The sequence below is a fragment of the Chondromyces apiculatus DSM 436 genome, assembly GCF_000601485.1.
Lineage (GTDB): Bacteria > Myxococcota_A > Polyangia > Polyangiales > Polyangiaceae > Chondromyces > Chondromyces apiculatus.
Genome location: NZ_ASRX01000014.1, coordinates 173,015 through 230,000 on the forward strand (window position 1 = coordinate 173,015; position 56,986 = coordinate 230,000).

General features: G+C 71.8%; 39 protein-coding genes (1 of these 39 only partly in view). 16 read left to right on the forward strand and 23 right to left on the reverse strand.

What is annotated here, in order from left to right:
- Window positions 1-627: the 3' portion of a DUF2490 domain-containing protein gene (locus CAP_RS10470; RefSeq protein ID WP_044239252.1), read on the forward strand. It extends 63 nt beyond the left edge of the window; the window shows 627 of its 690 coding nt (coding positions 64-690); its start codon lies beyond the left edge, outside the window; its stop codon occupies window positions 625-627.
- 73 nt (window positions 628-700) lie between these two features.
- Here CAP_RS10470 and CAP_RS10475 read toward each other — a convergent pair whose 3' ends face one another.
- From CAP_RS10475 to CAP_RS44225, 11 genes are all read right to left on the reverse strand, one after another.
- Window positions 701-1,393 carry an HAD family hydrolase gene (locus CAP_RS10475; RefSeq protein ID WP_044239255.1) on the reverse strand — a complete coding sequence of 231 codons (693 nt, stop codon included), beginning with the start codon at window positions 1,391-1,393 and terminating at the stop codon, window positions 701-703.
- The gene (gene mrtC, locus CAP_RS44215; RefSeq protein ID WP_370865973.1) at window positions 1,390-2,124 is read right to left on the reverse strand and encodes a myxosortase MrtC; all 735 of its coding nucleotides are present in this window, start codon (window positions 2,122-2,124) and stop codon (window positions 1,390-1,392) included. Before mrtC ends, CAP_RS10475 begins: the two co-directional genes overlap by 4 nt.
- Entirely contained in the window at window positions 2,085-4,175 is a 2,091-nt protein-coding gene (locus CAP_RS10485) for a TolB-like translocation protein (protein ID WP_044239256.1), read from the reverse strand. Before CAP_RS10485 ends, mrtC begins: the two co-directional genes overlap by 40 nt.
- A 186-nt stretch (window positions 4,176-4,361) precedes the next feature.
- On the reverse strand, window positions 4,362-5,201 hold the full coding sequence (locus CAP_RS10490; RefSeq protein WP_231511288.1) for a PP2C family protein-serine/threonine phosphatase: 840 nt from the start codon (window positions 5,199-5,201) through the stop codon (window positions 4,362-4,364).
- Between the two features lie 79 nt (window positions 5,202-5,280).
- On the reverse strand, window positions 5,281-6,468 hold the full coding sequence (locus CAP_RS10495; RefSeq protein ID WP_052374722.1) for a serine/threonine-protein kinase: 1,188 nt from the start codon (window positions 6,466-6,468) through the stop codon (window positions 5,281-5,283).
- A gap of 191 nt (window positions 6,469-6,659) precedes the next feature.
- The gene (locus CAP_RS10500) at window positions 6,660-8,228 is read right to left on the reverse strand and encodes a substrate-binding domain-containing protein (RefSeq protein ID WP_044239257.1); all 1,569 of its coding nucleotides are present in this window, start codon (window positions 8,226-8,228) and stop codon (window positions 6,660-6,662) included.
- A 4-nt stretch (window positions 8,229-8,232) separates the two neighbouring features.
- Window positions 8,233-9,528, reverse strand: coding sequence for a S1C family serine protease (locus CAP_RS44220; RefSeq protein ID WP_052374725.1), 1,296 nt, complete (start codon window positions 9,526-9,528; stop codon window positions 8,233-8,235).
- A gap of 131 nt (window positions 9,529-9,659) precedes the next feature.
- Window positions 9,660-11,303 carry a sensor histidine kinase gene (locus tag CAP_RS10510; RefSeq protein WP_044239258.1) on the reverse strand — a complete coding sequence of 548 codons (1,644 nt, stop codon included), beginning with the start codon at window positions 11,301-11,303 and terminating at the stop codon, window positions 9,660-9,662.
- 137 nt (window positions 11,304-11,440) lie between these two features.
- A complete protein-coding gene (locus CAP_RS10515) occupies window positions 11,441-12,133 on the reverse strand; it encodes a hypothetical protein (RefSeq protein WP_156040674.1) in 693 nt (230 codons plus the stop codon).
- A gap of 197 nt (window positions 12,134-12,330) precedes the next feature.
- The gene (locus tag CAP_RS10520) at window positions 12,331-12,510 is read right to left on the reverse strand and encodes a hypothetical protein (RefSeq protein WP_044239261.1); all 180 of its coding nucleotides are present in this window, start codon (window positions 12,508-12,510) and stop codon (window positions 12,331-12,333) included.
- 158 nt (window positions 12,511-12,668) lie between these two features.
- Window positions 12,669-13,418: a 16S rRNA (guanine(527)-N(7))-methyltransferase RsmG gene (locus tag CAP_RS44225; protein ID WP_197041111.1), complete on the reverse strand. Its 750-nt coding sequence runs from the start codon at window positions 13,416-13,418 to the stop codon at window positions 12,669-12,671.
- A gap of 533 nt (window positions 13,419-13,951) precedes the next feature.
- Between CAP_RS44225 and CAP_RS44230 the strand changes: the two genes are divergently transcribed.
- Window positions 13,952-15,145 carry a DUF898 family protein gene (locus CAP_RS44230; RefSeq protein ID WP_081864744.1) on the forward strand — a complete coding sequence of 398 codons (1,194 nt, stop codon included), beginning with the start codon at window positions 13,952-13,954 and terminating at the stop codon, window positions 15,143-15,145.
- 126 nt (window positions 15,146-15,271) lie between these two features.
- Here CAP_RS44230 and CAP_RS50195 read toward each other — a convergent pair whose 3' ends face one another.
- Window positions 15,272-21,391: a hypothetical protein gene (locus tag CAP_RS50195; protein WP_044239265.1), complete on the reverse strand. Its 6,120-nt coding sequence runs from the start codon at window positions 21,389-21,391 to the stop codon at window positions 15,272-15,274.
- Complete coding sequence (locus CAP_RS10545; RefSeq protein WP_044239266.1) at window positions 21,388-23,238, reverse strand: ATP-binding protein; 1,851 nt, start codon at window positions 23,236-23,238, stop codon at window positions 21,388-21,390. The genes CAP_RS50195 and CAP_RS10545 overlap by 4 nt, the downstream gene beginning before the upstream one ends.
- Window positions 23,239-23,353: 115 nt before the next feature.
- Here CAP_RS10545 and CAP_RS10550 point away from each other — a divergent pair, with 115 nt between their 5' ends.
- From CAP_RS10550 to CAP_RS10575, 6 genes are all read left to right on the forward strand, one after another.
- The gene (locus CAP_RS10550; protein ID WP_052374735.1) at window positions 23,354-24,370 is read left to right on the forward strand and encodes a class I SAM-dependent methyltransferase; all 1,017 of its coding nucleotides are present in this window, start codon (window positions 23,354-23,356) and stop codon (window positions 24,368-24,370) included.
- Between the two features lie 242 nt (window positions 24,371-24,612).
- On the forward strand, window positions 24,613-25,767 hold the full coding sequence (locus CAP_RS10555) for an efflux RND transporter periplasmic adaptor subunit (protein ID WP_052374737.1): 1,155 nt from the start codon (window positions 24,613-24,615) through the stop codon (window positions 25,765-25,767).
- The gene (locus tag CAP_RS10560) at window positions 25,764-28,862 is read left to right on the forward strand and encodes an efflux RND transporter permease subunit (protein ID WP_063748669.1); all 3,099 of its coding nucleotides are present in this window, start codon (window positions 25,764-25,766) and stop codon (window positions 28,860-28,862) included. Before CAP_RS10555 ends, CAP_RS10560 begins: the two co-directional genes overlap by 4 nt.
- 132 nt (window positions 28,863-28,994) lie before the next feature.
- Window positions 28,995-34,430, forward strand: a complete 5,436-nt coding sequence (locus tag CAP_RS10565; protein WP_231511291.1) for a HEAT repeat domain-containing protein — start codon at window positions 28,995-28,997, stop codon at window positions 34,428-34,430.
- A gap of 83 nt (window positions 34,431-34,513) precedes the next feature.
- On the forward strand, window positions 34,514-35,257 hold the full coding sequence (locus CAP_RS10570; protein ID WP_044239268.1) for an NRDE family protein: 744 nt from the start codon (window positions 34,514-34,516) through the stop codon (window positions 35,255-35,257).
- A gap of 69 nt (window positions 35,258-35,326) precedes the next feature.
- Window positions 35,327-36,289: a hypothetical protein gene (locus CAP_RS10575; protein WP_044239269.1), complete on the forward strand. Its 963-nt coding sequence runs from the start codon at window positions 35,327-35,329 to the stop codon at window positions 36,287-36,289.
- 669 nt (window positions 36,290-36,958) lie between these two features.
- Here CAP_RS10575 and CAP_RS10580 read toward each other — a convergent pair.
- Window positions 36,959-37,723, reverse strand: coding sequence for an SDR family NAD(P)-dependent oxidoreductase (locus tag CAP_RS10580; RefSeq protein WP_044239271.1), 765 nt, complete (start codon window positions 37,721-37,723; stop codon window positions 36,959-36,961).
- Window positions 37,724-37,897: 174 nt separating this feature from the next.
- On the opposite strand from CAP_RS10580, the gene CAP_RS10585 reads away from it, so the two are divergent.
- From CAP_RS10585 to CAP_RS10595, 3 genes are read left to right on the forward strand one after another with little or no spacing between them, the layout of a single operon-like run.
- Window positions 37,898-39,895 (forward strand): ribonuclease R family protein, encoded by a 1,998-nt coding sequence (locus tag CAP_RS10585; RefSeq protein WP_044239274.1) that lies wholly within the window; start codon window positions 37,898-37,900, stop codon window positions 39,893-39,895.
- Window positions 39,885-40,217: a hypothetical protein gene (locus tag CAP_RS10590; RefSeq protein WP_044239277.1), complete on the forward strand. Its 333-nt coding sequence runs from the start codon at window positions 39,885-39,887 to the stop codon at window positions 40,215-40,217. Before CAP_RS10585 ends, CAP_RS10590 begins: the two co-directional genes overlap by 11 nt.
- A 57-nt stretch (window positions 40,218-40,274) precedes the next feature.
- A complete protein-coding gene (locus CAP_RS10595; protein WP_052374742.1) occupies window positions 40,275-41,003 on the forward strand; it encodes an AAA family ATPase in 729 nt (242 codons plus the stop codon).
- A 155-nt stretch (window positions 41,004-41,158) separates the two neighbouring features.
- On the opposite strand, the gene CAP_RS53505 is transcribed toward CAP_RS10595, so the two are convergent.
- Entirely contained in the window at window positions 41,159-41,749 is a 591-nt protein-coding gene (locus CAP_RS53505; RefSeq protein ID WP_081864756.1) for a TetR/AcrR family transcriptional regulator, read from the reverse strand.
- Between the two features lie 113 nt (window positions 41,750-41,862).
- Here CAP_RS53505 and CAP_RS10605 point away from each other — a divergent pair, with 113 nt between their 5' ends.
- Complete coding sequence (locus tag CAP_RS10605) at window positions 41,863-42,735, forward strand: oxidoreductase (protein ID WP_044239280.1); 873 nt, start codon at window positions 41,863-41,865, stop codon at window positions 42,733-42,735.
- A gap of 68 nt (window positions 42,736-42,803) precedes the next feature.
- Complete coding sequence (locus tag CAP_RS10610) at window positions 42,804-44,999, forward strand: cyclic nucleotide-binding domain-containing protein (protein ID WP_044239283.1); 2,196 nt, start codon at window positions 42,804-42,806, stop codon at window positions 44,997-44,999.
- A gap of 69 nt (window positions 45,000-45,068) precedes the next feature.
- Here the strand turns inward: CAP_RS10610 and CAP_RS44235 are convergent, their stop codons facing one another.
- From CAP_RS44235 to CAP_RS10625, 3 genes are all read right to left on the reverse strand, one after another.
- Window positions 45,069-46,706 (reverse strand): serine/threonine-protein kinase, encoded by a 1,638-nt coding sequence (locus CAP_RS44235; RefSeq protein ID WP_197041112.1) that lies wholly within the window; start codon window positions 46,704-46,706, stop codon window positions 45,069-45,071.
- Between the two features lie 157 nt (window positions 46,707-46,863).
- The gene (locus tag CAP_RS10620; RefSeq protein WP_044239286.1) at window positions 46,864-47,739 is read right to left on the reverse strand and encodes a serine/threonine-protein kinase; all 876 of its coding nucleotides are present in this window, start codon (window positions 47,737-47,739) and stop codon (window positions 46,864-46,866) included.
- A gap of 146 nt (window positions 47,740-47,885) precedes the next feature.
- Complete coding sequence (locus CAP_RS10625) at window positions 47,886-48,884, reverse strand: alpha/beta fold hydrolase (protein ID WP_052374748.1); 999 nt, start codon at window positions 48,882-48,884, stop codon at window positions 47,886-47,888.
- Between CAP_RS10625 and CAP_RS10630 the strand changes: the two genes are divergently transcribed.
- Window positions 48,883-49,848: a ferritin-like domain-containing protein gene (locus tag CAP_RS10630; RefSeq protein ID WP_044239288.1), complete on the forward strand. Its 966-nt coding sequence runs from the start codon at window positions 48,883-48,885 to the stop codon at window positions 49,846-49,848. The genes CAP_RS10625 and CAP_RS10630 overlap by 2 nt on opposite strands.
- Window positions 49,849-49,852: 4 nt before the next feature.
- Here CAP_RS10630 and CAP_RS44240 read toward each other — a convergent pair whose 3' ends face one another.
- The 3 genes from CAP_RS44240 to CAP_RS10645 all read right to left on the reverse strand — a co-directional run bounded on the left by CAP_RS44240 (window position 49,853) and on the right by CAP_RS10645 (window position 53,356).
- Entirely contained in the window at window positions 49,853-51,526 is a 1,674-nt protein-coding gene (locus tag CAP_RS44240; protein ID WP_052374750.1) for a serine/threonine protein kinase, read from the reverse strand.
- 75 nt (window positions 51,527-51,601) lie between these two features.
- Window positions 51,602-52,993, reverse strand: coding sequence for an ABC1 kinase family protein (locus tag CAP_RS10640; protein ID WP_044239292.1), 1,392 nt, complete (start codon window positions 52,991-52,993; stop codon window positions 51,602-51,604).
- Window positions 52,994-53,023: 30 nt separating this feature from the next.
- Window positions 53,024-53,356, reverse strand: a complete 333-nt coding sequence (locus CAP_RS10645; RefSeq protein WP_156040676.1) for a DUF3634 family protein — start codon at window positions 53,354-53,356, stop codon at window positions 53,024-53,026.
- Between the two features lie 122 nt (window positions 53,357-53,478).
- On the opposite strand from CAP_RS10645, the gene nadA reads away from it, so the two are divergent.
- Window positions 53,479-54,474: a quinolinate synthase NadA gene (nadA, locus tag CAP_RS10650; RefSeq protein ID WP_044239298.1), complete on the forward strand. Its 996-nt coding sequence runs from the start codon at window positions 53,479-53,481 to the stop codon at window positions 54,472-54,474.
- 1 nt (window position 54,475) lies between these two features.
- On the opposite strand, the gene CAP_RS10655 is transcribed toward nadA, so the two are convergent.
- Together CAP_RS10655 and CAP_RS10660 are read right to left on the reverse strand one after the other, a co-directional pair.
- Window positions 54,476-55,120: a deoxynucleoside kinase gene (locus tag CAP_RS10655; protein ID WP_231511293.1), complete on the reverse strand. Its 645-nt coding sequence runs from the start codon at window positions 55,118-55,120 to the stop codon at window positions 54,476-54,478.
- Window positions 55,117-56,013, reverse strand: a complete 897-nt coding sequence (locus tag CAP_RS10660; protein ID WP_052374752.1) for a hypothetical protein — start codon at window positions 56,011-56,013, stop codon at window positions 55,117-55,119. The genes CAP_RS10655 and CAP_RS10660 overlap by 4 nt, the downstream gene beginning before the upstream one ends.
- A 91-nt stretch (window positions 56,014-56,104) precedes the next feature.
- Here CAP_RS10660 and CAP_RS10665 point away from each other — a divergent pair, with 91 nt between their 5' ends.
- Window positions 56,105-56,638 carry a DUF4920 domain-containing protein gene (locus CAP_RS10665; RefSeq protein WP_197041113.1) on the forward strand — a complete coding sequence of 178 codons (534 nt, stop codon included), beginning with the start codon at window positions 56,105-56,107 and terminating at the stop codon, window positions 56,636-56,638.
- Window positions 56,639-56,986: the final 348 nt, after the last annotated feature.

A 56,986-nucleotide genomic window follows, 5' to 3' on the forward strand; every position in this document is an offset into this window, starting at 1 on the left:
TCGCGTGCGCGCGCCGACCACGAGGTGTGGCTGTGGCTGGAGACGCGCTCGCCCCTGCTGCGCGCTGCCTCCCCGACGTTCCCGCGGATCGATCTCCGCACCGTCACCGATGTCCGCGTGAACGGGCGCTCGGAGGGGCTCGCGCAGAGCTTCTTCAGGACGGGTCCGCTGTTCTACCTGTCCGACTTCCTGTTCGTCGGGGTGCACGGGACGATCTACGCCGACCGCCTGGCCTCGGGGGCCTTCGACCAGGAGGCGCGGTTCGAGGTGGAGCCCAACCTGTTCGGGCGGATCGGGGACTTCACCTGGAACGACAGGAACCGGTTCGAGGTGCGGTTCCGCGAGAGCGGGGTGAGGACCCGCTACCGCAACCAGCTCCGCGTCAACTACGCGCCGAAGGGAGCGACATGGATCCCGTTCGTGTGGAACGAGGCGCTCGTCGACCTGTCAGGGCTCGGGCTGAACCAGAACCGCCTGCAGATCGGGCTCGGCCGGATGATGTCGCCATCGGTGCGCTTCGACCTCGGGCTGATGCTGCGCAGCCGCGGGGAGGAGACGGGCTGGGTGCACGACCGGGTGATCAACGCTTACCTCCTGCTCGACATCCCGCCGCTCGCGCGCCCCTGAGGTGCGTCGCCTCCGGAGGCGGGCACCGTCACCGGCCATGGGGGTGAGAGGCACCTCGATCCCGGGCGGAGGATCACCAGCGGAGGATGCGCCAGCCGCGGCGCTCGGCCTCGCGGCGCAAGCGGGGGTCGGGGTTGACGGCGACCGGCTCGCCCACGCGGGAGAGGAGAGGGAGGTCGCTGATGCTGTCGCTGTAGAAGGTGGCGTCTTCGAGGCGGAAGCCCTGCGCCTCGGCGAGGGCGCGCGCGCGCGTGACCTTGCCCTCGCCGTAGCAGAGAGGGCGCACGGGGCGGCCCGTGAAGTGGCCCTGCGCGTCCACTTCGAGGACGGTGGAGACCACGAGCGGGATGTCGAGCAGGCGCGCCAGGGGCAAGGTGGTGTACGAGGTCGCGGCGGTGACGATGGCGCACACGTCGCCGGCCTCCTGGTGGCGGCGCACGGCGGCGCGGCCCTCGGGGCTGATGTGCTGCTCCACGTAGCGCGGGAACCAGTCGTCGCAGCGCGCGATCAGGCGGGCCTCGGGGGTGCCGCGCAAGGTGAGGAGCGCGCGCTCGCCCATGCGCTCGGCGTCGAGCAGGCCGAGGGTGTACTGGCCGACCCAGTAGAGCGTCCTCACGAGGTCCATGAGCGAGGCCTCGCCCCTGTCGCGCTGGTAGCGCACGTACAGGCTCGCGGTCTCCCTGCGGATGAGGGTGCGGTCCATGTCGAACAGGGCAGCGCGCCGCCGCGTGGCGCCCGCGGCCGGCGGAGGTGACGTCGCGGTCATGGTGCTAGACCATAGCCCCGCGCGAGGGTCACGGAGAGCAGATTGCACGCGGCGTGGAAGAGGGCCGGAGCGCCCACACCACCCGTGCGCGCGCGCAACCAACCAAACACGAGCGCCGGGAAGAACACCGCGAGCCGCGCCGGGTGGCGGATGGTGAGGACGTGACCGATCGCGAAGATCACGGCCGCGATGAGCAGGCCGGGCCCGACGGCAGCGCCGAGCACGCGCAGGCGGGGCGGGAAAGCGCGGTCGAGGGCGCTCTGGAGGTAGCCGCGGAAGAAGGCCTCTTCAGGGATGGCGACGACCAGGAGCTGCGCGACGATCTCGTCGAACGGCTCGGCGGCGAGGCGGAAGTGGAAGGGGCGGGTGGGGCTCCACCAGAGGCGGTAGCCGAGCCAGAAGGCCGGGAAGATGATGGCGCCGAGGAGGAGGGTCCACGCGAGCGCGCGGGCGCCGTCCGCGGCGAGGCGGCGCGCGGAGAGGGGCGCAGGTTCGAGGAGGCCGCCGAGGGAGAGGCCGTGGGCGCGGATGACCGCCTCGTCGCGGCGGAGGACGAGCCACCAGGTGGCCGCGAGGAAGACGAGGCCGACGGCGGTGCCCGCGTAGTCGCGCGGGGCTCCGTAGGACACCGCGGTGACGAGCGCGGTGGTGACCGCCGCCGCGACGAGAGGTCGGATCGCGGCGGACGGGTTCACTGGGGAGTGCCGAGCGCGCAGAAGCCGCCGACGCAGCTCGCGTTCGGGTCGCAGCAGTCGCTGTTCGCGGTGCAGGCCTCGCCGATCTGGGAGCAGGAGCCAGGCGTCGCGCTGCAGACGTACTCGCCCGCGTCGTTGGGCTGGCAGAAGCCAGTGCAGCACTCGAAGCCCTGCGAGCACCCGGTGCCTTCCTGCGAGCAGGGGGCAAGCGCCCAGTAGCCGCTCATGTTGGTGGTGGTGAGGTCCTGGCCCGGCAGCCAGAAGGCCGGGTGGCTCGGGTCCTGTCCGGGCTGGGGGTTGGCGTCGATGGCGGCGACCCAGAGCTGCTTCCGGTTCTCGTAGGTGGGGTTGCCGTTCGGGGAGGCCATCTTATTGCCGTAGTCGCGCGGGCTCACGAACACGACCCAGGTGTAACCGCCCACCGAGATGGGGTTCACCGTGGGCTGGTAGTTGATCTGGCGGTTCGTGTCCGGAACGATGCCCACGCCGTTGGCCGCGTCGAGCGCGAGCTCGCCGAGGACGCCGTCGATGTCGGTGAGGTAGAGGTCGTCGCGGCCCCACTCGCCGTTGCCGTACTTGGCGCGGCTGTAGTTGCCCTTCTGGTAGACCACCTGCTTCGAGTCCGGGGTGAAGCTCGGGAAGGCGATGGCCTCGTTGCCGCCCGCCCTGATCTGGCGCTGGTTGGTGAAGGTGAGCGTGCTCTGATCGAAGTCGAAGATGTCGAGGTCGGCGCGCCAGAACTCGACCGGGTAGGCGCCGGTGATGTTGCTGGAGAACGCGAGGAGCTTGCCGTCGTGCGAGAAGGCGGGGTCCGCAGCGCTGCCGATCAGGGCGTCGAGCGCGCTCGGGAGCTGCGTCCCGCTGGCCGCGTCGACGAGCCGCAGGGTCATGTTCACGTCGTTGCGGACCACCTGCTTCCCGTCGGGCGTGAGCGCCAGGAAGATGGCGTTCGAGTCGTAGGGCGACATCTGCACCACGCCAGGGTTGGGTGAGGTGAGGTCGATGGTGCCGAAGGGGCTCTGGGTCATGGACTTGCGCTCGAAGAGCGCCGCGAGGGTGCTGCCGTCCTTGCTCACGGTGTGGCAAGCGACGCAGCGCTTGCCGGCGGTGCCGCCGCTCCAGGGGGGGACGGTGCCGTCGTAGTTCGCGGGCGCCGGGGTGCCGAGCTGGTCGACGGGGCCCGGGTCGAAGACGAGCTGCGGCTCCGAGACGCCCGGCGTGATCTTCATGAGCTGCCCGGTGTTGACGGCCCAGTAGTAGATGGTGCCGCGCAGGCTGCCCTGCGCGATCTTCCAGGTGGAGGTCATGGGCGCGTGGGCCTGACCGCCGGAGAGGCGGGAGACCGCGATCTGCACGTCCTCGCCAGCGTTGGTCTCGGTGAGCTGCGACCAGAAGTCGTTGCTCATCACGAAGGCGCTCGGCGGCTCGGCCTTGGTGTAGATGGTCGCCTCGAAGTGGCCTTCCTGGATGTGGATCCGGTAACCGTCGCCCACCGCGCCGCCGTTCCACATCACCTCCGGCGGGAGCAGGCCGCGCGCGAACACCGTCTTGTCGTAGGGGTAGAGCAGCGTGCCCGAGGGGTTTCCATCGGGGGTGTCGAAGGCCTCCAGGTCCTCGGTGGAGAGGTTGCCGGGGTTCTGCAGGAGGCGGAGGTTGACGGTGACCTCGCCAGTGGCGGTCAGGTCGTTCACCTTCGCCGTGAGCACGCCGACGCCGCCGAGGGTGCCGCTCGCCGCGAAGGAGCCCTGTCCGTCGACGAGGCCGAGCACCGGGCGATCGATGGACCAGGTGGCCGTGACCTCCGCGACGGTGCCGTCCTGGAAGGTGCCCATCGCGTTGAAGTCGCGCGGGTCGGCGGCGCCGTTCAGCACCTCCACGATGGCCGTCGGGGGGTCGATGGCGATCGAGAGGAGCTGGCCGTGGTCCTCGAAGAGCGAGCCATCTCCACCTTCTCCCCCTGCGCCTGCGATGCCGCCCTGGCCGTTGCCAGCACCCTCACCGCCAGGGTTGTCGCCGGAGCCGCAGGCATACACGCCGACGGCAAGGATGCAGGTCCAGGAAAGAGCAAGAGCGCTCGCGATGCGCATGTCGATACCTCCGCAGCCGTCCAAGCTACCACGGACCCTCCCGGCGAAGGCCCAGGAACCCCGGGGTGCAGCGGAGGCCAGTCACGCGCTGACGGCGTGGGCCTCGGCCAGCGCGGCGACCGCGGCAACCGCGGCGAACGCGCGACCCTGGCGAGCCCGGCGCGCGCGATCTCGGCGGCCGTCAGGTCAGGGCTTGTATTCCTGCACCGTCTTGATCGTGGCTTCCGCGGTGTCGCCAGCGGTCGCCGTGCGCAAGCCAGGGCCGTCGGTCTCGGCGAGGAGGACGGTGATGTTGTCGTCACCGCCGGCATCCTTGGCGAGCTCCACGAGGTCGGCGCAGGCGCGCTCGACGCGCGTCGGCGCCCCGGCGTACTGGAGGATCTGCTTGTCGTCGAGCAGCCCCGAGAGGCCGTCGGTGCAGAGCAGGAGCCGGTCGCCGCGGCGGAGGTCGAGGCGCCCGAGGGCCACGATGACGTCGGTGTCCTGACCCATGGCCTGCAGGACGATGTTGCGGCGCGGTGAGCGCTCCGCCTCCTCCTGGGTCATCAGGCCGGCGTCGACGAGGAGCTGCACGTAGCTCTGGTCGCGCGTCACCTGGAAGATGTGGCCCCGGCGGATGAGGTAGGCGCGCGAGTCACCGATCTCGGCGATGGTCGCGGTGGACCCGCGCAGGTACACCGCCGTGAGCGTGGCCCCCATGCCCTCGCGCCCGGGGCGCGCGGCGGCGCGGCGAACCTGGCGGCTCGCCTGTTCGATGGTGCGCCGCAGCCGGTCGGCGTCGTTCTCCCGGGGGCGCCCGCGGCCGCGCATGCCTTCGAGGAGCTTCTCGAGCGACAGCGCGCTCGCCACCTCGCCCGCGTTCGCGCCGCCCATCCCGTCGGAGACCGCGAGCAGGACGCCGCGCTCTCCGAGGCGCCAGGTGACCGGGTCGGCGTGCTGCCACTGCTCTCCGGTCCCGAGGTGGGCGAAGAAGAATGCATCCTCGTTGGAGGAGCGCACGAGCCCCCGGTCCGTCAGACCGGCCACCGTCACTTTCACTTCCGCGCGGGGGCGCGTCATCGCGGCTGACATGCCGCTGCCCCGTCGCGCGCGCAAGCTCGGCCTGTCATCCATCGATCCATGCCTCCGTGAGAGCGCTTCCTGCGCTGTCGGCTGTGATGCCGCGGACCAGACCCCAGCGGGCCAGCGAGGCCCCGAGGGCGCGCGCCGTGGGCCACCGGTTGGCGGGCGAAATCTCCAGCCCCCTTGCCAGGATGGCCCAGAGCTCGGGTTCCGTCGCCAGGACGGCAGGACGGCCGAGGCGCTCGTGCTCCGCGCCGTCGCGGCCGATGTCTGCCGGCGCACCGCCCAGCGCCTGGTGCAGCACCAGGCAAGCCCCCCAGATGTCCACCCGTGGGTCCGCGTCAGAGCCGCCGCGCGCCTGCTCCGGGGCCATGGTGCGCGGGGTGCCGTAGAGCGGCGGGTAGAAGGCGAGCTTGCTCGCCCAGGGGCTCGGCGACAGGCCGGCGATGCCGAAGTCGATGAGCTTGGGCATCACCCGGCCCCGCTCCTCCGCGAGCAGGATGTTTCCCGGTTTCACATCGCGGTGGACGATCCCGTGGCGGTGCGCTTCGTCGAGCGCGCCGAGCACTGGCAGGAGGAGCCTCACCGCGGCGACCGGCGACAGCGGACCGTCTTCGCGGAGCAAGGTGCTCAGGGCGCGACCCTGGATGTGCTCCATGACCAGGAACGGGATCTCGCCCTCGGCGACGCCGAAGTCGAGCACCCGCGCCGCGGCCGGATGCACCACCCGCGCCGCCACCCGGGCCTCGCGCAGCAAGCGCTCCCGGGCATTGGGGATGCGCGCCGCGGGGTGGATGACCTTGATCGCGACCTCCATGTCCAGGCCGAGGCTCCGGGCCCGCCAGACCACGCCCATCCCACCCTCTCCGAGCCGCTCGAGCATCTGGTAGCGCCCGGCCAGGAGCCGCCCCGGCGCCAGCTCGGGCACGGGCTCGACGTGCGCTCCAGGGACCACGGCCGTCGTGGAGGGCGCCGGGATGGTGACCGCCATCGGGTCGGCCACCGCGGCTGCCGTCAGGCGGACCTCGGAGCGTACCGTCCGGCGCTCCTGCAGGAAGGCGTAGCGCGTGGAAGGGGGCGTGCTGCGACGGGTGCTCGGTGGTCCTGAGCCCAGGGTGATCTCGGTGGCGGTGGCCCGCAGACCGCCCTGCAACGCTGCCTGCTGGCGCGCTGTGCGGGTGGTCGACGGGGGGCTCGGCGGAGGCCTGAGCGGGTCGGAGGGGGCGATCATCGCCTCTCTCCACGGCAAAGGTCGGACCAGCGAGCACTGGCTGCAAATCGCCAGCATCAGGGCCTGATGACGCGCTGCGCAGGGGGTGCAGGGTGCGACAGATGCGCCTCAGGAGCGGCGTTCAATCCTCACATGCGCCATCCGCGCGCACGTGGACAGAACCTGACCGTCCGCTTGCGCGCAGCCGGGAGTCACGGAGAGCCCAGGATCTCGATCACAGCGGCGCCCTTGCCGGTCGGCCGGGAGGCGGCGACCACCCGGCTCGCCGGGAGCCCGAAGCGGCCGAGGACCGCCTCCACCACCTGCTTCGTGCGCGCCGCGTCCACCGCGGGGCCACGCAGGACCGCGATCCGCAGGACGGCGCGATCGAAGGTCGCGGCCATGATGCCCGCCGTGGCGATGAGCGCGTCCTCGTCGAGCTTCTCCTGGCGGTGCACGATGAGTGGGCGGGCCTTCTCCCACCCCTCGGGGGCCCGGAATGCCGCCTCGGTGGGTGGTTCGCGTGGTTCGCGTGGTTCGCGTGGTTCGCGGGAGCCCGCCTCGGCGAGCGCCAGCGCCGAGATCACGCGCGTGTTCACCGGGGAGGGCTCGGGCGCCGGCGTGGCGAGCGCGCCCACCCCGCGCCACAGGGCCCAGGACCGCTGGAAGAGCGCTTCGAGGGTGAGCGGTCCGCGGCCCGACAGCCCTGCCATGCGCGCGTTGTCCGTGAGCGATGCCGGCCCGAGCTCGCCGAGCTGCTCCACGAACGCCAGCGGATCCGAGGAGTTCGCCGCGGTCGCCACCCGGCGCGCTCCGGCGGGCGGATCCGCCGCGAGCTTGCGCGTGCCCGCGAGCCAGCCGCGCGCCAGTGCGGCCACCGCATCCGGGTGTCCCTCGATGAAGCCGCGCGGCGCGATGGCGACGTGGGGGATGAGCGAAGGCGTGTCGGCGCTGGTCAGGAGCGGCCGCATCCCGCTCGGGAGCGCGCCACGCGCCACGGCCGCGAGCGGCGCGCCATCGGCCTCCTCGGCCGCCGCGGGAGGAACGAGCCGCACCTCGCCCGGGCGCACGCCGGCCGTATCCAGCGTGAAGAGGGCGAGGAACGTCGCGGGATCGCCGGCGACGCCCGCGAGCTTCACCTCGCCCTTCTCGGGGAGCGCGTCCTTCCGCGACGCCAGCGTCTCCCGGCCCCGCGAGAAGCCCACCACGAAGAACACCTCCGGGCTGAGCGCGCGCAGGCGCTCGTACGAGGCGACGAACGCCGGCAGCGGCGCGAGCGCCACGTCGGCTCCGGCCTCGTCAGCCCCGCCGCGGGCGAGCGCCTTCTCGACGCTCACCATGTCGCTCACCGCCGCGAGCCGCACGTCGAGCCCGGCCTTCGAGAAGCCGCTCCCGTCGCCAGGCACGAGCCCGTCATTTTCGAGCAGCGCCGGCGCCAGGAGATGCCAGCCGAGGGCGGTGACCCGCAGGCCCCGATCGAGCAGCCGCTGACGGGTCCCTGCATCGGCCCCGGCGTCCCCCGGGGGGACCGGGCCCGCGTCTGCCGCGCCGCCCGCGTCTCCCACGTTTGCGCTGGCGCTGCCGGCATCGGCAGGCCCTCCGGCAGCGCCGTCCGCTGCGGCCGAGGTCGACACCCCATCGGGCGTCGCCCCTGCGCCGGATGCCGCCCCTGCGCGCACCGTGGCGGGCGCGGTGTGCTGGGTGCGCGGGCGCACCGCGAGCAGCACGCCGAAGCCGAGGAACAGAGAGAGGAGGAGCCCGAGGACGATCTTGGAACGCAAAGACTCACCACTGGGTGGGGGAAGCCCCCTCATCGCCGAAGCGCCGCCGCTGCGGGTAGGTCGGCAGGATATGTCGCTTCAGCTCGTTGACCGGGATGGCCAGGTTCAGGTTCTGGGCGGGCGAGAAGGGCCCGCTCAGGGTGGCGGTGCTGATCCCGATCACCTCCCCGCGCATGTTGAACACGGGCCCCCCCGAGTTGCCGGGCGAGATCGGCACCGACATCTGGATCCAGGGGCGCCCCTCGTAGACACGCCGCGACGAGATCAGCCCGTCGGTCAGGGTGTGCTCCAGCCCCAGGGGGTTGCCGATGGACACCGCGTGCTCGCCGACCACCACCTTCTCGGAGTCGCCGAGGGGGAGCGGCTCCGGGGCCTCCGGCGCCCCCGCGTCGTTCGAGGGCTTCGCGAGGTCCACCCGGAGCAGGGCCAGGTCGGACTCTGCGATGTCGGAGAGCAGGTCCACCTGCTCGTACGTCGCGCCGCTCTTCAGCTTGAGGCGCAGCCGACGCGCCTCCTTGATCACGTGGTGGTTCGTGACGAGCGTCCCCTCGCGATCGATGAAGAAGCCGGTGCCGCTGCCGGTGCGCTGCCCCTCCGCGCCGAGGACGAAGATGGTCACCACCGCAGGCGAGAGCTTCTGGAACAGCTCCGCCGGCGTCCGCTCCACGGGAACTGCCCCCGCATCTGCCGGGACCGCCGCGTCTGCCGCGTCTGCCGCGTTTGCCGCGTCCACGGCTGCCGCGTCCGTCACCCCCGCGTCCGTCACCCCTGCATCGGACACGGCGGCCGTGCCCGCGCTGCTCGTGCTCGTTCCGGCAGCGGCATCGACCGGCGCCGTGGCCTTGTCCCCCGTGCCTGCCGCCCCCGCCGTGGTCTGTGCTTCTGGCGCGATCTCGGGCCAGGTCACCTGCGCGCTGGCCAGCACGTAGGCCACGCGCGCCAGGTTGGTCCACCCGGCGCGCACCAGCCGGTCCCCCTCCGCGATCAGGAGCGGCCTCGTGGCCTTGTTCCCCGCCGCCGTGAACACGAACGCGAAGCCCAGCAGCCCCACCGCGAACACGTCGGTCACGATGCCCCGCGCGCGCCGGGGATCGTCCTTGGGGAGCAACCTGTCGGCGATGGCGAGCGGGACGATGATGGTCCCGACGAGGGCCGCGCCCAGGCGCGCATAGATGCTCCCGGTCATCGACCCGACGGCGGCCATGAGGGAGATGCCGGTGCCGACGAGCCCCAGCGGAATCGCGGCGAGCTTGGCCAGACCGCAGGCGAGGCGGAGCCTGGGAGACGGTTCCTGGGACATGGACTTCGGGGGATGGGAGCCCGGCAAGGTGCGCTCGTCAAGGTGCGTGGCGCCCCGGGCCGAGCGTGCCCGACGTGAGCGGCGCCCTGGGGTGACCGCTCACGCGCTCACGCGCTCATGCGCTCATACGCTCACGCGGACGCGGCGTCGGTGATCACGGGGAGCCGCAGGGTGAACGTGGTGCCGCGCTCGGGAGCGCTGTCCACCGTGACATTTCCTCCGTGCGCTGCGGCGACACCGTCGACGACCGCGAGGCCGAGCCCCCAGCCGTGCACCGTGCCGCCTTCGTGCGCGCGGTTGAAGGGCTTGAACAACCTCGCCTGTTCCGCGGGTGGAATGGCGACCCCCGCGTTGTGCACCGCCACCTCCGCGGTCGCGGCGCTGAGCCGGATCTCGACGCTCACCCGCTCCACCGTCGAGCCGTACTTGAGCGCGTTCATGGTCAGGTTCCAGATCGCCCGCCGCAGCTCATCCTCGCCCCACAGACCTGCGACCGGCCCATGCTCCACCAGGGTGAGGCGGTCGTGGTGCTGCTGGGCGAGATCGTCCACGACCTCCCGCGCGATGAGCGTCAGGTCGCAGGGTTGCCGCACGATCGGGAGCAATTGCCCGGCCTGGAGCCGCTGCGTATCGAGCAGATCCCGGATCATCCGCTCACTGCGGTCCAGGTTGCGCACCACCATCGCCACCCTGCGGCGCAGATCCTCGGGGCTGAGGGCGTGGTCCGCCTGCATGTCCATCAACTGAGCCGCCAGCCGCGCGGCCGAGATGGGCCCCCGCAGATCGTGAGCGATCAGCGACACGAAGACGTCGCGCAGCCGCTGCTCCTCGCGCAGCGCGTCGATCTGCCGTGCCAGCGTCTCGTTGAGCTGCGCGTTCTCGATGTACAGCGCGAGGGCCTCGGCGAGCACCTCGATGCGCCTCGTCTCGCGCGCGGTGAACGAGCGCTGCTCACGGATCCCGATGAGCACCACGCCGAGGAGGGCATGGTGGGGTGGCATGCGGACCCCGAGCAAGGAGTGGATGCCGCTATGGCGGAGCTCCTGGGGCACGTCGAGCTGCGTCGTGGCGATGTCCTCGAGCGTCGTCGCTTCTTCGTGGCGCGCGAAGTGGCCCACGAACGAGGACAGCTTCAATGCCCGGACATGGCGCGCCAGCCCTTGGTTGGCCAGGCCAGCGGCTGCCATGGTGACGAGCTCCTCTCTCGTGGGTTCGTACAGGAGCACCGCCGCGGCATGGGCGCCCATGGCAGCCATGACCACGCCCACGGCGGCGTGCAGGCACTCCGAGAACGTCCTTGGCTCGCCTGCAGCCCTCGCTTCCACTTGATCGAAGACGCTCCGGACGAGCCGCAGGTGGCGCTTCTCCTCCTGCGCGTCCTCGAGCTGGTGCCGGTTGAACATCTCCGTGACGAAGGCGGAGGCGCTCTGGAGCGCGGCGAGGATCCTCTCCAGTGCCGTGAAGTCGGGCCGCATCTCCTCTGGCGCCTCGAACCACGTCTGCAGGACGCAGCGGCCGAGGAGCGAGAACTCGCTGGTGATCTCGCCGAGCTCGAACCCCTGTCGGAGGCGTGAAGAGAAGTGGGCCTCGATCAACTCGAGCCCGGGGCTCTCCTCCTCTCCGACGGCTCCGAGCGCGGAGAGGTAGCGAGGCATGATGTTCCGCAGCTCTAGCCTGGTGAGGCCGCGCGCCGATGCCCCCCGTCCCGCTGCGTCCGTCCAGCGCTCTAGGATACGACCGTGGTACGTGGCAATGAAAGCGTCGATCGAGGGCATGATGACCTCTCCAGAACCTCCAGTTTATGGAGCGCTGTCGATCTCTGAAGAGGGATCCGGTCACTCGGGTGAAAAGCGGGCTCTCCCTGACTCTGCACGCTGCACAGCCCGCTGCACGCCGCCCGCCGCCCAGACGTTTAGAGCGGCAGCCAGAAGTTCGGTCCGAAGAGGTGCCGGCCCGCCTCGATGGTCGCGAATGCACGTTTGATGTCGCGCCGCGACTGATGTTCCGCAAGCTGCACCGCGTACGGCACCCACAGCGGTCGGCACACCAGCAGCGCCGTGAGGTGCTCTTCCGCGTCCTCCAGCGCCCCGAGTTCCGCGTCGACCCGCGCGAGGATGGTGTGAACAGCGATGGGCGACCCGATCTCCGCGATCCGGTCGGCCGTCTCCCGCACCTTGAGCACCGTCTCCTCGGAGGGCTGCCGCTTGAACTCCTGGAACGCGGTCTCCAGCTCCTGCTCGTGCGCGACCTGCTCGGGCAGGTTCTCCGCCACGAGCGCGCGCCAGTGCTCCACAAAAGGAAGCCTCTGCAGGACGGGCGACCGGTCTACGTGGACGAGGACCAGATCCCCTTCCTTCCAGTCACCCGCCTCGCGCGACAGCTCCAGTGCGGAGACCACCCGCGCCTCCTCCGACTGCCCTGGCTCCTTCGTCAGCAGCCACCGCTCCCAGTAGAGCGCGCCGCGGAAGCCAGTCCGCGCGACGGCTTCGTAACCCGCGGTCCGTGCCGCCTGAGCCTTGCGAATGAGCGCCCCCTTGTGCTGCTGCACCTCGGGGACCTCAAGCTTTCCGGGCCAGGGATCGAGCCGTTGGAAATCCACACTCATGGCCACCTTGGGCGCTCGATGTCTCGGACCGAGCCGGCTTGCACGCTACCACGGTGCGAGCGCGTCCAGGCGCCCGAGGACGGCGGTCTCCTGGAAGACTCCCGCCAGGACGTGTCAGCCGTCCAGCGGCGCCCGCCCGTCTCGGTACTGCCGCCTCGAACCCTGTCAGTTCCCCCACCTCCCGCACGGAGGAGGGCTCAGCGGCTCCGGCCCCGGAACATGCTGAACGCGCCGCCGACCACCATCAGCAGGAGCACCACCACGATCACGCCCGACCACACGCCTGCCTTGAAGATGCCCTTGACTGCGCTGCAGCCAGTGAGCGCGCTGCTGGCCAGGATGATGCTCGCAGGCACGCCGATGTGCTTCATGTTCATACTGCCTCCCTGAACCCTTTTTGAACGGCGTCTCGTGGCCGCTCCTGGCCACTGCGCGCCGGTGTCACCTCCAGGGGTCCTTGCGAAGGGCGTACCCGATCCGGCCTGAGCAATTCAGGAGCGCTCGGCCGGCCCGGATCGCGTCAGGTCAGCTCGCGTCAGGTCACTTCAGGGACGGTCGGCGGAGACGCCGTGGACCCGGGCGCTTGCCGCAGGTACCGCACGGCGCGGCGCTCGGCGCTGGTGAGCGGCCACCGGTAGCGCAGGTCTGCCTCGACCTCCCACCCCGGCAGGACGGGCGGCTCCTCCTTCGCGAGCAGCACCCACACCTCGGGGGCTGCGGCCCCGGCGGTGAGCGCCGCCCCCATCTCCAGCCAACGCGCCGGTGCGAGCGTCGCGCGCGACACCGCCACGTCGAACGCCGGCCTGCGGCGCGCCAGCTCCTCGCCGCGACCCCGCTCCACGAACGGCGCCCGCGCCCGCCCTCCGGCGCCAAGCGCCTCCGACTGGAGGAGCGCGCCGATGGTATTGCGCAGGAACGACACCCGCTTCTGGAGCGGCTCCACCAGGGTGAGCGCGAGGTCCGGACGCAGCAGCGCGAGCGCGAGCCCCGGAGCCCCGGCGCCCGTCCCCACGTCCACCACCCGCGCACCCCGCGGCACGTGCGCGGCGATCACCAGCGCATCGGCCACCATCAGATCCACCAGCTCGTCGTCGGTGCGCGCAGCCGTCAGATCGATGCGCGCGTTCCACGAGGCGATGAGGTCGATCCAGCGTACCAGGGACGACGCGGCGGCCTCGTTTCCGGCGGTCGCAGCTTCCCCTTCGGGAGCAGGCAGACCGGTACCGATGGACAGCGCACGTGCGACGCGCTCTTCGAGCGCAGACGAAACAGAAGGCAACGACACGTGTCCCAGTGGAGCACAAGGCGACCGTCACTCACAGCTCTCCATGAGCAGGACCTTCCGCGCGTCCTGCACAGCTCGGCGGCACCCACGCGCACCCGCGCCGCTCCAGCCACGGAGCCCGGACCTGCGTGCGGTCGCTCGCACGGGTCGCTGCGCGCGCGGTCCGCGCGGCGCGGCGCGGGTACGGGTGGAGGGGGTGTGCGGAGCGGGGAACCACGCGTGCTCACCTTGTCGGACCCGGCTGGTGGGCGAGGGCTTCCCCGCCTTCGAGCCAGGAAGCCTCGCCGGCAATGTCGGCGTCCTCTCAGGAGGCGGAGCTTCTCCTCCCCTCCCTGCGTCACTTCTTGCGCAGAGCGAGTGACGTTCTGGGCGGTCGTCCTGTAGCCTCACCTGGCGCTGCGCCGAGGGGGCTGTCTTTCGAACCGACGCCGCGCCTGGTGGTTGGGCGCCCGCGATCTGTGCGCCTGGTGTCTTCGGTGCCTGTACTTGGCCCCCGTTCGCGCGGGCGGCCTCTCGATGCGGATGGAGGAGTGATGAACGCAGGTGGTTTCGGTGGTGGTCAACCTCCGGGCGGATATCCGCCGGGTGGGGCAGGGGGATACGGACCTCCGCCGGGCGGCGGTTACCCGCAGCAGGGTGGTCAGGGTCAGGCGCCTCAGGGCGGGTATGGCCAGGCGCCCCAGGGTGGGTATGGCCAGGCGCCCCAGGGCGGGTATGGCCAGGCACCTCAGGGTGGACAGGGTCAGGCGCCCCAGGGCTATGGCCCGGCGCCCCAGGGGGCATGGGGACAGCAGCAGGGCGGCTACGGTCCGGCCCCTGCGCAAGGTGCAGGCTACGGCCCCCCTCCCGGTGCGTTCGTCCAGCAGGGCTACGGCCCGCCTGCCGCCGGCGTCGGGGTCGGCGCGGGCAGCGACGTGCGCATGAGCTTCGAGGGCGAGGGCGGAGAGTTCTTCGGCAAGGTCATCGTGGGCTACCTGCTCACGATGATCACCTTCGGCATCTACGCGCCGTGGTTCATCTGCAGCCTCACCAACTACATCTACGAGAAGTCGAACATCCAGACGGCGCGCGGCCCGCTGCGCGTTTCGTTCCGCGGCGAGGGTGGCTCGCTCTTCGGCGTCCTCATCGTCAGCTACCTGCTCACGGCGATCACCTTCGGCATCTACGCCCCCTGGGCCATCTGCAAGGTCGCCCGCTACTTCACCGAGAACACCTACGCGCAGACCGCCGACGGCCGCACCTACCAGCTCCGCTTCAGCGGCGAGGGGGGTGACCTCTTCGGCACCTGGATCGTGAACGCGATTCTCATGGGCGTCACGCTCTACATCTACACGCCGTGGGCGATGTGCAAGCTCCGCAAGTGGTTCTACTCGCGGACGCAGATCGTGGAGAACGGCCAGCCCGTGGGCCAGCTCGACTTCGTGGGCGAAGGCGGCAACCTCTTCGGCACCTTCCTCGCCGGCGTCCTGCTCACCATGGTGACCTTCGGCATCTACGGGTCGTGGTTCACGGTGAGCATGAAGAAGTTCTGGAACCAGAACACCCGCGTCGCGCTCTACAACCGCACCTACGCGCTCGACTTCACCGGCCAGGGCGCCGACCTGTTCGTGATCAACCTGGTCACCACGCTGCTCACCATGGTCACCTTCGGCATCTATGCCTTCTGGGGCCAGGTGAAGAAGATGAAGTGGGACTACCAGAACACCCTGGTCCGCGCCCTCAACTGACCGGAGGTGGGCGCTCACCCTCCCGGGATGAGTGGGGGGCCGGGAGGCGGTAGCCCGCGCCGACCGAGGTCGCACGCGCGGGCAGGCGGCTCAGATCGTCTTCGTGCAGTTCACGAGGATGGTCGCTCATGCACCCCCACCACGGATCGACCGTAGCAGCTCGTCGAGCGCGCGCCTCTCCTCGGTATCCGTGACCGACTGGAGAGCCCGGTTGATCTCCCCCACCGCCGCCGCGACGAGTTGCGCCAGCACCAGCGGGTCGCGCGGCGAGCGACCCTGCGTCCAGCGCAGCGACGCGTGGCCCAGGTTGAGGAAGACGCGCTTGTTCTTCGGCTCGTAGCGCACCGGCCTGCCAGAGCTCACCTCCTCCACGTCGAGCACCGGGTCCCCGGACAGGCGCAGCGAGGCGAGGACCTGGTGCACCGCCCGCGCGACCTCGCTCTCCTCGCGGGGCGTGGCGGACGCACCTGCCCCGGTGAGCACCTCCCGCACGCTGCGCCACAGCTCGGCGAGCCACGCGCGCGGCTGCGGAGGTTTGGCCTTGCCCTCCCGAGGCGAGGAGAGCCCTGGCGCCGGGGGCCTGGACGGCGGTCGTGTGGCTCCGGTCCCCTGCAGCGCTGGCGACGCCTCCTGCGCGACCGCCCCGACCTGACCGGCGTCGACCGCAGGCTGCACCGCTCCGGGGGCGTCGCTGGCTCCGGGGGCGACCTCGAAGCCCCCGAGTTCGCGCACCACCGCGCCACCGCGGGCGCGCAGCACCCGCACCAGCGGAGAGCCATCCAGGAGCACGAAGCCTGGCGCACCCTCCGGGAACTGACCCTCAGCGCTCCCTTCCCGGCGCGTGACCCACACCGCGCCCCGCGTGGAAAGCTCCTCGATCACCTGCGTGGCGCGCACCGTGCGGCCATCAGCCGTCGGCGCCTCGGGCTCGCCCATCGCGCGCGTGCCGAGCAGCCGGAGGTCCCATCGGTAGAGCGCGAGCGTGGGGTCGTCGGGGCGCCTCATCAGGAGCTCCAGCACCATGCTGACCACCGCCCGCAAGGCCACGGCGGCGATCTGCATCTCGAGCTTGTCCGTACACACCAGGAGCGCACCGCCCACGGGCAGGGCGCCGCTCAGCCCGGGCGGGGGCCCGAGCGCTCGCAGCGTACGCGGACCTCCCCGACCGGCGTGCGTGGACCGCGCGGTGGGGAGGGTGAGCTGCACCTCCGGGGCGAGAGGCCAGGTGCCCGGGAGCCACAGCTTGCCGAGGAAGGCGGGCAGGTCCGGGTGGCGCCGCTCCTCCACCCAGCGCACTGCCAGCGCGTCCTCTGGCGCCGAGACCTGCGCTTGCAGCCACGTCGTGACCAGGGCCTCGATCCGCGCCCGCAGCCCGTCGCGCGCTGCCGCCGTGTGCACGTCGTCGAAGGCCCGGTTGGGCGGCAGCGCGTCGTCGTTCACCGCGCCCACGAGCGGCCACCCGCGCCCCGCCTTCATCCGGCAGAGCGGCCGGCGCTGCACGTACACCGCGATGCCCTCCTCCTCCGGGGTGGCAGCGTCGGAGGGCACGAGGAGGCCGATCTCTCCCTCCGTCCCTGGACCCTCCTGGAAGGGGATCGTCGCGAAGCAGCGGGCCCGCGCGGCCGCGCCGAGCGCCACGCGCGCCACGGGGGGTGCGGTCGCGCGCCGTTCTCCTTCCAGGTCGCGCATTACCACGCTGGTCATGTCGCGCACTGGCAGCACCTTGGAGAGCTGCTCGCGCTCTTCGGCCGACAGGCAGAGCACGGGCCTGTCGTAAGCCCGCCGTGGGTAGGGCGGAGGTGCGTGGGTGCAGAACCACCCCTCCAGCACCGCGCGGATCTCGTCGAGCGCGTGGAACGCCCCCTGCGTGTCTTCAAAGAGCGGCGCCGTGCGGCCGTGGACCACCACCTGCTTTCCCTCCGAGGCCGTCTTGCAGACGGCGCGGCGGAGCTGCACCCGCACGAATGGAGGAAAGGCGTCGAGCGCCTCGGCGTGCGCGAGCAGGTGCCTGCCCATGGCCCGCGCGATGCGCTGGAGCAGGACGGCGACGTCCTCGTGGGTCACCAGCGCGTGCTCGACGCGGAGCACGAGCCTGAGCGGCATCGCGACCTTGGCGAAGATGCGCTTCGGCACCCCGTCGAGCCCGAGGACCTGCACCTCGGACTCCGGCCCCTCGATCACCTCCACCTCCCCGAGCGCCTCCTTGAGCTTCAGCTCTGCGAGCGAACGCCGGAGCAGCGGGTGCGCCGGCGTGCCCGGGAGGCGGGGCATCTCGACGGACACCTCCGGCGCCTTGCGGCGAGCCTGCAAGGTGGCGATCTCCTCGGTCATGTCGCGCAGCCCCAGCCCGAGCGCCTTGAGGAGCTGCTTCATGCCCTCCCCCACCGGGTCCGCGGGCACGTGGAGGATGGGCGCGTCGAGGTCGGAGCTGCGCTGCCCCTCGTGCCAAGGCGTGTGCAGGTGGGCGCCCACGTAGACCTGCGCGCCCACGTTCCGGACCGTGACCAGCGCCGCGTGGCCACCCCGCACCGTGGGCCAGCGCAGCGCGCTCGACCGGAGCGCCTCGGCGATCTCCTTCGCCCCCAGCTCCGCCCCGAGGAGCCAGGCGAGGAGCTGGAGCGCCCGCGCGTCGCGGAACAGCGCAAAGCGGGGCTCTCCGCCCGAGGTCGGCGTCTTCGCCTCGTCGAGGAGGCGGTGCGCGAGCGCCAGCGCCGCCGCGTGGACCCGCTTCGTCGCCACCGCCACCCCGGCCTGGCTGAGGTCGCGGTAGCCTTCGATGTGGGCGCCGCGGACGAGGTTGATCCGCGCCACCACCGGCGCCCCGAGCGGGAGCGCCCGCCTGCACACCGCGCGCTTCTGGAACAGCACGTCGACCCAGGCGTGCTCGCTGGGGATGGTGGCGCGCGGCAGCCCCACCACCACCGAGATGCGGTCCAGCTCCGAGACCGACCCGGGCGCCGTGGCGCCTCCCGCACCCTCCACGGCCGGCAGGAACGCGGTGATCGGCGGCGGCGTGTGTCGCGCCGAGTCGCCGAGGTCCCCGAGCTGCGTCGCGTCGTGCTCCGGGCCGGCGAGGAATGCGCGCTTCGTGCGCTGCAGCTCGGCCTGCGCGCGCATCGCGGGCAGCGCATCCGTGGCCAGGTGGGCGCGCCCCTCGAACCACTGCTCCACCGCTGCCCGCTCCCGCGTGTCGCGCACGATCAGCGGCCGCCACAGGAACGTCTCGAAGCCCGGCGCGCTCCGGAGGAGGGGCACCGGCTGCGAGGCGTCGCGCCCGGATGCCGCGACGTCCAGGCTCACTGCCAGCGGCTCTCCCTCCGGGTCGAGCTGGGTGAGCAAAGGCAGCGCCCGGATGCGCGCGAGCAGCACCCTCTCCTCGTCGTGCCCACCCTCTGCGGCCGTGATCCGCGCGAGCGCATGCGCGCTGAGGATGAGGTGCGCCGTGACGTGCGTGGATATCGCGCCTGGCCCGCGGGGCGGCGGCGCCACGCCGAGGCGCTCGGCCGCGCCGGGGGCTCCCTCCACCAGCGCCACGAGCGCCCAGCACATCGCCAGCGCCGCGCCGCGGGTCACGCGCGGCGAGCGGCCCGAGAGCGCGCGCTTCCAGGCGCGGTCCGGCATGATCTCGTCGCTGTCGATGGCGATCGCGAGCGGCGCCAGGAGCGGCTTCGTCTCCACGACGTCGAGCGGCTGCAGCGCGTGGTACCACGCCTCCACGTTCCGGTCGGCGGTCGCGAGCCGCGTCACCACGGACCCCCGGCTCCACGAGAGCACCGGCACCTCGTCGGCCACCGCGCCCGGCTGGATCCGCAGCAGCGCCTTCTCCAGCTCCTGCGCGCGCTTCTGCTCCCGCTTCCGCTCCTGGCGCATGGTCACCAGCGCCTGCTCGTAGGGGACCAGCTCGATCTCCGGGAGTGCGCCCTCCAGCCAGCCCCGCTCCTCGCGCTGCAGCGCGAGCACCGGTCGCCCGTCGGCCGCGCGCCAGGCGTAATCCGGCGGCGCGTAGCACAGCCCTCCGCGCAGGGATCCGAGCCGCGCCAGCGCCTCCAGGCTCTCGCTCCGCCGCGCCTCGGTCGTCGGCCACACCGGCGCCTGCTGCAGGCCGTAGAGGGCGTCGAGATCCAGATCCGATGCCGGGTCCACCGCGCCCGCGAGCCTCGCCGCTCCCTCGATGGAGGCCTGGGCGCCGAGCGGCGAGGCTCCCCTCCGCGCGGCGAGCAGCGTGCCGACCGCGGCACGGATCACCGGGGCGAAGCGCGCGCGCTCCGCTTCCAGCGCCCCCGGCGCCCCCTGTACCCCCACCCGCTCCCCGCTCCCCGCCGCCACCCCCTGCGCGTGCGGAAGACCACCCGTGCCCGGCGCGCCCGGCGCGCCCGGCGCGCCCGGCGCGACCGGCGCGCCCGGTGCGCCAGGTACGCCCGGCGAGATCGCCACGCCTTCCTCGCCGGGCGCCTGCTGCTCCGCAGCATCGAGCCAGAACGCCCGCCGCGCCTCCCGGTCGACCGTGATCAGCGCGATCCGCAGCGCGTACCCGACGGCCGCCCGGAGGTGTCGGTCGTGCTCCACCCCTTCGTAGTCGAGCGTGGGACGCAGTCGCCCCTTCCACGTGACCGCCGCCTCGAACGGCAGCGGCACCACCTCCCTGTCGAGCGCCACGATGTCGAGGAGGCGCCCGTCATAGAGCACGCGGATCGTCGCCTGTGCACGGCCCGTCTCCCCTTCCGCGCCCCCCATCGCGCGCAGCACCACCTCCCCCGACAGCCCCGCGCAGGCCCCCTGCTGCGCCTCGAACGTGGTGCGCGTGAGCTGTCCGGGCGCCTGGGGCACTTCCACCGGCCCCGCCGCGTGTGCGTACAGCGCGCGGCGTCGCTCTCGCCCCCGCTGCGCCTCTTCCACGAATGCCGCCGCGTCCTTCGTGACGAGCCCCGCCCGGATCCGCTCGGCCACCCTCCCGCGCAGCCACAGGATCTCGTCGGCCCACGGCGACGCCTCCTCGGGCACCGGCCCCTCGCCCTGCCACAGGTGCACTTGCCCTGGCAGCGCCGACGGCGCCGTCTCCCGCCCCAGTCCATCGCGCAGGAGCGGCAGGTCGAGCAGCGCGCGCGCCTCCTCGGGCAGCCCCGCGCCCGACGTCACGGCCCCTGCCGCCACGCACACGCACGCCCCGAGCGCGTCCTCCAGCGCCGCGCCGTCGGACGACAGCACCTCCACGCCTTCGGGCACCTCCCCCACCTTGCACACCAGCGCTACGAGCGCCCGCAGCGCGTCCAGGAACGCCGCGTGCGCCGCGTCCGCCACGAGCGCCCTCAGCGGCGCGTCCTCGCGCAGCGCTGAGCGTGAGGCGTTCGTCGGCAGCTCCTCGGCGTCGACCAGCACCCGCACCGGCAGCCCCACCCCTGCGTATGGCGCCGACGGGAACCTCGGCGCGAAGCTCCACGCGCTCCGCAGCAGCCGCACCCCGTGCTCCAGCAAGTCGAGCACCGCCCCGCGCCCTTCCTCGCCCTCCCCCGCGCCGTTCGCGCCCTCGCCCGCGCCGTTCGCGCCCTCCTGCGGCACGGCCACCACCTCCAGCGCCGCGCGCGTCGTGCCCCGCAGCCGGAACGGCACCCGCAGGAGCCGCGCCCGCCGCTCCGGCCGCGCGAGCGGCGCCCCGCCGAGCAGCACCGGGATCCCGAGGTCCCCCGTCGCCTCCGCGAGCAGCTCCACCTCCGGCGGATACCCCCCCGCCACCGCGCGCCGGATCACCCCCCAGCTCATCCGCCGCCGCAGCTCGATGCGCAGCCCCTGCGCGGGCATCCCCGCAGGCGCCGGAAGCTCCGTGACCTCCGGCCGCGCAGCCGCCTCCTCCCCCTCCGCCGCCACCACCGCCGGCGTGAACCGGGCCCGCCTGCACCGCCCCCCGTCGAGCGGCGTGAGCACGTCGACCCGCGCCGGTGACAGCCCGAGCGCCGCGTTCACCCCCAGCGCCAGGAGCCGCGTCCTCTTCCCCGCCCGGTCCTGCGGCGTGTCCAGCACGTGGTCGAGGAGCCGCGCCAGCGCCGCGCCGTCGAGCGCCATCCCGTCGAAGCTCACCGCCAGATCATCGGCGTCGCCCTGCAGGTGCACCGCCGTCGCCCCGCCCGCCACGGCCGCCCGCGTCAGCTCCAGCAGGTACAGGTGCAGGTCGACCAGCAGGTGCTCGCGCAGCTTCGCCACCGCGCGCCGCGCATCCACCCGGATCACCCCCCGCGACACCACCCGGCTCACGACGACCTCCGCGGCGCGCCTTGCCCTGCTTTGTCAGCCCGCCCCACGTCGAGGAGCTGATCGACGTCGTGCTCGTCGAGCGGGCCCCGCGCCTCCAGGATCAGCGCCCGCGCCAGGAGCGCCGCCGCGCTGACCGCGTCCACCTCCGCCGCGTCCCGCGCGAGCGCCACGGTCGTTGCCTTCACGTTCAGGTACAGCGTGTCCGTGGGCTTGAACCGCGTCGCCCGGCTCCCCACCTCGCTCACCGCCACGACCCGCCCCCCGTCCGCCCCTTGTCCGCTCCCTCGCAGTCCGCTCCCTCCCCGTCCGTCCCCTCCTCGTCGGTCCCCCTGCGCCTCCTCGGCTTCCGGCAGGAGCAGCCCTGCCCGCTCTGCGAGCGTCCCCTCCACCCTGCAGAGCACCACCCCCGCCACCTCGTGCCGCGCCCGCGCCAGCGCCTCCAGCAGCGCCCCCACGAGCCGCGCGCTCCCGTCGCCCGCGGCCTTCTGCTCGGGCACGACGCGCAGGTACTCCTCCTGCACCACCGCGAGCCGCAGCCGCGGATAGCACCGCGCGAGGTACTGCCGCACCGCCGGGTGCACGAGCAGCACGATGGGCGTGCCCGCGCCCGTGCCCGTGCCTGTGCTCGTCCCTTGCCGCGCGAGCGCCGCCGTCAGCGCATCCACCCGGTCCGTCACCAGCAACGGCGCGCGCCACGGCAGGAGCCCCGCGAGCCCTGCCACCGCGGACCGGCCGTCCACCGGGTGCGCCAGCGGGAACGGGATCTGCGCCGGGTCGAGCCGGGTCGGCCCCGCCAACGCCGCCTCCACGAGCGCGAGGTACGCCCCCACCTCGCGCCTGGGCGTCACGCCCGCCGTCACCTGCGCGGCTGCCTGCGCCGCCGCCTCTGCTGCCGGACCGAGCCGCTCCGCGATGGCCCGCTTGAGCGGCCCCCGCACGGCGGCACCCACCTGCCGCAGCGCCTCCCGGAACGCCTCGTCCCGCCGCACGTTGTCCCGGCTCAGCGTGTGCTGGAACCTCGGACTCATCGCCTTGAAGCGCACCCAGTCGAGCCCCGGGAACATCTCCTCGGACGTCTCGAACAGCGTCAGCCCGCGGTTGTAGAACCCGGCGAAGCGCCCCTCCTGCGCGCCGCCCGCCAGGTGTTGCGACCCCACCAACGGACCCACCGCCACCGTCATGTCCCCCTCGGTCACCGTCACCGACGCCGCCGCGTCCACCGCGAAGGGCACGTCGATCCGCTCCGCGTAACCCGCTCCGCCGAGCGTCGTCCCGTCCACCACCACGGCCAGCGTGATGGGACGATCTGCGTGCCGGCACCAGCGCGACAGCGCGCCGCGCACCCGCGTCACGTGCCGGTGGAACGCCTCGTCATCCATCTGCTGGTGCAGCGTCACCCGCGTCCCGCGCCCCTCCCGCGCGCCCGCGTCTTCCAGCGTGTAGCTCGTGTCGGGCCGCAGCACGAGCCGGAAGGCCTGCCCGTCGCGCCACGTCTCCACCTCCACCGCGTCCGGCCCGATCGCGAACACCGACACGAAGCCGATCCCGTACTTGCCGATCTTCCCCTCCACCCCTTCCTTCGACGAGCTGAAGAGCGTCAGCAGCGGACCCTCGATGGTCTCCCGCCCCATCCCTTGCCCGTCGTCGAGCGCCGCGGTGAACGTCAGCCCCCCACGGGCGCGCTCCACCCGCACCTCGACCCGGCTCGCCCCGGCGTCGAGGCTGTTCTGCACCAGCTCCCGCAGGAAGGCGTAAGGGTCCGCGAACTGGCGGACCATCTCTCCAACGAGCCCGGTGTCGGGCGGCGGCGTGGGCCGCTCTTCGCGGCCTGATCGGTAAGGCGTCATGGGGCGAAAAGCGTCCCGGCAGAGGCCGAGCCGTGCACCCCACGCTATCACGGCCCCCGGGTCCACAGCCCCCGGGCCCCTCCACGGGCGCCGCGAAGCCATCGTATAAAGCGTCATGTCCGACCGCGCCGATCCCGCGTCCTCCGCGCCTCCCGCGCCTCCCGCGCCGCCCGCGCCTCCTGCGCCTGCGGGCCCCGTGGCCCCGCCTCCCGCCGGCACCCCGGACGAATACTCCTGGCTCGTCGGCTTCGAGGGCGACTGGCGCGACACCTGGTGGAACCGCGACTTCCTCGACCTCGTCGCCCGCCGCCTCGACCTCGCCCGCGTCCGCACCGCCGTCGACGTCGGCAGCGGCGCGGGCCACTGGGGCCGCACCCTCCTGCCCTTGCTCCACCCCGACGCCACCCTCGTCGGCATCGACCGCGAAGCCGCCTTCGTCGCCCAGGCCACGGCCCAGGCCCAGGCCCGCGGCCTCGCGGACAGGCTCTCGTACCGGCAAGCGCTCGCCGAGACCCTCCCGCTCCCCGACGCGAGCGCCGACCTCGTCACCTGCCAGACCGTGCTGATCCACGTCGCCGACCCCCGCCACGTCCTCGGCGAGATGCGCCGCATCCTCCGTCCGGGAGGCCTCCTGCTCGCCGCGGAGCCCAACAACTTCGCCGAGAAGGCGGCCTCGCTCGTCACCGCGCCGGGCCTGTCGCGCGAGGGCCGCCTCGCCCTGCTCACCCTCGAAGCCACCTGCCAGGACGGCAAGAAGGCCCTCGGCCGCGGCGACAGCTCCGTCGGAGAGCGCCTCCCCACCCTCTTTCGCGACGTCGGCCTGCAGGACATCCGCGCCTGCCAGTCGGACAAGTGCGCCTTGCTGCTCCCGCCCTACGACGCCCCCGAGCAGCGCGAGGAGCTGCGGCAGATGCTCTCCTGGATCGACGGCGGCATCTGGCTCGGCGCAGGCGGCACGCGCGACGCGACCCACGAACTCTACCTGGCCGGCGGCGGCGACCCCGCGGCCTTCGAGGCGCTCTGGGCGCTCGCGCGGAGAGAAGCCTCTGCCTGGAGAGAAGCCGCGCTCTCGCGCACCCTGAGCGGCGCGCGCGGCGTGACCTTCTACCTCATCTCGGGCAGGGCTCCCTGAAGCGCACCCTCCCCCGCGGCTTTCGTCATGCTGCCGCGTGTCACCGGGAATAAGCGCGCCTCGCCGCGAAACAGCGCGCTCGCACGCACTTCGCGCGCCCTCCGACCCTCTCTCCATCCGTCGGACACAGGTCGGAGCAGCAACAGTCCTCATGGCTTTCCCGTGACCTCGCCATGAAGCGCGCGGACATCAGGCCGCTCCCTATTGTCCTCGGGCGTGATTCGTCTGATCCATCGGGGGCCATGGCGATGACCCTCCCGACCACGCATCCAGAGCGACCCTCGGCGGCGCGTCCTCGCAAGCTCGTCTTCGCTGCCCTCGCCCTCGTGGGCGTCGTCGGCGCCATCGTGCTTGTGCGCCAGCGCTCTGCCCCCGCGCCGTTGCCGCCTGCCGGCGGCAGCCCCGCGCCGGGCGCCGCGCCCTCGGCGGGCGCGAGCGCGAAGCCTGCTGCCGGGGCGGCGCAGGGACCCTTGCTCGTCGACGTCCACGCCGTGAAGACCGAGTCCCTCGCCGTCACCGTGCCGGCCACGGGCGCCCTCATCGCCTACGAGTCCGTCGACCTCGTGAGCGAGCTGTCCCGCCGCCTCGTCAAGGTGAGCGCCAAGGAGGGCCAGCCCGTCAAGAAGGGCGAGGTGCTCTTCCAGCTCGACGCCGCGGACCTCAACGCCCAGATCAAAGCCCTCGAGGTCCAGAAGCGCCTCGCGCAGCTCACCCTCGACCGCAGCAACAAGCTTCAGGCCGAGCAGCTCCTCAGCCAGCAGGACTGGGACCAGGCCCGCGCCCGCGTCGACCAGGCCGACGCCGAGCGCGCCGTCCTCGCCGTCACCCTCTCCCGCACCACCATCCGCGCCCCCTTCGCGGGCACCCTCGGCCTCCGCCGCGTCAGCGAGGGCGCCTGGGTCACGCCCCAGACCGTGCTCGCCACCCTCCAGGACACCAGCCGCCTCAAGATCGACTTCACCCTCCCCGAGCGCTTCAGCGGCGACGTCAAGCTCGGCCAGAAGTTCACCTTCACCGTCGAGGGCCACGGCGAGCGCATCACCGCCAGCGTCGTCGCCGTCGAGCCTCAGATCGTCGCCTCCTCCCGCAGCGTCCTCGTGCGCGGCCTCGTCGAGAACCAGGCAGGCCTGCTCCCGGGCACCTTCGCCACCGTCGAGGTTCCGCTCTCGGCCGACGACGCCTTGCTCGTGCCCGCCATCGCCGTGGTCCCCAGCGTTAAGGGGCGCAGCGTCTACGTGGTGCAGGACGGCAAGGCCAAGCTCGTCGAGGTCAAGACCGGCGCCCGCACCCCCGAGCGCGTGCAGGTCCTCCACGGCCTCGCCGCGGGCGACCAGGTGATCGTCTCGAACCTGCTCCGGCTCCGCGACGGCGCCGCCGTGAAGGTGAACGCCCCGTGACCCTCGCCGAAGTCAGCATCCGCAGGCCGGTCCTCGCGGTCGTCCTCTCCATCCTCATCGTCCTCTTCGGCCTGGTCAGCCTGGCCTTCCTCGGCATCCGCGAGTACCCCGCGGTCGACCCCCCCATCGTCACCGTCACCACCAGCTACCCGGGCGCCAGCCCCGACGTCATCGACACCCAGATCACCGAGCCGCTCGAACAGAACATCAACGGCGTCGCGGGCATCCGCACCATGTCCAGCACCTCCCGCGACGGCCAGAGCCAGATCCGCGTGGAGTTCGACCTCTCCGTCGACGTCGAGGCCGCGGCCAACGACGTGCGCGACAAGGTCTCCATCGCACGGCGCCTCCTGCCCGTCGACGTGGACCCGCCCATCGTCGAGAAGGCCGACGCCGACGCCTCGCCCATCGTCTTCATGACCCTGAGCAGCGAGACCAAGGGCATCCTCGACGTCGCCTACATCGCCGACTCCCTGGTCAAGGAGCGCGTCCAGACCATCCCTGGCGTCGCCAGCGTGCGCATCTTCGGCGACCGCCGCTACGCCATGCGCCTCGTCCTCGACGCCAACCGCATGGCGGCGCACCAGGTCACCCCGAGCGACGTCCAGGGCGCGCTCGCGCGCGAGAACGTGGACCTCCCCTCCGGCCGTCTCGAAGGCCAGAGCATGGAGGTCGGCCTCAAGACCCAGGCCCGCCTCACCACGCCCGCCGAGTTCAACCGCATGCTGATCAAGCAGCAGGATGGCCGGCAGATCGTCCTCGAAGACATCGGCCGCGCCGAACTCTCCGCCGAGAACCTCCGCGGCGGCATGAAGACCGAGGGCCTGCCGCTGGTGGGCGTGGCGATCATCCCCCAGCCCAACACCAACGCCATCGCCATCGCCGACGAGTTCTACCGGCGCCTCGAGCAGATCAAGAAGGAGCTGCCCCCCGAGTACACGACGGACATCGGCTACGACTTCACGACCTTCGTGCGCCGCTCCATCGAGGAGGTGGAGGAGACGCTGCTCATCGCCTTCGGCCTCGTCGCGCTGATCATCTACCTCTTCTTGCGCGACTGGCGCGCCACGGTGATCCCGGTCGTCGCCATCCCGGTGAGCATCATCTCGGCCTTCTTCATCATGTACGTGCTCGGGTTCTCCATCAACATCCTGACCCTGGTGGGCCTGGTGCTCGCCATCGGCCTCGTCTGCGACGACGCCATCGTGGTCCTGGAGAACATCTACGGAAAGATCGAGCAGGGCATCCCCCCGCTCCGCGCCGCCATCGAAGGATCGAAGGAGATCTACTTCGCCGTCATCTCCACGACCATCACCCTCGCCGCCGTCTTCCTCCCCATCGTCTTTCTGCAGGGCCTCACCGGGCGCCTCTTCCGCGAGTTCGGCCTCGTCGTCGCCGGCTCCGTGCTCGTCAGCGCCTTCGTCGCCCTCTCCCTCTCCCCGATGATGTGCCGCTTCCTCCTCAAGCGGCACGAGAAGCCGAGCTTCTTCTACCGGATCACCGAGCCCTTCTTCCAGGGCATGACCCGCGGCTACGCCGCCGCGCTCGGCGCCTTCATGCGGGTGCGCTGGGTCGCGCTCGCCGCCATGGTCGGCATCCTCGCCTTCACCGTGATCTGGGTGGGCAAGCTCCCCTCCGAGCTTGCCCCCCTCGAAGACCGCTCCAACATCCGGGTCAACGTCCGCGCCCCCGAGGGCGCGACCTTCGAGTACACCGAGGCCGCGCTCGACACGATCGGCGTCTACGTCAGCGACAACCTCCCCGAGGTACGGCGCAGCTTCAGCATCGTCGGCAACCAGGGCGGCCCCCCCAACACCGGCACCCAGAACCTTTACCTCTTCGAGCCCTTCGAGCGCACCCGCACCCAGGCCGAGATCTTTCAGCAGATCACCAAGGACCTCGGTTCCTTCGGCGCCCTGCGCGTCTTCCCTGCGCAGCCCCCCACCATCGGCAGCCGCGCCGCGGGGCAGCCCCTCCAGTACGTGATCCGCGCCCCCAGCCTCGCCGCCCTGGTCGAGGTCCTCCCCGGCGTCCTCGACGAGGCCCAGCGCCGCCCCGAGCTGCGCTTCGTCGACGCCGACCTCAAGGTCAACCGCCCCGAGGCCAGCATCCGCGTCGACCGTGCCCGCGCCGCCGAGCTGGGCGTCCCTGTCCTCGACGTCGCCCGCGCCCTCCAGCTCGCCTTCGGCGACCAGCGCTTCGGCTACTTCATCATGAACGGCAAGCAGTACCAGGTCATCGGCCAGCTCGACCGCGATGACAGGAACGAGCCCGAGGACCTCCGCCGCCTCTTCGTGCGCGGCGCCAGTGGCCAGATGATCTCCCTCGACAGCCTGGTCACCTGGGAGGAGCAGGCCGCGCCTGCCGCCATCTACCGCTTCGACCGCTTCGTCTCCGCCACCATCTCTGGCAGCCCTGCCACCGGCTACACCCTCGGCGACGGCATCCGCGCCATGGACGAGGTGACCGAGAAGGCCCTCCCCCAGAACTTCAGCACTTCTCTCGCTGGCGAGGCCCGCGAGTTCGCCGACAGCTCGTCGAGCCTCATCTTCGCCTTCGGCGTCGCGCTCCTCCTCATCTACCTCGTCCTCGCCGCCCAGTTCGAGAGCTTCATTGACCCGTTCATCATCCTCCTCAGCGTCCCCATGTCGCTCAGCGGCGCCGTCGCGGCCCTCGCCCTCACCGGCTCCTCGCTCAACATCTTCAGCCAGATCGGCGTGATCATGCTGATCGGCCTGGTCACCAAGAACGGCATCCTCATCGTGGAGTTCGCCAACCAGCGCAAGGAGCAGGGCCTCACCGTCCGCGCCGCCGCGGTCGAGGCGGCGGTCTCCCGCTTCCGCCCCATCCTCATGACCAGCCTCGCCACCATCCTCGGCGTCGCCCCCATCGCCCTCTCCCTCGGCGCCGCCTCGGGCAGCCGCCAGTCCCTGGGCATCGCCGTGATGGGAGGCCTCCTCGTCGGCACCCTGCTCACCCTGTTCCTCCTGCCCGCCCTCTACTCCTTCATCTCGCGCGAGCACCGCCCCGGCGAGGCCGAGGACGCGCACGCCCCCACGCCAGCCGCCCCCTCCGAGAGCCCCGCGCACCCGTGACCCTCGCCCCTCCGGCGCCTGCTTCCCCGGGCGCGTTCCAGGTCTTCGCTGCGCCGATCACGGGGCAACGGGGGTAGCGACCAACGGGAGCGTAGGGGCCGCAAGGCCCCTGAGTTAGGGTACGCAGTACCTGTGAATCCCCTGGAGGACCCCTGGAGTGCGGCCAGGCGCCGCATGGTCGAGACCATCGAGGATGCCATCCCTGCCCTCGAGGCTCGGGTGCGCCCGCGGGCCTGCCGCCTCGTCGCTGACCGCGTCCTCGCCGAGGTCGGCATTGGCATCGTCGCGCGCCCCGCCCTCCTCTCGGCCCTCGTCCGCTGCGTCGACGCTTCGGTCGCGGCCGTTGCCCGCGTCCGCGCGGCCGAGGCCTCGGTCGGCGTCGCGTACCAGGCGGCGCCCACCCCGGAGGCCAAGCGCGAGGTCCTCGCGGCGCAGCTCGAACGATGGGCCGCCGAACGCGTCTTCACCGGCCGCTTCGCCTTCGTCAAAGACATCCAGAACCGCGTTCGCCTCGCGGGCGACCTCCGCGCCCTGAAGCGCAGCCTCGACATGGAGGCCGTCAGCGAGCGCTTCGCCGCGATCATTGCCGACCACCTCGACGACGTCGAGGTCGCCTACCACGCCCTGGCCACCCTCGCCCGCAAGCTCGACGACCCCCGCGAGGCTGTCCGCGCCGCCACGGATGGCGGCGTCTTCCGCATCACCCTCGAACATGCCGACCCCGCGCAGGCCCCGCCCATCCGCCGCGCTGCCCTCCTTGCTGCCGTCGCCCTCGCCGAGCGCATCCCCGTGCGTGAGCGCCTCGGCCACCTCGGCCCCCACAACGCCCGCTCCGTCATCACCTGGGCCCGCGGCGTCTCTGCCGGACGCTGGGTGCAGATCGCCTCCATGGAGCTCGCCGTCCTCGTCTTCCCTGACGAAGCGATCCCCCTCCTCGCCGAGCGCCTCCGCATCCGCGACGAGGAGGACGGCCTCATCATCCGCAGAAACGCCCTCCGTATCCTCGGCACCCTCCCGCCGCCCACCCCGCGCCGCCCTACGGCCCCGGCGCTCCGCATCGTCCCCACCTACCGCTTCGCCTCCTCGCGCCCCGTCCCCCGCGACTCGGCGCGCCCCGCCCCGCTCGACACCGCGCGCGTCCCCAACGTCAGCTCCTCGCCGCCTTCCTCGCTCATCGACACCCCCTTGCCGCCCAGCGTGCTCACCGCGACCCCGCCACCGGCCGACATCGCCGCGCTCGCGGCGGCCGAGGGCAAGGCCAGCAGCGACGCCAGCAGCGAGGGCGAGCACCTCACCGACCGCCCCACCGCCGCCACCGCCGTCACCACCAGCGCCGCCCCGCTCCACGCCGCCTCGGGCGCGCCGCCGACGCTTGGCCAGCGCGGCGCCTCCATCCCCGTCAGCGCGCCGGTCGCCACCCCGCCGCTCCGCTCCACCAAGCGCAAGAAGAAGAACCGCAAGAAGAAGGGCCGCGGCGACGACGCGCTCGCCGACCTCGAGACCACGTCTGCGGGCGCCGTCCCCGCCGCGCCTGCCGACGAGACCTCGGAGATCGTCGCCCTCGACGCCCTCACGCGGAGCGCCCCCCCCATCGCGCGTGTCGCGCCTGCCCCGAGCCCCGCGCCTGCCCCGAGCCCCGCGCCTGACGCCGGGACCTCAGCGAGCGCCCCTCCCGCGGCGAGCCCTGCATCCGAGGCGAGCGCCTCTGCATCGAGCCTCGCCCCTGCGCCGAGCACCGACGCCGCGGTGTCCTCGGTCTTCCCGTCGAGCAACGAGCCCCCGTCGACCTCCGACTTCCTGGCGGTGCGCGCGCGCCCCTCGACCGCCCCTCCCGGCGCCTCCACCTCGACCACGCTGCCCGATGCGACCCCCTCGGCCACGCCGCCCGACGAGAGCCTCTCGACCCTGCCGCCCGTGCAGCCCGTGTCGCCCTTGCAGGCCGTCCCCTCTGCGCCGCCCGCATCGCCCGCATCGCCCGCGCCGCCCGCGCCGCCTGCGCCTTCTGGCCCGCCCATCGAGGAAGATCCCACCGCCTCGACCCGCGAGCACAGCGGCGTCATGGCCCTCCCCCAGGGCGTCGCGGCGGCGCCGAACCTCGACATCGTCGCCGTCGCCTGGATCGCCCACGACGACCCCAGCGAGCACGTCCGCCAGGAGCTCGCGCGCCAGCTCGCCAACTTCGGCCGCGACGACGCCTTCGACCGCCTCATCACCCTCGCCCTCGACGACAAGTCGCCCCGCGTCCGCGGCCTCGCCCTCCGCGTCCTCGCCCGCGCCGCCATGAAGTCGCCCGCGGCCATGCCCCACGCCGAGCGCGGCATCCGCCGCACCCTCGGCCAGATCGGCCCTCCTGTCGCGGCGCGCACCTCCTTCGAGGCCATCCGCCTCCTCTGCACCGGCCCCTTCGCCCAGCTCCCGCCCACCACCTTCGTCAAGGACCTCACCGACTTCGCCAACCGCCGCGAGACCAAGCCCGACCTCTCCGACGAAGCCGCGGGCCTGCTCCGCCTCCTCGAGGTCGAGCAGCGACCCGTCGCCGACCGCATCCGCCACATCCTCATCGCCGCGCTCGACCCCCTCTACGAAGGCCAGAGCTGCCCTGTCGAGCTCCCGCCCGATGCCGAGCAGCGCGACATCGAGCGCGCCCTCGCCGTCGCCTCCCGCGGGGACATGACCTGCACCCTGCGCCGCACCGGCCCTGGCCGCTACATCCTCACCCGCGGCGAGCCCCGCGGCTTCCGCATCTGGCGCGCCATCCACGAGATGCGCACCCCCATGCCCGACAAGCGCAAGGGCTGGCTCCACACCGCGGGCCGCCTCTTCGTCGGCGAGATCAGCGCCCCCTCGGTGGGCATGGCCGAGGTCACCCCGACCCGCGTCCCCGGCGAGCGCCACCTCCACCCCGAGGTCGGCGGCTGGGGCGCGTTCCTCCCGCGCATCGACGACCTCCTCGCCGTCTCCCGCTGGACGCGCGGCGAGCTGCGCCTCATCACCGCGGGCGGCACCGTCACCCTCCGGGGCCCCGAGACCTTCCGCCAGCGTCAGCGCGCGTGGTGGCGCCTCACCTGGGCTTACGAGCGCTGGGCCCAGACCCGCTCGCGCTCCATCATGGCCACCGAGCCCGTCGAGCAGCGCCGCTACGCCGTGCTCATCTCCGAGATGGGCTTCTCGGTCACCTACGACGACATCGGCGGCGAGGTCCGCGGCGTCCCGTACCGCATCGACCCCATGCTCCCGGTGAAGTACCTCGGCCCCGAGGTGCTCGTGGAGACCGTCGCCGGGAGCACCCTCGCCGCCCCCGTCGTCCCCTTCTGGATCGAGAGCTTCGTCTCGTACCTGGTCAGCCCGAACGGCAACACCCCGGTCCACCTCGCCTGGGTCGTGTGGGTCATCCTCGCCGGCCTCATCCTCCGCAACGCCTGGACCATGGGCGTCATCGAGCGCGCCCGCTACGGCATCCCCATCTCCGTCGGCGGCTGGGGCACCCGCGGCAAGAGCGGCTCCGAGCGCCTCAAGGCCGCGCTCTTCCACGCCCTCCGCTACGACGTCGTCGTCAAGACCACCGGCTGCGAGGCGATGTTCATCCACGCCATGCGCGACCTGCCCGCCGGCGAGATCTTCATCTACCGCCCGTACGACAAGGCGACCATCTGGGAGCAGCGCAACATCGTCGTCGCCGCGCGCAACCTCCACTGCCAGGTCTTCCTCTGGGAGTGCATGGCCCTCCAGCCCCTCTTCGTCGACACCCTCTGCGCCGAGTGGATGCAGGACGAGATCACCACCCTCACCAACGCCTACCCCGACCACGAGGACATCCAGGGCCCCGGGGGCGAGGACGTGGCGCGCGTCATCTCCCGCTTCATGCCCACCGAGGGCGTGACCCTCACCACCGAGGAGCAGATGCTCCCGCTCCTCAAGGACACCGCGAAGAGCAAGAACACCCGCTTCATCGCCATCCCCCCGGTGGAGAGCGACCTCATCCCGGTCGACCTCCTCGACCGCCTCCCGTACCAGGAGCACCCCCGCAACGTCTCGCTCATCCTCACCCTCGCCGAGCACTTCGGCGTCGACTACGAGTGGGCGCTCGTCGAGATCGCCGACCACGTGATCCTCGACCTCGGCGTGCTCAAGACCTACCCCACGGTGAGCTACCGCGGCCGCAAGCTCACCTTCTCGAACGGCATGAGCGCCAACGAGCGCGCCGGCTTCATGTCGAACTGGCTCCGCCTCGCCTACGACAAGCACGACCCCGACGACCCTCCTGGCCGCGCCACCGCGATGGTCGTCAACAACCGCGCCGACCGCGTGGCCCGCTCCCGCGTCTTCGCCCAGATCGTCGTGGAGGACATCGGCATCGACCACGTGGTCCTCATCAACACCAACCTCGGCGGGATGATGCAGTTCATCACCGAGGGCCTGGACCTCAAGCTCAAGGACCTGCTCATCACCGGCGACGGGGGCAAGGAGCGCGCGCTCCAGCGCTTCGACATCAACATGAAGAAGGTCGGCATCCCCGCCCGCCCCGGCGCGCTCGAGGACGACCTCACCCGGATGCTCACCGCCCTGCCCATGGAGGAGAGCAAGGCCAAGGAGATCGTGGCCAGCGTCATGCCGAAGCGCGAGAGCCCCGAGGCCGTGGAGCAGGCCCTCAAGGCGATCCTCGACCCCATGACCATCCCCGAGGGCCAGGACGACATCCGCCCCGACATCCTGCTGCATGCCCACCGCCGTGTCCGCCGCATGAACGCGCGCGACAAGGTGCGCGCCGAGGTCATCGTCGCCCTCGACCGCGGCGACGAGAACACCGCCAACACCGTCTTCCGCGCAGCCTACCGCGAGCTGTTCCTGGAGCGCATCGAGGTGCTCTGGAACGCCGACTCCAAGGGTGACAAGGTCGTGGACTTCATCACCCGCGCCATCCCCCCCGGCATGGACGTGCGTCTGATGGGCGCGCAGAACATCAAGGGCACCGGCCTCGACTTCGTCTACCGCTGGCTCTCCATCGACAAGGTGCGCTCGGCCCTGGAGAAGATGCAGAAGAACCGCCCTGCCCGCCGCGAGCTCTTGAACTTCATGCTCTCCTACACCGACTTCGGCCTCATCGACGTGCGCGAGGCCCTCACCTACCTGCGCGGGGTGCTCGCCGGCAACGACGAGACCTGGGCCGAGCACAAGAGCCTCGTCGAGAGCGCCGTGAAGCGCCTCGAAGGCCTCGACCGCGACAAGAGCGCCGGCCTCGACGCCGTGGCCAAGGCCGGGATGATGAAGACGGTGCTGGGCCGCCTGGAGCAGGGCATCGATCACCTCGACTCCGTGCGCCGCACCAGCCGCGCCAAGGTGGTGATGGACGACCTCTTCGCCCAGCGCGTGGGCCACAGCCAGGCCGCCGTCTTGCTCCGCGAGATCGTGGGCCGCGGCAAGGGCGGCTGGCTCTACAAGGACGTCACCGCCGCACAGGAGAAGTGGACCGAGCGCTACCGCGCCTGGAAGAAAGCGCGCGCCGCCGCAAAAGCCGCCGCCGCCGCCCGCGAGAAGGACGGCGAACCCGAAGGCGCCCCCGGGAGCTGACGTACTGCGTACCCTGGAGCAGGGGCCTTGCGGCCCCCACACTCCCGATGGTCGCTACCCCCGGAACGGGGCAGGCTTTCCGGATGTGCACCCTGATCGCTGCCGTGGGGCAGTGGCCTTCGTTCCCGCTGGTCGTCGCGGCGAACCGTGACGAGTTTCTCGCCCGTCCCGCGCGCCCGCCGTTCCTGTGGCCCGGGGAGCCGCGCCTCGTCGCGCCGCGGGATGAGGTGGCGGGTGGCTCCTGGCTCGGCCTCAACGCGCATGGGCTCTTCGTCGGGATCACCAACCGCGCGGGGGCGCCGCCCGATCCGTCACGCCGGTCGCGGGGCGCGCTGGTGATGGACGCGCTGCGGGCCCCGTCGGCGGTGGCGGTGAGGCGGATGCTCGCGGACCTCGGCGCCGCCGCGCACAATCCCTTCCACCTGTTCTACGCCGACCGGGAGACGGCGTACCTGACCTGGAGCGATGGCGAGGCCGTGCAGCACGAGGCGCTCGCGCCCGGGGTGTACGTGGTGAGCGAGCGGAGCTTCGGCGCCGGGGAGCTGGGCCGCGAGGCCGCCATCCGGGCGCGGTGGGCAAGCGAGGTGGCGGGCAAACCCCTCCACCTCGACCAGCTCCGCGCCCTGCTCATCGAGCACGGCGAGCACGACGCGCGCGCGGGGACCTGCGTGCACCTCGATGACCTCGGCTACGGCAGCCGCTCGTCGCTGCTGCTCGCGCTCGGGGAGACCTGGGACACGACCGCGATGCGCTGGGGCGAGGGGCGGCCGTGTCAGGTGCCGTTCGTGGACCGCGGGGAGCTGATCGCGGCGCTCGGGGAGGGGTAGGCGCCGGATTCCTGCTGTCCGGGCTCCGCGCGCTGCGCTTTGCGCGGGGTTTCGAGGTTCCGGGGCGCCGTGGAATGCAACCTGACCGGTCCGTCGTTCTTCACGGCAGCGGGAGACGGCACGGCATCACGCCGCGCTGCTGCCGCGACCCCCGCCCTGGCGCGCCAGGGCTCACCGGAGGAACCGAACATCATGGGTCAGGTCATTCGCAAGGACGCATCCGCCGACGACATCATCCACGACACCCGCACCGCGCACGAGAACGCCAGGGCCCGAGGGGGGCTCTGGCAATCCCTCGCCGACCAGGCCCTCGCCTCGGTCCTCACGCTCCACGAGACCGCCACCGCGGAGGCCACGGCCGCCAGCGCCGCGGCTGCGCCCCTCATCGCTGCCCGCAACGAGGCGCGGAGGAACGCCAACGACCTCGTGGGGCGCGTCGCGGACCACATCTGGAACGCGGTCGGTCGTCCCCGCAACGACGCGAACCTCGCGCTCCTCTTCCCGAACGGCATCGCCTACTACGTGGAAGGGGACCTCGACACGCAGCCGAAGCGGATGCTGCTCCTCGCCAAGCTCCTCACCTCCAACCTGCACCCGCGCCTGCCGTCCCTGCAGTCCACGGCCGCGGCCAGCGAGGTGACCGCCGCCGCCGAAGCGCTCGCGCAAGCCATCGAGGCCGCGACCGGCGCGGCCCTCCACGACGAGCTGTGCAGCCAGGTGCGGGTGGCGGTGTCGCGCAGCGCCAGCATGGAGCTTGCGAACCTGAAGCGCCTCTACAAGGCCCATGGCTTCCTGGAGGCGGACATCCACGCGGTGATCCCCAGCCGTGTCGTCAGGCGCCGCACCCCGAAGCCGCCCTCGGTACCCAAGCCCACGGCCGGATCCCAGATCAGCGCGCCTCCCGCGCCAGCCGTGACGGCGCCGACGGTGGCGACGCCCACGGTGGTTAGCTCCGCGGTGACGGCGCCGACGGTGGCAGCCCCCGCGGTGACGGCGCCGACGGTGACCGCCGCGACAGGTGCCGCGGGCTGACCCTCGCCCCCACGGTGAACGCTGGTGCGGCCCCTCGGGGCCGTAGCCGGTGACGACGCCCGGATCCTCTCAGGTCCGGGCGTTTTTCATGTCAAGCCAGCCATTTCCTGCCTCGCGCCAGCCCCGCGCCAGCCCCGCGCCAGCCCCGCGCCAGCCCCGCGCCAGCCCCGCGCCAGCCCCGCGCCAGCCCCGGAGTGCACACGACGCCTCGGGGAGCACAGGAAGTGCGACCCACGAACATCACGGCAGCTCCGGGAGCGCAGGAAGCCCGACCCACGAACATCACGGCGGCTCCGGGAGTGCAGGAAGTGTGACCCACGAACACCACGGCGACTCCGGGAGCGCAGGAAGTGCGACCCACGAACGTCACAGCGGCCCGGGGAGCACGCCGAGGTACACCCCACGAACACCACGGCGGCTCCGGGAGTGCAGGAAGTGTGACCCACGAACGTCACAGCGGCTCCGGGAGCGCAGGAGGTGCGACCCACGAACGTCACAGCGGCTCGGGGAGCACACCGAGGTCGATCCCACGAACATCGGGGCCCCGGAGCGGGCGCCCCAGGGCCACCCGGCGCCGGCGGGAGGCGCACCCTGGACCTGTCGAGAGCCACCGCGTCCGCTGCGACGACGTCAGGGTCATGCCATCGCCCTGGCCCTCCTGCGCACCGCTCAGGCCAGCCAGCCCCCGTCCACGTTGATGTTCTCGCCGTTGACGAACGCGGCGTGCGGGTGCGCGAGGAACGCGACGGCGTGCGCGATCTCGTGGACGCGACCGAAGCGGCCGACGCTCGTGCGCGAGATCATCAGCGGGGCGTGGGGGCCGTCCTCGGGGCTCATCTCGGTGTTGACGGGCCCGGGCTGCACGCCGTTGACCGTGATCCCGAGGGCGCCGAGTTCGCGCGAGAGGGCGCGCGTGAACCCGTTCACCGCGAACTTGCTGCCCACGTAGATGGCGACGCCGGGCAGCGGCACGCCCTCTCCGAACGCAGAGCCGATGTTGATGATGCGCCCCCAGCCTACCTTGCTCATGCGCTTGGCGGCCTCGTGGGAGAGCTCCATCACCGCGCGCACGTTCAGATCGAAGTGGCGCTCGTAGGCGCCTTCCTTGGCCTCCAGGAACGGGCCGAACTCGACCGTTCCGGCGTTGTTCACGAGGATGTCGAGGCGGCCGTCGAACTTGCCGCCGAAGGCCTGGTCACTCGCGGCGATGAGCGCCTTCCGGCCCTCCGCCGTCGACACGTCGGCCTGTACGGCCTCGGCCGCGCCGCCATCCTTGCGGATCGCGTCGACGACGGCGGCGGCGCGCTGCGGGCTCGCGGCGTAGTTGACGATGACGGACGCACCGTCGGCAGCGAGCCGCGCGGCGATGGCGGCGCCGATGCCGCGCGAGGAACCCGTGACGAGGGCGAGCTTGTTCGTGAGGGGCTGATTCATGGAGCCATCGTCGCCCCGTGGAGTATCTCGCGCCAGATCGCCGGACCCGAGCGGATCTCGAGATACTCCTGTAGCTGACTTCTCCTGGACGCAGACGGGCCAGTCCGATTTCTTCACCTGGCACCCCACGGATCCAGGGGCGGACCTGGGGAGCCGTGTACTAGGCTGCCGGCGATGGCTTCCCGGGTGCATGGCCGCGTCCAGATCAACCCCCGCGGCTTCGGCTTCCTCAAGCCCGAGCCCTCGGACGACCCTGCTCAGCCCGAGCGGCCCACGGCGTTCATCACGCCGCCGGACCTCAACCCCTTCCTCGATGGAGACGTGGTCTCCGCCACGCTGGTCGAGGGTGAGCCGGGGCGGTTCACGGCGACGCACCTCGGGCTGGTGTCGCGGTCGCGCACGGAGCTGATCGGGACCGTGACCTTCCACGGGGGGCGGCCGCACCTGCGCACGGACCGCGACGTCGCCAACACGGACTGGCCCTTCCGGCATGGTGAGGGCACGGAGCTGACGGAGGGAGCGTACGTGGTCGCCACCATCGTGGGTCACGAGCTGTCCCTGGCGCGCACGGTCGCGGTCGATGTGGACCAGGGGCTGGAGCGGTGCATCGTGCGCCACGGGCTGCGGGCGACGTTCCCGGAGGAGGTGGTGGCGGAGGCCGCGGCGAAGTCCCGGGAGGTCCTCGCGGATCTGGAGGCGGGCGCGGGTGCCGACGCGGGCGCGGGCTCGGGCGCACGTGCGGGAGAAAGCAGGTGGCCGGCGCGGCTCGGGCCCCGGCGGGATCTGCGGAAGCTGCCCACGGTGACCATCGATGCGGCGTCGACGCGCGACATCGACGATGCGCTCGCGGTGATCCCGGCGGGCGCGGACGGGGCGCTCAGGGTGCTGGTGTCCATCGCGGACGTGGATGCGTTCGTGCCGGAGGGATCGGCGCTCGATCGGGAGGCGTACGCGCGGGCGACGAGCGTGTACCTCGCGGGCAGGGTGGTCCCGATGCTGCCGGAGAGCATCAGCAGCCAGGCTGCGAGCTTGATCCAGGGGGCGGACAGGCTGGCGCTGACCGCGGAGCTGCGCATCGATCCGGAGGGGGTGGTGACGTCGGTGGACCTCTACGAGAGCGTGATCCGGTCGACGGCGCGGCTCACGTACGACGCGGTGGCGGAGCTGCTCGCGACGGGGCACGCGGCGGAGGTGCCTGCGGAGGTGGTGCCGACCCTGCGGTGGCTGCGCACGGCGGCGGCGCGGCTGTCGGCGGTGCGCGCGTCGCGGGGAGGCGTGGAGCTGCACCGGGAGGAGGCGTACATCGCGCTCGACGAGGCGACGCGGGCGCCGACGTCGATCTCGGCGCGCGCGGACACGGAGGCGCACCGGCTGATCGAGCGGCTCATGGTGGCCGCGAACGAGGCGGTGGCCGGGTGGCTGGTGGCGCGGGGGCTGCCCGGGGTGTACCGGGTGCACGACGAGCCGGAGCCGGAGCGGGTGGCGGCGCTCGCGGAGTACGCGCACAACTTCGGCATCGAGGCGGGGTTCGGGCCGCGGCTGTCCTTGCGGGGGCTCGCGGCGTTCGAGGCGCAGGTGCGGGGCGCGGCGGCGGCGCCGGCGATCCGGACGGTGCTCGGCAAGGCGCTCGGGCCGGCGCGTTACACCTCGGCGCCGGGGCTGCACTTCGGCCTCGGGGCGCCGCTCTACCTGCACTTCACCTCGCCGATCCGGCGCTACGCCGACCTCGCGGTGCACCGGGTGGTGAAGCGCTACGTGCAGGGAGAGCGGGCGATGCGGGCCGGCGACGAGGCGTTCGCGGCGCTCGGGGAGCACCTCAACGTGCAGGCGCGCCGCGCGACCAAGGCGGAGGCGGAGCGGCACCGGATGCTGGTGGCGCGGTACTTCGCGGGGCGCGTGGGCGAGGCGATCGATGGGAACGTGGTGGCGGTGAAGCCGTTCGGCCTGGTGGTGCAGATGCGGGGGACCGGTGCGACGGGGACCATCGCGCTCGACGCGCTGAAGGACGGGCCGTACCGGCCGGATGCGGCGATGCACGCGCTGGTGGGGCCGGGGCGGCGCTACGCGATCGGGGACCCGATCCGGGCGGTGATCTCGGCGACGAGCGAGGCGCTCGGTCGGGTGGATCTGGTGCCGCTGGCGCCGCTGGCGCCGCTCGAGGGTGCGGGGTGAGGAGGGTGGGGGCGGTGAGGGTGGGGGCGGTGAGGGCGTGGGGGTGGTGACGGGGGACGCTCCGTCGGCGGGGGTGTGCGCGCAGTGCGGCGCGCCGCTCGAGGCGAAGCCTGCGCAGGGGCCGCGCCTCGTGCTGCTCTGCCCGCGCTGTCGGTCGTCGGAGCGGCCCACCGAGGCGCAGCTCGTGGCCGCGCTGCCGCAGCAGCAGAAGGCCGAGGCCGCGAAGAAGCGACGCTGGACGCCGCGGAAGCTGCTCCGGGCGTTTCTGATCCTGATCGCGTTCGGGCTCGCGCTGCTGCGGTTGTGGGAGATGAAGCAGTGACGCGCGGCGCTCGTCCTTGACCTCGCCAGGGGGCCTCTCCATGCTCGGGCGAGGCCCATGACGCTGCGGCTGCCCATCGGGATCAGCGATTTCCGCAAGCTGCGCGAGGAGCGGGCCGAGTACGTCGACAAGTCGCACCTCATCGTCGAGATCCTCGACCGCGCGATGGAAGTGCTGCTCCTGCCGCGGCCGCGCCGCTTCGGCAAGTCGCTGAACCTGTCGATGCTCCGCTACTTCTTCGAGAGGCGGACAGAAGACCTGTCGCACCTCTTCGAGGACCTGGCCGTGTGGAGGGCCGGCGAAGCCTACCGGGCACACTTCCAGCGGTATCCCGTGATCTTCTTGACGTTCCGGGAGGTCGAGGCGCGCTCGTTCGAGGCGTGCTGGTCCGATCTCACCAAGAAGATCCAGGCGCTCTTCCGGGAGCACCAGGGGCTGCTGGCTGCGGGCGTGCTCGATGAAGGCGAGGCGCGGGACTACCGCGCCATCCTGGAGGGGACGGCGGAGGACGTGCTCTACCGGCGGTCGCTCGGGGAGCTGTCGAAGTACCTGCACCGCGCCACGGGGGAGCGGGCCATCCTCCTCGTCGACGAGTACGACGAGCCGATCCACGCGGCGTTCGTCCACGGCTACGCGCCCGCGCTCCTGGACTTCTTCCGCGCCTTCCTCACCTCCGGGCTGAAGGACAACCCGCACCTCGAACGCGGCGTCGTGACCGGGATCTTGAGGGTGGCACGGGGGTATGGGGGCGTCGCGCGGTTCCCCGCGCGACGCCCCCATCGTTAGAGGAGAGTATTTTTTCGGGGCTGAACAACCTCGCCGTGTACACCCTGCTGCAGAAGGCGTTCTCCACCTGCTTCGGGTTCACCGAGCCGGAGGTGACGGGGCTGCTGGAGCAGGCGGGGCGGCGCGAGGCGATGGACACCGTGCGGGCCTGGTACCTAGGTGTCGACGAGGGCCTGGAGCATGGTGGCGAGCCGGGTCTTGGTGGCGGGGGTCATGGAGGCGGTGAGGGGGTCGAGGGGGAGGAGGACGCGGTACATCCAGAGGCCGCTGATCACCGAGAGGATGAGCGCGGCGCGGGCCTCGGCGTCGGGGCCGCCCAGCCACTCGGCGAGGGGTTTGGTGATCTGCTCCTGGAAGACGCGGGTCACGTCGGCGCGGATCTCCTCGTCGCCTGCGCCGAGGAGCAGGATGGAGAGGGTGTCGTCGTCGCGGGTCGGCTTGCGGGTCAGGTACTCGATGACGTGCTCGCCGAAGCGCTCGCGGCCGGCCTCGAAGAAGCCGGTGACGTGCATCTCGGCGGCGAGGACGGTGAGGAAGAGGTCCTTCTTCGAACCGAAGTAGCGGACGATGAGGGCGGCGGTGATGCCGGCGTCGGCAGCGATCTCACGGACGCCCGACTGCGCGTAGCCGCGGGTGGCGAACGCGTGTCGCGCGGCGCGCAGGATCTCGGCGCGGGTCTGCTCGGCGCTGCGGGGCCTGGAGGGGGGAGGGGGCTTGACCATGGCGAGGTAAACACCTGTTGACATTCTAGGCGAGGGTGCCCATGCTGGCCTAAGTAAACGCGTGTTTACGGCGCCCGCGGCGCGCGTCAGGGGACGCAGGCCCGTCGGGTGACCACGCGTGACGGAGGACGTGTGTCATGGCGAAGACCTGGCTCATCACGGGGTGCTCGCGCGGGCTCGGGCGCGGGGTGGCGGAGGCGGTGCTGGAGCGCGGGGACAACCTGGTGGCGACGGCGCGGAAGCCGGAGCAGCTCGCGGCGCTGGTGGAGACGTACGGGACGCGGTGCCGGGCAGTGGCGCTCGACGTGACCGACGTGGCGGCGGCGCGCGCGGGGGTCAATGCGGCGGTGGAGGCGTTCGGGCGGCTGGACGTGGTGGTGAACAATGCGGGGTACGGGCTGCTCGGGGCGACGGAGGAGATCAGTGATGCGCAGATGCGCGCGCAGGTGGAGACCAACCTGTTCGGGGTCTTCCACGTGACGCGGGCGGCGCTCGGGGTCTTCAGGGCGCAGCGGTCGGGGCACGTGATCCAGATCTCGTCGATCGGGGGGCGCAGCGGGAACGCGGGGCTGTCCATCTACCAGGCGACGAAGTTCGCGGTGGGCGGGTTCTCGGAGGCGCTGGCGAAGGAGGTGGCGCACCTCGGGATCAAGGTGACCGTGGTGGAGCCCGGGGGGTTCCGCACGGACTGGGGCGGGTCGTCGATGGTCTTCGCCGAGTCGCTGCCGGAGTACGCGGAGACCGTGGGGCAGCTCCGGCAGCAGCTCGCAGCCTATGCGCCGTACGCGCCCGGGGATCCCGTGCGCGGCGGGAAGGTGATCGCGGAGCTTCCAGACCTGGCGGAGCCGCCGCTGCACCTGGTGCTCGGGAACGATGCGCTGTCGATGGTGCGGCAGGTGGTGCAGGCGCAGCTCGCGGAGCTCGATCAGTGGGAGGCGCTGAGCCGCGCCACGGACTTCCCGGACACGAAGCCCATGGATCCGGCGCTGATGCGGCTGGTGACGCGGTGAGCTGTGGGACGTCCTCCTCGGATGGGGCGTGAAGATGGGGGCGCGCTGAGGCAAGATCGGCCGCGCCCGTGAATCCCAAGGAGTTTCAGAAGCAGCTCAAGGCCCTCCTCCTCAGCCCCGTCGACGGGATGGACTGGGAGGACAAGCTCACCCGGGCGCGGGGGTACCTGCGCCAGCTCGCGACACGCGCGAACCCGCAGGAGGAGTCGGCGGAGCTGTTCCCGGCGGTGGAGATCCTCGCGTTCGAGCCCGGCAAGCGGCCGGTGGACGAGGCGATCTACCCGGGGCACGGGTGCAGCGAGAGGGCAGGGCTCCTGAGCACGGCGCCGGACGCGCTGCTCGCAGGCGAGGACGAGGTGTGGATCCTGTTCCGGCTGCGGGACATCTACGCCTACCTCCCGCCGTTCCAGCGGTCGTTCGCGGTGACGATGTCGGCGTGGTTCCTCCCGCCGCCCGGGGTCGCGGGGGAGCCGGTGCCGGTGCCGGGGCTGATGGACGTGCCGCTCGCGCCGAAGGTGGTGGCGAGCGATGCGTTCCCGGTGCCGGCGCTGGCGGACGCGCAGTGGTCGGCGTTCAACACGGCGCCGTTCGTGGCGACGATCCGGCCGCGGCAGCAGCTCCTGCCCGCGACGCTGCCGGCGGAGCTGGAAGCGCGCACGCCCGATGGGGGCGATCCGTTCACGTTCGCGCACCGGTTCCACCAGGCGCTGCGGGTGGAGGTGGCATTCGTCGGGGAAGGGGAGCGGCTGGCGTCGGCAGAGACCGAGCTGGAGGTCTTCGACACGGGGCGGTTCGGGTCGCTCTACGCGCGGCTGCTCGACGATCTGGTGCGGGCCGACCTCTCGGCGCAGCAGGAGCGGCTGCGGCTCACGGATTTGCACGTCGGCTACCACCCGTGGTTCCCGGTGCTGACCATCGGGGTGGACAAGGCGAACCTGTACCTGCGCGCGATCCACCAGGACCTGGCGATGCAGCGGCGGAACCTGCCCGATCCGCGGTGGCTCTTGCGGGTGGGGCTGTACCTGGAGCTGCTGACCTGCCTCGGGATCATCGAGGCGGTGAAGGACGAGTACCCGGATCTGCTGACGCCGGTGGAGCGGGAGCTGCTGGAGAAGAGCCCGGCCTACGCGCCCATCCGGGAGAAGCTGCAGGTGGAGGCGTGGCAGAAGGTGTGGGAGCTGCGGGAGATCGCATCGCCGCGCGGGGGGGCCTTCTCGTCGATGCCGGTGATCGTGTCGAACCTGCGGCGGAAGCAGCGGGCGACGCTGGCGTTCCTGCACGCGCACCACGAGGACCTGAAGGCGGCGCTGGAGCTGTCGGGGCCGAACCTGGGCGACGGGCAGGAGACGTGGCACCGGGTGTTCCGCGACGCGGAGCGGGCGGTGCTGCGCAACAGCGAGCGGGCCTTCCCGGAGCTCGGCTATCTGGACGCGCGGCTGCGGGAGTTCGCGCTGTGGCACCAGCGGGGAGACATGCGGCTGCTCGGGCTGACGGTGCTGCCCGAGGCGCTGACGTCGCTGTTCGGGGACCAGGACGGGCTCTATCCGTCGGCGTGCCGGCAGTACCGGCGCTCGATGAACGACGTGGCGCGGTGGGCGGCGCAGCAGGGGTTGATGGAGTACACGGGCGAGGAGTGCATCCCGCGGAACGCGAGCCTGCTCGAGGCGCAGATGGAGCAGAACGGGCGGCTCCTGGAGGCGCTCCAGCGGCGCGACGGCTACGGGCAGGAGCTGGAGGTGGCAGCGCCGCGGGCAGGGACGGCGCCGGGGAGGCCCGAGGAGGTGCTGGAGGTGCTGCGGCGGTGCGCGGTGTTCAAGCCGCTCATGGACCGGGAGCTGCGGCGGCTCGCGCAGCGGGCGCGGCGGGCGGTGTACGGGCCGCTCGATCGGGTGGTGGTGCAGGGGCACACGGACGCGTCGATGTTCGTGGTGGCGTCGGGCTCGGTGGAGGTGGTGGTGAGGCTCGCCGACGGGCGCGACACGCCGCTGGCGACGCTGGAGGAGGGGGCGATCTTCGGGGAGATCGCGCTGCTCACCGGGGAGGAGCGGTCGGCGACGGTGCGGGCCGTGGACGAGGTGGTGCTCTACGAGATCACGAAGGAGGCGCTGCAGCCGATCATCGAGGCGCGGCCGCAGCTCGTGGTGGAGCTGGCGCGGCTCATGGCGACGCGGCAAGCAGGGCTGCGCGAGGCGGCCGGGCGCGCGCACGAGGAGGAGCACACCCGCAGCATGGCGGCGCGCATCCGGCGGTTCTTCCTGGGTTGAGGGCGCGCGCGGGGTAGCGACCAGCGGGAGCGTAGGGGCCGATAGGCCCCTGATCCAGGGTACGCAGTACTAATGGCCGCGGAGGAGCCAGGCGACGGCGTCGGCCTCGACCTGGAAGAAGGAGTACTCGGGGAGCTTCATGTCCATGGACAGGCGGCCGATCTGCATCTTGGAGAGGGCGCTGCTCACGAGGTTCGCGGCCCTGCGCATGCGGTGCTGGCGCGCGAACTCCATGGTCTTCTCGACGCAGGCGTTGACCTCGGGCTTCTGCGCCGAGAACTCGGAGATGTCGGCGAGCACGTACCAGGGCAGGGTGGGGTCGGCGCCGGGGGCGAGGGTGCTCGCGGGGCTCCGCGACGCGGCTTCCTGGGCGACGAGCGTGGCTTTCTGGAGGAACTCGTCGACGTAGGCCTTGCCCTCGGCGAGGTCCCAGAAGCCCCAGACCTTGAGGCGGACGATGCAGTTCGTGAGGTCGGCGGTGATACGGAACCTGCGCTGGGACATGCCGGGAGGTACGGAGCTGGATGCGGGTCTTCGGCCGAGGGCGCCGGTCGGGGTGTGGGAGGGCCGCGAGACAGGGGCGGGGGTCGCGGGACGCGCGAGCGGAGCAGGGGTCTCGGGGCGCGCGATGCCGTTGGGAGCTTCGGAGTGGGCGAGGGTCGGGAGGTTCTGGCGCGCCTGGCGGTGGCGCTCCTGGGGGAGCGTGCGGAGGCGGGCCGCGGAGATCTCCTCGCTGTAGTGCACCGGCTCGGGGTTCGGGTCGGTGGCGGCCGTCGCGAAGCTGGACGGGACGCTGTCGCGGGGGCGACCCGGCAGGACGATGCCGAGGGCCGCGCCAAGCTCGGCGATCGCCTGGGAGGCGCGCTGGAAGCGGGACTCGACGCGGCCGCTCGTGGCCTTGAGGAACCAGGCGTCGAAGGCCTCGGGGAGGGCGCGGCCGCGGCGGCGGAGCGCGCGGGCCACGGGGCGTTCGAGGGGGCCGCCGAGGACCGCGATGGCGAGCAGGTACGAGGAGCCCGCGGCCTCGGCCTCCTCGCGCCAGTAGGTCTCGCCGACGAGGAGGGCATAGCTGACCTGGGCGAGGGCGTAGACGTCGGCTTGCGGTCCGACGGTCTTCTCGGCGCGGATCTGCTCGGGCGCCATGTAGGCCGGGGTGCCGACCATGCTCTGGGTGAGCGTGGTGCCGTCGTCGAGGACCTTGGCGATGCCGAAGTCGAGGACCTTCAGGCAGGGGGAGCCGTCGTCGCGCTCGGTGAGGAAGAGGTTCTCAGGCTTGAGGTCGCGGTGGATGATGCCGGCGGCGTGCGCTTTGTCGAGGGCGAGCGCGGCCTGGTGGAGGTGGAGGACGGCCTCGGACGGGGGGAGCGCGCCGCGGCGCCGCACGAGGGCGCCGAGGTCCTCGCCCTGGAGCAGCTCCATGACCAGGAACGGCGTCGCGGTCGCTTCGTCCATGCCGGCGTCGTAGACGCGGACGATGTGGTCGCTCTCGAGAGAGCCGGTGATGCGCGTCTCGCGCTCGAAGCGGGTGCGCAGCTCCGGGCTGCTCATCAGGCTGGGGAGCATGATCTTGAGCGCGCGCCTGCCGGAGGTGACCTCGTCGAGGACCTCGTAGACTGCGCCCATGCCGCCAGCCTTCAAGCACCGCCGGATGCGGTAACGCCGGTTGAACAGGCCTTCGAGTTGGGGAACTGCTGCTTCGGCGCCCAAGGGCGGTACGCTCCGTGATGAGAAAACTACCAGCGGCCTTCGCGAGGGACAAGCGCGGGACTGGCGAGGGACCAGCGAGGGACCAGCGAGGGACTGACGTGGCGCGCCGCAGCGCTGCGCGGCCGATCTCAGGGAGAGGAAGCCCCGGTGGCGGTGTTCACGTCCGGAGCACGTCGAGGAGCGCCTGCCAGAGCGCGCCGACATCCTGGAAGCGCGCGTCGCGCGAGGTGGCCAGGGCGCGCTCGACCCAGGCGTTCACGCCCTCGGGCAGGTCGGGGCGGTGCGTCCGCAAGCTCGGCCGTGGACCGTGCATGCAGGCGATGACCAGGTCGATGCGGGTGTCGGCCTGGAAGGGCGGCCTGCCGGCGAGAGCGCGGAAGATCACGGCGCCGAGGGAGTAGACGTCGAGCCGGTGGTCGAGCTCGTGGGGCTTGCCCATCCACACCTCGGGCGCGATGTACGCGGGCGAGCCGGCGATGGCGCCCTTGGTGGTGAGGGGGTCGGCGGCGAGGTCCTTGGCGAGGCCGAAGTCGAGGAGCCTGACCGGGCCGCGCCCAAGATTTTCGTGTGGCTCGTCGAGCACGAAGATGTTCGCGGGCTTGAGGTCGCGGTGGATGATGCCGCGGGCGTGGGCCGCTGCGAGGGTGGTGACGATGGGCGCGAAGAGCGCGAGGAGGCGGTCGACGGGGAGCCTCTCGCCGCGCGCTTCGAGGGCGGTGAGCGTGGCCTCCAGGTCGTGGCCGTGGAGCAGCTCGAGGGCGAGGTAGAGGGTGCCCTTCGGGGTGCTGCCGAAGGCGAGGACCTCGGCGGCGCTGGTGCCGGAGAGGGCACTCATGGAGCGGGCCTCGCGGGTGAGGCGGGCCTTGAGGGCGTCGTTCGCGGCAAGCTCGGGGTGGAGGCACTTGAGGGCGACCTCGGCGTCGCCCCCGCGGAGGTCGCGGGCACGGAAGACGGTGCCGTGGGCCCCGGCGCCGATCTCGTCGAGCAGCTCGTAACGGTCGTCCACCACGTCGCCGATGTCGAAGATCTCCATGCGGCGCTCAGGCGTAGTGGGGGTGCGCGTGGCGGGTGTGCGCGCGCCGGGCAGCTCCGGTCGGCGAGGGGAGGGTGGGAGAGGCGCTCGGCGTGCAGGCCATGGGCGAGCGTAGGGCGCGCGTGGGTCCCGCTGCAACGATCCGCCTAGGAGGGCGTGGGGGCGTACGGGAGGTCGTGCGGGGCGTGCGCGGCGTGTGCGTGCAGCCAGGCCTGCACGAGGTCAGTGAACGCGGCAGGCTGCTCGAGGTGCGCGGCGTGGCCCGCATCGGGGATGAGGGCGAGGTGGGCGTGGGGGCCGATGGCGGTGGCCATGCGGGCGCCGAGGGTGGCGAACTTCTCGTCGCGGGCTCCAGCGACGACGAGGACGGGCATGGTCAGGGTGTGGAGGCGGGGCCAGAGGGGCTCCTGGCGTCCGGTGCCGAGCGTGCGCAGGGCAGCGGCGAGGCCGGAGGCGGTGCTCTCGGCGCGGGCGGCGCGGTCCTGGGCGTCGGGGCGGAGGTCGCGGAAGAGGGGCTGCGCGAGCCACTCGTCGAGGAAGGCGGGGACGCCGATGCGTTCGAGGTGGTCGGCGAGGCGGTCGTCGGCGGCGGCGCGGTCGTCGCGCGCGGCAGGGTCGTCGATGCCCGGGGTGGCGCCGACGAGGATGAGCGCGCGCACGAGGGTGGGGCAGGCAAGGGCGAGGTGGAGGCAGACGCGGCCGCCGAGGGAGTAGCCGAGATAGATGGCCTGGCCCGCGGTGGCGCCGAGACGACGGGCGGCATCAGGGAGGTCGCGCGCCGGGGCAGGAGAGCGGCCATGGCCAGGGAGGTCGACGCAGAGGAGCTGGTGGTCGCGCTGAAAGACGGCGGGGAGCGCGCCCCAGCAGCGGCGGGTCTGGGTGAAGCCGTGCACGAGGACGAGCCGGGGGCCGGCGCCGCAGGTGTCGGCGTGGAGGTGAGGAAGGAGGTCGGCGGGAGGGTCGGCGGGAGGGTCGGCAGGAGCGTCGGCAGGAGCGTCGGCGGGAGGGACGCGGTCGAGGTCGCGGGAGGTCATGGGGTGGTCGGCGGTGGGGCGGTGGAGGCAGTGGGAGCGGTGGTGGTGGTGGCGGCGGTGAGCGCCGTCGGAGCCTGCCTCTGCGCCGAGGGTGCGGTAGGATCCTGCCATGGACCTGGATCGCATGCTCGCGCAGTGCAGGCGCGATCAGTGGAACGTGAGCGATCTCGACTGGAGCGGGAAGCCACGGCCGATGTCCCGCGAGGAAGAAGAGCAGGTGGTGCAGCTCTTCACGGACATGGCAGGCATCGAGCGGCTGGCCTCCGCGCTCTTCCGGGAGCAGGAGCGGCGGGTCGAGGAGCCGCGGCTGAAGGAGATCTTCAGGACCTTCATCCGCGACGAGATCCGGCACGCGCAGGCGGCGCAGATGCTGGCGGACTACTACGACGTGCACCACTATCGGCACTACCAGGAGAGCAAGAGCCTCCGCGAGTTCGCGCCGGTGTTCGTAGCGGCCATCCACCACCTCTCGGACGATGTGGCGAACGCGTACGTGGTGACGGGTGAGCTGCTGCTGGACATCGCGCTGCTCCGGTCGATCGACGACCACGTGGGCGACGCGATGAGCGGGGCGGCGATGCGGCTCATCAACCGGGACGAGTCGCGGCACATCGCGATCGACTACCACATGTGCGCGTACTACGCGTCCGACGAGTACGAGGAGAAGCTGCAGAAGCAGACGGCGCCGAGCCTCTCGGAGCGGGCGCAGGCGGCGCGCACGTTCTCGCAGATGCTGTACTACGCGCAGCCGTTCATCCGGGATGTGTTCCTGAAGCCGATGGAGAAACTCGACCCGCGGGGGAGGCGGCTGCGGGAGGCGTTCAAGCGGTCGCAGCTCCTCGGGATGAAGGAGAGGTCGAGCCGGCGGCCGTTCACGCGCTTCACGCGCGCGCTGCAGGTGGGGTTCGAGCACCCGGTGCTGAAGCCGGTGCTGGGGAACGTGTTCGTGCGGCTGTCGGGGGTGGGGCCGGACTTCCTGGCGCGGCTCTACTCGGAGGAGGAGCTCGCGCGGGCGCGGCGGATGTCGTACGAGGCGCTCGCTGACGAGGCGCTGGGCGCGAAGACGGAGAACTGAGGGGTCAGCGCTTGCCAGGGAGCTTGATCTTGCCCCAAGGGGTGTTGACCTCGTGCTGCTTCCCGGGAGCGGTCTGTCCCTGAGGGGTCGGGGCAGGGGCCTTGGTGGGAGGCTGCGCGGGAGGGGGCGCGGGCGATGCCGAGGAGGATGGCTCCGCGGTGGCCGCGGACAGGTTGCTGTTGGAGAGGGCGGCGGGGGAGTCAGGGACGGCAGCCTGAGGATCGGCGGTGGAAAGAGGCGTCGCGGCTGCGGGCGCTGCGCTGGTTGAAGGCTGCTGCTCGCTCGCAGGTGGGCTCGCTTCGTCGTGGTCGCCGAGGGCGTAGTAGAGGCCGCCGATGACGAGCAGGGTGAGGAGGGCGCCGGCGATGCTGAGGATCACGGCGACGTTGAGGGAGCGTCGCTGGACGGTGGCCTCCGTGTAGGTGGCCGTGGCGGTGACCGTGGAGGCGACGCCGGAAGGGGCGTGGTTCACGGAGGGAGGGGGCCCGGAGGCGAGGGGGGTCGAGGGCTTGGGCGCCGCGGGCGAGGAGGTGGGGAGGGAGTCGCGGGGAGGTGCGCTGAGGCTGATCTCGCTGCCAGCATCCTGGATGAGGGTGGGCGCGAAGGAGGCCTGCACGGCGGCGCCGCCACCTGCCACGACGGAGCTGGGGACCGCGGTGGGGAGGGATGGGAGAGGGGCGCGCTGGGGAGCCGAGGGCTGAGGGGCCGAGGGCTGAGGGGCCGAGGGCTGAGGGGCGGAAGGCGTGGGCGCGAGCGGGGCTGAGGCGCTGGCGCCGGGGAGGTGGCCCTCGGAGAGCTGGGCCATGGCGTACGCGGGAAGCTCGCCACGCCTGGCGGCGCGGACGTCCTGCTGCATGGTGCGGGCGTCCGGGTAGCGGCGCTCTTTCTCGAAGGCGAGGGCGCGGTCGACGATGAGGCAGAGCCCGGGTGGGGCGCTGGACGCGACGGTGCCGAGGCGCGGGGCGGGCTGGGTGGCCATCTTGACGAGCAGCTCGCTCTCGGTGCGCGACTCGTGGAGCCTGCGCCTGGCGACGATGCGGAACATGGTGGCGCCGACGGCGAAGAGGTCGGCGCGCTGATCCACGCCGGTGCCCTTCACCTGCTCGGGCGCCATGTACGAGACGGTGCCGAGGGTCGCGCCAGCGCGGGTCCGCAGCTCGGTGCGCACGCCGTCGCGCAGGTGGGCGATGCCGAAGTCGAGGACCTTGATGCGGCCGTCGCGGAGGACGAAGAGGTTGTCGGGCTTGATGTCGCGGTGGATGATCCCCTGGGCGTGCGCGGCGGCGAGGACGTCGAGCAAGTCGTCGGTGATGCGGAGCAGCTCCGGGGGGTCGATGGTGCCAAGGCGCTGGGCGCGGTCCCAGAGCGGTTCGCCGTCGAGCAGCTCCATGACGAGGAAGGGCGAGCCGTCCTCGGCGTGGTCGATGTCGCGGATCTCGACGACGCCGGGGTGCTGGAACTTGTTGACGGCGTGCGCTTCGCGCTCGAAGCGAGCGCGGAGGTCCTTGTTGCGGGCGATGTCGGGGTGGAGGATCTTGATGGCCTCCTGCCGGCCGATGCTGTGGGTGGCGGCGTAGACGGCCGCCATGCCGCCGACGCCGATGAGGCGGTCGAGGCGCCACTTGCCGCGCAGGACGGTGCCGATGCGCTTCTCGAATTCCTCTCTGTCTTCGCTCATCGCACCGTCCGGATCTCGCCGTGCGTCGGGGGGGGAGTCAACGGTCGAGGCGCCGACGGCGCACCTGGGGGTCGATCACTCGGGCAGGGGGCGCAGGCTCGCGCGGACCCAGGGTTCGGTCATCTCGCGGAAGTTGCCCTCGGTGCGCATGCCGGCGAGCACGGAGGCGAGGCCCCACTGGAGCCGGTTCACGAAGGTGAAGTCCTGCGGCATGCGGGGGACGTAGGGCACGGAGGGCAGCTTCGAGCCGTCCTTGAGGACCATCTCCTTGATGCCGCGCGAGAGGAAGGTGACGGCCTCGCGCGCGCGCTCCTTGCTGCATACCCAGGTGTCGCGGGTGGTGAGGGGGAGGAGCAGCTCCAGGGTGTAGTTGCGGTAGAGTTCCCAGGTCTCGTCGTTGGGGTCGTAGCCGAGCTCCTCCACGATGGCGCGGTCGAACTCGATCCAGTCCTCGTCGAGCGCGGCGCGCATGTAGCGCTTCATGCCGGCGATGAGTTCGGGCGGGGTGACCTTGACGCAGCCGTAATCGAGCACGGTGACGCGGCCGTCGGCGTGGAAGCGGTAGTTGCCCGGGTGGGGGTCGGCATAGAGGATGCCGTAGCGAAGGAGGGTGCCGAGGGTGAAGCGCCAGAGGGCCATGCCCGCGCGGTTCCGCGCTTCCTGGGAAGAGGTCTCGCAGAACTCGGTGTAGCCCATGCCGCTCATGAACTCGGTGGTGAGCACGCGGCGGGTGGTGAGGCCGTGGTGGACGCGAGGGACGAGGATGTCGGGATCGTCGGCGTGGAGGCGCCGGAAAAGGTCGGTCATCTCCGCCTCGCGGGCGTAGTCCAGCTCGGCAAGGAAGACCTTGCGGAACTCGTCGAGGGTCTGGCCCACGTGCAGCTTGCGGGAGATGGGGGCGACCATGGCCTCGAGCACACCGACGCTCTTGAGGTCGTTCTCGATGGCCTTGTCCATGCCAGGGTACTGGACCTTGACCGCGACCTTGGCGCCCTCGCGGGTCTCGGCGTGGTGGACCTGGCCGATGCTGGCGGCGGCGAAGGGCTCGCGTTCCCAGACGGCGAAGACCTCGGCGGGAGGGGCGCCGAACTCCTGGAGGACCATCTGCTCGGCAGCCTCGGGGGAGAGGGGAGGAGCCTTGTCGAGGAGGCGCTTCAGCGCCGCCTGGAACTTGTCCTCGTAGCCAGGCGGGGCGAGGCCGTCGATGTAGCTCGCCATCTGGCCGAACTTGAGGGGGAGGCCCTTCATCTCGCCGAGGGTCTTCAGCATGGCCTCCGCGGTCTTCTTGACCTCGGCAGTCATCTTCTTGCGCGCTTCGGCCTGGTCCTCCTCGGTGCGCTGCTGGCCGAGGGCACGCTTGGCACCCTCCACCGCGAAGGGGATCGCGCGGGGAGCGAGGCTGGCAAGTCGGGCGAGGCGCCCGAGCTTGGAGGTGGGCGGCTTGTCCTTGGGCTTCTGGTCGGCCATGCGGGGTTGGTGAGATGCCTTTGGGTTCGTTCAGCGCCGAGGGGGGGCGTTCCGGATCTTCGCCAGCGGCCACATGGAGACGACGTTGCGGATGCGCTGACCTTGCTCCGGCGAGATGTCTCCGTCGACGTATACCCGGGCGCGGCGGTCCTCAACCACCGCGCGAACGGCGCCTCGATCAACGGGCTCAGCGCGGAGCACGTCCACGATGTCGTCGAGGAGGCGCTGGGGGAGGCGGCCCCGGAGCAGCCGGACGTGCCGCCCCTGCACGCGCACGTAGAACAGTTCGTTGGCACGGGCGATCCCGATCGCCAGGACGAGCGCGGCGAGCAGCAGGAGGGCGAGGGGAACGGCGAGGGGCACCGGCTGGCGCTCATGGTGGAGCGCCAGGGGCGTCGGGTCAACCTGGGCCCGGTCGAGGCGACCTTCGTGGACCCCTGCCTCTGGCAGACAGTCGCGGTCGGACCTACTTTAGTGCGAAGGACATGACCCTCGCCCACACCGTACCGCTCGCCGTGCAGGCACCCGTGGTCCCCTCGGCCAGGGCATCCATCGATCCCAGCCTGGATCTGGAGGACGAGATCCAGCGGCTGAAGCGGGCGCGGAACGCGGTGATCCTGGCCCATTACTACCAGGATGGGGAGATCCAGGATCTGGCCGACTTCATTGGCGACTCGCTGCAGCTCGCGCAGGAGGCGAAGAAGACGACGGCAGACGTGATCCTGTTCGCCGGGGTCCACTTCATGGCGGAGACCGCAAAGATCCTCAATCCGGAGCGGATCGTGGTGGTCCCGGACATGAAGGCCGGGTGCTCGCTGGCCGACGGTTGCCCGGTGGACCGCTACCGCGCGTGGCGGCAGAAGTACCCGGATGCGGTGGGGATCACGTACATCAACTGCTCGGCCGAGGTGAAGGCCGAGAGCGATTACATCTGCACCTCGTCGAACGCGGAGAAGATCGTGCGGGCGATCCCCGAGGACAAGGAGATCCTCTTTGCGCCCGACAAGAACCTCGGCCGCTACCTGGTCGAGAAGACAGGGCGGCCGATGCGCCTCTGGCAGGGGAGCTGCATCGTCCACGAGACCTTCAGCATGAAGAAGATCGTGGGGCTGATGGAGCGTCACCCGGACGCGAAGCTCATCGCTCACCCGGAGTGCGAGGAGTCGCTGCTGCGCCTCGCGCAGTTCATCGGGTCGACGACGGCGCTGCTGAAGTTCACGATCTCGGACCCGAGCGCGAAGTACATTGTCGCGACGGAGTCGGGGGTGGTGCACCAGATGCGGAAGGCGTCGCCACACAAGGAGTTCATCGAGGCACCCCCCGAGGGGAACTGCGCCTGCAACGAGTGCCCGTTCATGCGGCTGAACACGATGGAGAAGGTGTACCTGGCCCTCCGGGACCTGGAGCCGCGGCTGGAGATGTCCGAGGAGCTGCGCACCCGGGCCCGCATCCCCATCGAGCGGATGCTGGCACTCTCGTGAGTCACATGCCGAGAGCCTCCCGGATCGACTCCTCGAGCTCGAGGCGATCGAAGAGGCGCTCGACATAGTCGAGACGATCCGTCTCCACGACCAGGCGCGGCGAGAGGTCGTACCGGGCAAACCACTCCTCGTAGAGCGCCTCCAGGGAGGCCAGGTAGGCGCGCGGGATCTTGCGTTCGAACGCCCTGCCGCGCTGGCGGATGCGCTTGACGAGCGTCTTGAGGGGGCAGCGGAGGTAGATCATCAGGTCCGGGGGGCGGATCTCCTCGCGCAGGGCCTGGTAGAGCGCCTGGTAGGTCGCCCAGTCGCGGTCATCCATGTAGCCGGCGCGGTGGAGATGGGCGGCGAACACCTCGGCGTCTTCGTAGAGGGTGCGGTCCTGCACGATGGGGCGCGCGTCCTCCGCGGCCCTGCGATCGATGGTCCGGTGGATCTCGAACCGCTGGACGAGGAAGAAGAGCTGCGACTGCATCGCCCAGCGGTGCATGTCGGCGTAGAAGTCGACGAGGTACGGGTTCTCGGCGTGCGGCTCGAAGAAGGGGATCATCCCGAAGCGCTGGCGCAGCCACTCGACGAGGCTCGATTTGCCAGCGCCCATCGTCCCGGCCACGGCGATGATGCGGGGGTTGCTCGGGGAGGCGCTCACAGCACGATCGCCAGGCCGAGTGTGTGCACCACGGAGAAGTCGATCTGGGGCAGCGGTCCCACGTTCTGCCTCGCTCCTGCGCGGATGGTCTGGGCGTCCTCGGTCGCAGTCCCACCCTGCCCGAGCGCGATGCCGAACGTGAGCTCGCTCTCGATGGTGAACCAGCCCTTGATGATGTCGACCGATGTCCCGAGACTCACCGGTACCTCGGCGAACGACATGGCGCGCTGGCGCACGACATAGGTGAGGTCTTGCCCCTCGCGGATGGTCATCTTGCCGAAGCCGAAGCGTCCGTAGCCGATGCCCACGCCGATCCAGCTCCGGGCGCGGTCGCCGAGGGGCAGGGTGGGGGCGAGCCGCGCGCCGAAGGCGAGTGTGTCCACTCTGGGGAGGGTGCCGGGGTCGTCGCCGGTGACCTCGCCCGGGGTCCCCAGAGCTCCGAGGGGAATCCGCACGTCGTGCACGGCACCGACGAAGTAGATGTTGAAGCGGAGCCAGTCGAAGAAGTTCCAGCGCGCGTGGACACCAACGCCAAGTGCGGGCGCGTAGCGGATGCCGGAAGGATCCGACGAAGGCCGCAAAGCCATGGCGACGCCGCCGCCGAACTCGATGTGACGTTGCCACGGCACTCGGGGAGAGGTGGTCTGCGGGAAGGCCGGCGGCCGGGGCGGTGGCTCCGTCTCCGGCGATTTCTTTTCTTCCTTCGTCTTCGAGGAGTTCTCTTCCGCTCCGGTCTGCTCCTCCTTGTCCTGGCTGTCCGCTGCCGTCTTGGAGGAGTCTCCGGCACTTTCCTGGGCAGAGGCGCTCGCAGCACCGGCCGTACAGGTCAGCAAGGCACAGGTCAGGATGGAGGGACGCCAGGGTGAGTGCTGGCGAACGCGGCGGATCCGCATGGCGCCCACCTTCTATCAGGGTTCGGACCCCGCGGCCCCTCCCCGCACGCCCGACTGGCGACCAAACCTCTACTCGGGCAAACTGGTCGCCATGCGAGTCGTGCACTTCCTCACTGGGCTTATTCTCCTCGGCGTGGTCGGCTGTTCTTCGGAAACGCCTCCGCCGGCTCCTGCAGCCACGAAAGCTCCGGAGGCGGCTCAACCCGCGGTTCAGCAGAAAGCTGACAACGCGGCCCCGAAGGCGCTCGACAAGAAGCAGTTCGGCGCTCCCATCACGGAGACGAAGAGCACGGCACTCGCCGACGTGTTGAAGGAGCCTGCCAAGTACGATGGCCAGACGATCCGCACCGAGGGGGTGGTCACCGCGGTGTGCAAGTCGATGGGCTGCTGGATGGAGATCGGGGACGCGAGCGGGACCGCCCACATCAAGATGGCGGGCCACTCCTTCTTCGTGCCCAAGGAGGCCTCGGGTCACAAGGCGGTGGTGCAGGGAAAGATGGTCGGCGCGGCCGACGAGGCGGGATCCTGCGGGGCCAAGGACGGCTGCCGCGACGAGCATGAGAAAGAGAGCGGCCGCCTCGCGAAGGTGGAGTTCGAGGCGACCGGCGTCGAGTTCGTCGACTGAGCCGACCTTTCAGGGCGGGATTCCCTGGGGATTCACGGCTCCGTCACCTTTCTGAAAAAAACTCCTTGCGAGATGAACCGGCGCGGCATAGATACCGCGCCCTGCTCGGGACGGCGCTGACGCGAAAGCGGCGGTGGCGTCCCAGAACAGGTACCCTTTCGAGGGTATTCCCCTTCCGCCGCGGACGGGTGTTGACAGGAAGCGGAGAGCTGGTAGAGATGCCCTCCCGCTGACGTCACCCGAAAGGGACGGTGAGCGGAACAGAGTCTCGATCGTGGGTCACTTCAGATGCGAAACCGCATCCAGTGACGATAGCGACACGTGTCAACTTCGGTTGAGACGTTCGCA

Coding starts and splice junctions, on each gene's coding strand:
- CAP_RS10580 (WP_044239271.1), bottom strand. CDS start 37,723: ATGAATCAGCCCCTCACGAACAAGCTCGCCCTCGTCACGGGTTCCTCG.
- CAP_RS10520 (WP_044239261.1), bottom strand. CDS start 12,510: ATGAACATGAAGCACATCGGCGTGCCTGCGAGCATCATCCTGGCCAGC.
- nadA (WP_044239298.1), top strand. CDS start 53,479: ATGACCCTCGCCCACACCGTACCGCTCGCCGTGCAGGCACCCGTGGTC.
- CAP_RS44240 (WP_052374750.1), bottom strand. CDS start 51,526: ATGAGCGAAGACAGAGAGGAATTCGAGAAGCGCATCGGCACCGTCCTG.
- CAP_RS10640 (WP_044239292.1), bottom strand. CDS start 52,993: ATGGCCGACCAGAAGCCCAAGGACAAGCCGCCCACCTCCAAGCTCGGG.
- CAP_RS10485 (WP_044239256.1), bottom strand. CDS start 4,175: ATGCGCATCGCGAGCGCTCTTGCTCTTTCCTGGACCTGCATCCTTGCC.
- CAP_RS10475 (WP_044239255.1), bottom strand. CDS start 1,393: ATGACCGCGACGTCACCTCCGCCGGCCGCGGGCGCCACGCGGCGGCGC.
- CAP_RS10660 (WP_052374752.1), bottom strand. CDS start 56,013: ATGCGGATCCGCCGCGTTCGCCAGCACTCACCCTGGCGTCCCTCCATC.
- CAP_RS10630 (WP_044239288.1), top strand. CDS start 48,883: ATGGACCTGGATCGCATGCTCGCGCAGTGCAGGCGCGATCAGTGGAAC.
- CAP_RS10550 (WP_052374735.1), top strand. CDS start 23,354: ATGTCCGACCGCGCCGATCCCGCGTCCTCCGCGCCTCCCGCGCCTCCC.
- CAP_RS53505 (WP_081864756.1), bottom strand. CDS start 41,749: ATGTCAACAGGTGTTTACCTCGCCATGGTCAAGCCCCCTCCCCCCTCC.
- CAP_RS10605 (WP_044239280.1), top strand. CDS start 41,863: ATGGCGAAGACCTGGCTCATCACGGGGTGCTCGCGCGGGCTCGGGCGC.
- CAP_RS10625 (WP_052374748.1), bottom strand. CDS start 48,884: ATGGCAGGATCCTACCGCACCCTCGGCGCAGAGGCAGGCTCCGACGGC.
- CAP_RS10665 (WP_197041113.1), top strand. CDS start 56,105: ATGCGAGTCGTGCACTTCCTCACTGGGCTTATTCTCCTCGGCGTGGTC.
- CAP_RS10495 (WP_052374722.1), bottom strand. CDS start 6,468: ATGATCGCCCCCTCCGACCCGCTCAGGCCTCCGCCGAGCCCCCCGTCG.
- CAP_RS44220 (WP_052374725.1), bottom strand. CDS start 9,528: ATGTCCCAGGAACCGTCTCCCAGGCTCCGCCTCGCCTGCGGTCTGGCC.
- CAP_RS10595 (WP_052374742.1), top strand. CDS start 40,275: ATGACGCTGCGGCTGCCCATCGGGATCAGCGATTTCCGCAAGCTGCGC.
- CAP_RS10510 (WP_044239258.1), bottom strand. CDS start 11,303: ATGCCCTCGATCGACGCTTTCATTGCCACGTACCACGGTCGTATCCTA.
- CAP_RS10585 (WP_044239274.1), top strand. CDS start 37,898: ATGGCTTCCCGGGTGCATGGCCGCGTCCAGATCAACCCCCGCGGCTTC.
- CAP_RS10555 (WP_052374737.1), top strand. CDS start 24,613: ATGGCGATGACCCTCCCGACCACGCATCCAGAGCGACCCTCGGCGGCG.
- CAP_RS10620 (WP_044239286.1), bottom strand. CDS start 47,739: ATGGAGATCTTCGACATCGGCGACGTGGTGGACGACCGTTACGAGCTG.
- CAP_RS10570 (WP_044239268.1), top strand. CDS start 34,514: ATGTGCACCCTGATCGCTGCCGTGGGGCAGTGGCCTTCGTTCCCGCTG.
- CAP_RS10515 (WP_156040674.1), bottom strand. CDS start 12,133: ATGAGTGTGGATTTCCAACGGCTCGATCCCTGGCCCGGAAAGCTTGAG.
- CAP_RS10545 (WP_044239266.1), bottom strand. CDS start 23,238: ATGACGCCTTACCGATCAGGCCGCGAAGAGCGGCCCACGCCGCCGCCC.
- CAP_RS44230 (WP_081864744.1), top strand. CDS start 13,952: ATGAACGCAGGTGGTTTCGGTGGTGGTCAACCTCCGGGCGGATATCCG.